This window comes from Achromobacter sp. 1012554356 (assembly GCF_059760815.1).
The window spans coordinates 1-54,571 of the sequence record NZ_JCBANC010000025.1 but is presented as its reverse complement, the minus strand read 5'-3'; the positions used below and the strand labels follow the sequence as shown (position 1 = coordinate 54,571).

General features: G+C 65.6%; 55 protein-coding genes and 2 tRNA genes (1 of these 57 cut by a window edge). 29 read left to right on the top strand and 28 right to left on the bottom strand.

Translation table 11 applies throughout. From position 1 onward, the window contains the following. Both AC6LJW_RS14875 and AC6LJW_RS14870 read right to left on the bottom strand, forming a co-directional pair. Positions 1–347 carry the start of a GlxA family transcriptional regulator gene (locus tag AC6LJW_RS14875; RefSeq protein ID WP_498087664.1) on the bottom strand. Its footprint begins 604 nt before the window's first position, so only the first 347 of its 951 coding nucleotides appear in the window; the start codon lies at positions 345–347; the stop codon falls past the left edge of the window. Positions 348–366: 19 nt separating this feature from the next. Next, the gene (locus AC6LJW_RS14870; RefSeq protein WP_498087663.1) at positions 367–930 is read right to left on the bottom strand and encodes a cysteine hydrolase family protein; all 564 of its coding nucleotides are present in this window, start codon (positions 928–930) and stop codon (positions 367–369) included. 177 nt (positions 931–1,107) lie between these two features. Between AC6LJW_RS14870 and ribD the strand changes: the two genes are divergently transcribed. From ribD to AC6LJW_RS14845, 5 genes are all read left to right on the top strand, one after another. Beyond that, positions 1,108–2,259: a bifunctional diaminohydroxyphosphoribosylaminopyrimidine deaminase/5-amino-6-(5-phosphoribosylamino)uracil reductase RibD gene (gene ribD / locus AC6LJW_RS14865; protein WP_498087662.1), complete on the top strand. Its 1,152-nt coding sequence runs from the start codon at positions 1,108–1,110 to the stop codon at positions 2,257–2,259. Positions 2,260–3,001: 742 nt separating this feature from the next. Then, entirely contained in the window at positions 3,002–4,918 is a 1,917-nt protein-coding gene (locus tag AC6LJW_RS14860) for a PrkA family serine protein kinase (protein WP_369818967.1), read from the top strand. Between the two features lie 12 nt (positions 4,919–4,930). Continuing rightward, entirely contained in the window at positions 4,931–6,190 is a 1,260-nt protein-coding gene (locus AC6LJW_RS14855) for a YeaH/YhbH family protein (protein ID WP_498087661.1), read from the top strand. Then, on the top strand, positions 6,187–7,740 hold the full coding sequence (locus tag AC6LJW_RS14850; protein WP_056564336.1) for a SpoVR family protein: 1,554 nt from the start codon (positions 6,187–6,189) through the stop codon (positions 7,738–7,740). The genes AC6LJW_RS14855 and AC6LJW_RS14850 overlap by 4 nt, the downstream gene beginning before the upstream one ends. A gap of 144 nt (positions 7,741–7,884) precedes the next feature. Continuing rightward, positions 7,885–7,975, top strand: a tRNA-Ser gene (locus tag AC6LJW_RS14845). A gap of 519 nt (positions 7,976–8,494) precedes the next feature. On the opposite strand, the gene AC6LJW_RS14840 is transcribed toward AC6LJW_RS14845, so the two are convergent. Together AC6LJW_RS14840 and AC6LJW_RS14835 are read right to left on the bottom strand one after the other, a co-directional pair. Then, entirely contained in the window at positions 8,495–9,787 is a 1,293-nt protein-coding gene (locus AC6LJW_RS14840) for a hypothetical protein (RefSeq protein ID WP_498087660.1), read from the bottom strand. 4 nt (positions 9,788–9,791) lie between these two features. Further along, positions 9,792–10,772: a Bug family tripartite tricarboxylate transporter substrate binding protein gene (locus AC6LJW_RS14835; protein WP_056564325.1), complete on the bottom strand. Its 981-nt coding sequence runs from the start codon at positions 10,770–10,772 to the stop codon at positions 9,792–9,794. A 138-nt stretch (positions 10,773–10,910) separates the two neighbouring features. Here AC6LJW_RS14835 and AC6LJW_RS14830 point away from each other — a divergent pair, with 138 nt between their 5' ends. Further along, positions 10,911–11,816 carry a LysR substrate-binding domain-containing protein gene (locus AC6LJW_RS14830; protein ID WP_427985009.1) on the top strand — a complete coding sequence of 302 codons (906 nt, stop codon included), beginning with the start codon at positions 10,911–10,913 and terminating at the stop codon, positions 11,814–11,816. Between the two features lie 48 nt (positions 11,817–11,864). Here the strand turns inward: AC6LJW_RS14830 and AC6LJW_RS14825 are convergent, their stop codons facing one another. Then, a complete protein-coding gene (locus tag AC6LJW_RS14825) occupies positions 11,865–12,092 on the bottom strand; it encodes a hypothetical protein (protein WP_056564320.1) in 228 nt (75 codons plus the stop codon). Positions 12,093–12,312: 220 nt separating this feature from the next. Here AC6LJW_RS14825 and AC6LJW_RS14820 point away from each other — a divergent pair, with 220 nt between their 5' ends. The 3 genes from AC6LJW_RS14820 to AC6LJW_RS14810 all read left to right on the top strand — a co-directional run bounded on the left by AC6LJW_RS14820 (position 12,313) and on the right by AC6LJW_RS14810 (position 15,215). Continuing rightward, complete coding sequence (locus AC6LJW_RS14820) at positions 12,313–13,242, top strand: NUDIX hydrolase (protein ID WP_498087659.1); 930 nt, start codon at positions 12,313–12,315, stop codon at positions 13,240–13,242. 82 nt (positions 13,243–13,324) lie between these two features. Beyond that, positions 13,325–14,209, top strand: coding sequence for a carboxylating nicotinate-nucleotide diphosphorylase (gene nadC, locus AC6LJW_RS14815; RefSeq protein ID WP_498087658.1), 885 nt, complete (start codon positions 13,325–13,327; stop codon positions 14,207–14,209). Positions 14,210–14,228: 19 nt separating this feature from the next. Continuing rightward, entirely contained in the window at positions 14,229–15,215 is a 987-nt protein-coding gene (locus tag AC6LJW_RS14810) for a tripartite tricarboxylate transporter substrate binding protein (protein WP_498087656.1), read from the top strand. Between the two features lie 44 nt (positions 15,216–15,259). Here the strand turns inward: AC6LJW_RS14810 and AC6LJW_RS14805 are convergent, their stop codons facing one another. Beyond that, the gene (locus AC6LJW_RS14805; RefSeq protein ID WP_056564309.1) at positions 15,260–15,937 is read right to left on the bottom strand and encodes a tellurite resistance TerB family protein; all 678 of its coding nucleotides are present in this window, start codon (positions 15,935–15,937) and stop codon (positions 15,260–15,262) included. 202 nt (positions 15,938–16,139) lie between these two features. Between AC6LJW_RS14805 and AC6LJW_RS14800 the strand changes: the two genes are divergently transcribed. Then, positions 16,140–16,538 (top strand): OsmC family protein, encoded by a 399-nt coding sequence (locus AC6LJW_RS14800; protein ID WP_056564306.1) that lies wholly within the window; start codon positions 16,140–16,142, stop codon positions 16,536–16,538. 34 nt (positions 16,539–16,572) lie between these two features. On the opposite strand, the gene fabI is transcribed toward AC6LJW_RS14800, so the two are convergent. From fabI to gloB, 3 genes are all read right to left on the bottom strand, one after another. Next, the gene (fabI, locus tag AC6LJW_RS14795; protein WP_056564303.1) at positions 16,573–17,358 is read right to left on the bottom strand and encodes an enoyl-ACP reductase FabI; all 786 of its coding nucleotides are present in this window, start codon (positions 17,356–17,358) and stop codon (positions 16,573–16,575) included. Between the two features lie 130 nt (positions 17,359–17,488). After that, positions 17,489–18,907, bottom strand: coding sequence for a transglycosylase SLT domain-containing protein (locus AC6LJW_RS14790; protein ID WP_056564301.1), 1,419 nt, complete (start codon positions 18,905–18,907; stop codon positions 17,489–17,491). A gap of 7 nt (positions 18,908–18,914) precedes the next feature. Beyond that, complete coding sequence (gloB, locus tag AC6LJW_RS14785) at positions 18,915–19,736, bottom strand: hydroxyacylglutathione hydrolase (RefSeq protein WP_056564295.1); 822 nt, start codon at positions 19,734–19,736, stop codon at positions 18,915–18,917. A gap of 19 nt (positions 19,737–19,755) precedes the next feature. Between gloB and AC6LJW_RS14780 the strand changes: the two genes are divergently transcribed. From AC6LJW_RS14780 to AC6LJW_RS14750, 7 genes are all read left to right on the top strand, one after another. Then, positions 19,756–20,535: a class I SAM-dependent methyltransferase gene (locus AC6LJW_RS14780; RefSeq protein ID WP_056566875.1), complete on the top strand. Its 780-nt coding sequence runs from the start codon at positions 19,756–19,758 to the stop codon at positions 20,533–20,535. Between the two features lie 50 nt (positions 20,536–20,585). Next, positions 20,586–21,047, top strand: a complete 462-nt coding sequence (gene rnhA / locus AC6LJW_RS14775; RefSeq protein WP_056564292.1) for a ribonuclease HI — start codon at positions 20,586–20,588, stop codon at positions 21,045–21,047. Positions 21,048–21,253: 206 nt separating this feature from the next. Beyond that, the gene (locus AC6LJW_RS14770; protein WP_056564289.1) at positions 21,254–22,336 is read left to right on the top strand and encodes an efflux RND transporter periplasmic adaptor subunit; all 1,083 of its coding nucleotides are present in this window, start codon (positions 21,254–21,256) and stop codon (positions 22,334–22,336) included. A gap of 30 nt (positions 22,337–22,366) precedes the next feature. Then, entirely contained in the window at positions 22,367–25,465 is a 3,099-nt protein-coding gene (locus AC6LJW_RS14765) for an efflux RND transporter permease subunit (RefSeq protein WP_056564286.1), read from the top strand. A gap of 72 nt (positions 25,466–25,537) precedes the next feature. Beyond that, positions 25,538–26,263, top strand: coding sequence for a DNA polymerase III subunit epsilon (gene dnaQ / locus AC6LJW_RS14760; RefSeq protein ID WP_056564283.1), 726 nt, complete (start codon positions 25,538–25,540; stop codon positions 26,261–26,263). Positions 26,264–26,324: 61 nt separating this feature from the next. Then, positions 26,325–26,399 (top strand) — tRNA-Val (locus tag AC6LJW_RS14755). Between the two features lie 302 nt (positions 26,400–26,701). Further along, complete coding sequence (locus AC6LJW_RS14750) at positions 26,702–26,869, top strand: hypothetical protein (protein WP_175125403.1); 168 nt, start codon at positions 26,702–26,704, stop codon at positions 26,867–26,869. 35 nt (positions 26,870–26,904) lie between these two features. Here AC6LJW_RS14750 and AC6LJW_RS14745 read toward each other — a convergent pair whose 3' ends face one another. From AC6LJW_RS14745 to AC6LJW_RS14725, 5 genes are all read right to left on the bottom strand, one after another. Then, the gene (locus AC6LJW_RS14745; RefSeq protein WP_105237313.1) at positions 26,905–27,372 is read right to left on the bottom strand and encodes a YaiI/YqxD family protein; all 468 of its coding nucleotides are present in this window, start codon (positions 27,370–27,372) and stop codon (positions 26,905–26,907) included. A gap of 5 nt (positions 27,373–27,377) precedes the next feature. Continuing rightward, positions 27,378–27,644 (bottom strand): hypothetical protein, encoded by a 267-nt coding sequence (locus tag AC6LJW_RS14740; RefSeq protein WP_056564281.1) that lies wholly within the window; start codon positions 27,642–27,644, stop codon positions 27,378–27,380. 42 nt (positions 27,645–27,686) lie between these two features. Continuing rightward, positions 27,687–29,183 (bottom strand): TAXI family TRAP transporter solute-binding subunit, encoded by a 1,497-nt coding sequence (locus tag AC6LJW_RS14735; RefSeq protein ID WP_498087654.1) that lies wholly within the window; start codon positions 29,181–29,183, stop codon positions 27,687–27,689. 2 nt (positions 29,184–29,185) lie between these two features. Further along, entirely contained in the window at positions 29,186–30,394 is a 1,209-nt protein-coding gene (gltS, locus tag AC6LJW_RS14730; RefSeq protein ID WP_498087652.1) for a sodium/glutamate symporter, read from the bottom strand. Positions 30,395–30,550: 156 nt separating this feature from the next. Beyond that, the gene (locus AC6LJW_RS14725; protein ID WP_056564273.1) at positions 30,551–31,078 is read right to left on the bottom strand and encodes a GNAT family N-acetyltransferase; all 528 of its coding nucleotides are present in this window, start codon (positions 31,076–31,078) and stop codon (positions 30,551–30,553) included. A 151-nt stretch (positions 31,079–31,229) separates the two neighbouring features. Here AC6LJW_RS14725 and AC6LJW_RS14720 point away from each other — a divergent pair, with 151 nt between their 5' ends. Together AC6LJW_RS14720 and AC6LJW_RS14715 are read left to right on the top strand one after the other, a co-directional pair. Continuing rightward, positions 31,230–32,276, top strand: a complete 1,047-nt coding sequence (locus AC6LJW_RS14720; protein WP_056564271.1) for a glycosyltransferase family 2 protein — start codon at positions 31,230–31,232, stop codon at positions 32,274–32,276. 2 nt (positions 32,277–32,278) lie between these two features. After that, positions 32,279–33,868, top strand: coding sequence for an ArnT family glycosyltransferase (locus AC6LJW_RS14715; RefSeq protein ID WP_498087673.1), 1,590 nt, complete (start codon positions 32,279–32,281; stop codon positions 33,866–33,868). On the opposite strand, the gene AC6LJW_RS14710 is transcribed toward AC6LJW_RS14715, so the two are convergent. Then, on the bottom strand, positions 33,822–34,217 hold the full coding sequence (locus AC6LJW_RS14710) for a GtrA family protein (RefSeq protein ID WP_498087651.1): 396 nt from the start codon (positions 34,215–34,217) through the stop codon (positions 33,822–33,824). The genes AC6LJW_RS14715 and AC6LJW_RS14710 overlap by 47 nt on opposite strands. Positions 34,218–34,253: 36 nt before the next feature. Between AC6LJW_RS14710 and AC6LJW_RS14705 the strand changes: the two genes are divergently transcribed. Further along, a complete protein-coding gene (locus AC6LJW_RS14705; protein ID WP_498087650.1) occupies positions 34,254–35,120 on the top strand; it encodes a ChbG/HpnK family deacetylase in 867 nt (288 codons plus the stop codon). Here AC6LJW_RS14705 and AC6LJW_RS14700 read toward each other — a convergent pair. Next, positions 35,107–35,970 carry a LysR family transcriptional regulator gene (locus AC6LJW_RS14700; protein WP_056564263.1) on the bottom strand — a complete coding sequence of 288 codons (864 nt, stop codon included), beginning with the start codon at positions 35,968–35,970 and terminating at the stop codon, positions 35,107–35,109. The two genes, AC6LJW_RS14705 and AC6LJW_RS14700, sit on opposite strands and share 14 nt — an antisense overlap. Before the next feature lie 102 nt (positions 35,971–36,072). Here AC6LJW_RS14700 and AC6LJW_RS14695 point away from each other — a divergent pair, with 102 nt between their 5' ends. Then, the gene (locus AC6LJW_RS14695) at positions 36,073–36,534 is read left to right on the top strand and encodes a multidrug/biocide efflux PACE transporter (protein ID WP_498087649.1); all 462 of its coding nucleotides are present in this window, start codon (positions 36,073–36,075) and stop codon (positions 36,532–36,534) included. Between the two features lie 4 nt (positions 36,535–36,538). On the opposite strand, the gene AC6LJW_RS14690 is transcribed toward AC6LJW_RS14695, so the two are convergent. Further along, the gene (locus AC6LJW_RS14690; protein WP_056564257.1) at positions 36,539–37,426 is read right to left on the bottom strand and encodes an alpha/beta hydrolase; all 888 of its coding nucleotides are present in this window, start codon (positions 37,424–37,426) and stop codon (positions 36,539–36,541) included. Positions 37,427–37,541: 115 nt separating this feature from the next. Beyond that, positions 37,542–38,429, bottom strand: coding sequence for a LysR family transcriptional regulator (locus tag AC6LJW_RS14685; RefSeq protein WP_056564254.1), 888 nt, complete (start codon positions 38,427–38,429; stop codon positions 37,542–37,544). A 97-nt stretch (positions 38,430–38,526) separates the two neighbouring features. On the opposite strand from AC6LJW_RS14685, the gene AC6LJW_RS14680 reads away from it, so the two are divergent. Next, positions 38,527–38,931, top strand: coding sequence for a CidA/LrgA family protein (locus tag AC6LJW_RS14680; RefSeq protein ID WP_056564251.1), 405 nt, complete (start codon positions 38,527–38,529; stop codon positions 38,929–38,931). Further along, positions 38,921–39,613, top strand: a complete 693-nt coding sequence (locus tag AC6LJW_RS14675; RefSeq protein WP_105237325.1) for an LrgB family protein — start codon at positions 38,921–38,923, stop codon at positions 39,611–39,613. Before AC6LJW_RS14680 ends, AC6LJW_RS14675 begins: the two co-directional genes overlap by 11 nt. Before the next feature lie 5 nt (positions 39,614–39,618). Here AC6LJW_RS14675 and AC6LJW_RS14670 read toward each other — a convergent pair whose 3' ends face one another. Continuing rightward, complete coding sequence (locus AC6LJW_RS14670; protein ID WP_056564249.1) at positions 39,619–40,263, bottom strand: LysE family translocator; 645 nt, start codon at positions 40,261–40,263, stop codon at positions 39,619–39,621. Then, positions 40,260–41,183 carry a DMT family transporter gene (locus AC6LJW_RS14665; RefSeq protein WP_498087648.1) on the bottom strand — a complete coding sequence of 308 codons (924 nt, stop codon included), beginning with the start codon at positions 41,181–41,183 and terminating at the stop codon, positions 40,260–40,262. The genes AC6LJW_RS14670 and AC6LJW_RS14665 overlap by 4 nt, the downstream gene beginning before the upstream one ends. 139 nt (positions 41,184–41,322) lie before the next feature. Here AC6LJW_RS14665 and AC6LJW_RS14660 point away from each other — a divergent pair, with 139 nt between their 5' ends. The 4 genes from AC6LJW_RS14660 (at position 41,323) to fusA (ending at position 46,056) form a co-directional block, all read left to right on the top strand. After that, entirely contained in the window at positions 41,323–42,783 is a 1,461-nt protein-coding gene (locus tag AC6LJW_RS14660; protein WP_056564247.1) for an aminotransferase-like domain-containing protein, read from the top strand. Between the two features lie 37 nt (positions 42,784–42,820). Then, the gene (locus AC6LJW_RS14655) at positions 42,821–43,165 is read left to right on the top strand and encodes a protein tyrosine phosphatase family protein (RefSeq protein WP_056564244.1); all 345 of its coding nucleotides are present in this window, start codon (positions 42,821–42,823) and stop codon (positions 43,163–43,165) included. A 98-nt stretch (positions 43,166–43,263) separates the two neighbouring features. Beyond that, positions 43,264–43,728 carry a universal stress protein gene (locus AC6LJW_RS14650; RefSeq protein ID WP_056564240.1) on the top strand — a complete coding sequence of 155 codons (465 nt, stop codon included), beginning with the start codon at positions 43,264–43,266 and terminating at the stop codon, positions 43,726–43,728. 216 nt (positions 43,729–43,944) lie between these two features. Next, a complete protein-coding gene (gene fusA / locus AC6LJW_RS14645) occupies positions 43,945–46,056 on the top strand; it encodes an elongation factor G (RefSeq protein WP_498087647.1) in 2,112 nt (703 codons plus the stop codon). A 10-nt stretch (positions 46,057–46,066) separates the two neighbouring features. On the opposite strand, the gene AC6LJW_RS14640 is transcribed toward fusA, so the two are convergent. After that, a complete protein-coding gene (locus tag AC6LJW_RS14640) occupies positions 46,067–47,014 on the bottom strand; it encodes a DMT family transporter (protein ID WP_498087646.1) in 948 nt (315 codons plus the stop codon). A gap of 244 nt (positions 47,015–47,258) precedes the next feature. On the opposite strand from AC6LJW_RS14640, the gene AC6LJW_RS14635 reads away from it, so the two are divergent. Continuing rightward, entirely contained in the window at positions 47,259–47,729 is a 471-nt protein-coding gene (locus tag AC6LJW_RS14635; RefSeq protein WP_056564235.1) for an Lrp/AsnC family transcriptional regulator, read from the top strand. Positions 47,730–47,741: 12 nt separating this feature from the next. Here the strand turns inward: AC6LJW_RS14635 and AC6LJW_RS14630 are convergent, their stop codons facing one another. Beyond that, a complete protein-coding gene (locus tag AC6LJW_RS14630; RefSeq protein WP_056566867.1) occupies positions 47,742–48,551 on the bottom strand; it encodes an alpha/beta fold hydrolase in 810 nt (269 codons plus the stop codon). A gap of 139 nt (positions 48,552–48,690) precedes the next feature. Here AC6LJW_RS14630 and AC6LJW_RS14625 point away from each other — a divergent pair, with 139 nt between their 5' ends. Then, positions 48,691–49,188: a YbaK/EbsC family protein gene (locus AC6LJW_RS14625; RefSeq protein WP_056564234.1), complete on the top strand. Its 498-nt coding sequence runs from the start codon at positions 48,691–48,693 to the stop codon at positions 49,186–49,188. A gap of 18 nt (positions 49,189–49,206) precedes the next feature. Here the strand turns inward: AC6LJW_RS14625 and AC6LJW_RS14620 are convergent, their stop codons facing one another. The 6 genes from AC6LJW_RS14620 to tolA all read right to left on the bottom strand — a co-directional run. Next, a complete protein-coding gene (locus tag AC6LJW_RS14620; protein WP_498087645.1) occupies positions 49,207–50,019 on the bottom strand; it encodes an ABC transporter ATP-binding protein in 813 nt (270 codons plus the stop codon). Further along, on the bottom strand, positions 50,016–51,059 hold the full coding sequence (locus tag AC6LJW_RS14615; protein ID WP_498087644.1) for a FecCD family ABC transporter permease: 1,044 nt from the start codon (positions 51,057–51,059) through the stop codon (positions 50,016–50,018). Before AC6LJW_RS14615 ends, AC6LJW_RS14620 begins: the two co-directional genes overlap by 4 nt. Continuing rightward, a complete protein-coding gene (ybgF, locus tag AC6LJW_RS14610; protein WP_056564227.1) occupies positions 51,059–51,748 on the bottom strand; it encodes a tol-pal system protein YbgF in 690 nt (229 codons plus the stop codon). Before ybgF ends, AC6LJW_RS14615 begins: the two co-directional genes overlap by 1 nt. Positions 51,749–51,833: 85 nt before the next feature. Continuing rightward, the gene (gene pal, locus AC6LJW_RS14605; protein WP_056564223.1) at positions 51,834–52,334 is read right to left on the bottom strand and encodes a peptidoglycan-associated lipoprotein Pal; all 501 of its coding nucleotides are present in this window, start codon (positions 52,332–52,334) and stop codon (positions 51,834–51,836) included. A gap of 31 nt (positions 52,335–52,365) precedes the next feature. Then, on the bottom strand, positions 52,366–53,691 hold the full coding sequence (tolB, locus tag AC6LJW_RS14600; protein ID WP_056564220.1) for a Tol-Pal system beta propeller repeat protein TolB: 1,326 nt from the start codon (positions 53,689–53,691) through the stop codon (positions 52,366–52,368). 16 nt (positions 53,692–53,707) lie between these two features. Beyond that, positions 53,708–54,571: cell envelope integrity protein TolA (gene tolA / locus AC6LJW_RS14595; protein ID WP_498087643.1), on the bottom strand; the 864-nt coding region annotated here is incomplete at its 5' end.

Genomic DNA, 54,571 nt, shown 5'->3' with positions numbered 1-54,571 from the left:
GCGAACAGCGCGCCCGCGCAGACCGTCATCAAGGTGAAGCCGTCAGCCGGGTGCCGGATGGCCAGCCAGTCGACGATGGCGCGGGCATCGTCGTCGTCTAGGCGCGTGTGCTTGCCCACCACGCCCGAGATGATGACCAGGGCATTGCGGGGCACGGCAGCCGGCAGCGGTTGCACATGCGTCAGGTGCAGGCCGGGGATGCCGCTTTCGACGTCGCGGGAAGGTCCGCAGAAATGCTGCGCGAACGTGTCCGGGCACAGCTTGTTGGCCACGCGGAAGGCTTCCGCCGGACCCGCGAGGTCCAGCAGCACAATGCCCCGCGGCACCACGAAATACACCGGGATCATCTGCGCCTCCCGCCGGACCCTACGCCGCCAGCGCGTCGGCCGCGCGCACGATGCGGGCAAAGCGGCCCTGCAGGACCAGCTCGGTCCGGTCGCGGATCTCGGCGGGCGTGTAGGTCCTGCCGGACGGGCTTTGCATGGCGAAGGTCAGCGTCGCGTCAGTGGGAAACACCACCTTGAAGCCGGCGTCGCTGGCGTGGCGTGACGTGGTTTCGCAGCATTGTTCCGTACGGATGCCGGCCACGATGATGCCTTCCACGCCATGCTTGAGCAGCCAATCGTGCAGCGAGGCGCCGTTCTCGTCCTTGGCGTACAGCGAGGAATGCACCGTCTTGTGGAACACCGCCGTGGGCGAAATCCGCAATTCCTTGAGCGTCTTGACGTGGCCGGAGGCGACCGAAAATGGATTGGCGGGGTCGTCGGAGGGGCTGGTGTGGAATACCTGCAGGACGGGGATATCCTGCGCGGCGGCGGCATCGATCAGCGGCTGGATCTGCGAAAGGAACGCCGGGTACTCCGATTCGTCCCAAAACGGACGTTGGCGGAAGGATTCTTGGACGTCGATGACGATAAGTGCCTGTTTCATTTCCGGGGCTCCTGGCCGTGAATTCGAGGGGGTGACGCCATTTTTACTCCCGTTCCGGTCTGCGCGCGAGCGCCTTCCAAGACGTCGGGCGGCCCAAAACGGACATCTCCGGGCAGCGCCGGGCCTGCTCCCGCACGGGGCGGCAGAACGGTGCGCGGCGGACATACAATCCTCGGCATGGACATTTCCCCCGATTCTGACGATCTCTTCTGGATGCGACGCGCGCTGTCGCTGGCGAACACCGTCATGTTCACCACCGCACCCAACCCCCGGGTAGGCTGCGTGATCGTGCGTGACGGCCGCGTGCTGGGCGAAGGCGCGACCCAGCCGCCGGGCGGTCCGCACGCCGAGATCTGCGCGCTGCGCGACGCGCAGTCGCGCGGCGAGTCGGTCGCCGGCTCGACGCTGTACGTCACGCTGGAGCCCTGCAGCCACTTCGGCCGCACGCCGCCGTGCGTGGACGCGGTGCTGGCGGCGCGGCCGGCGCGCGTGGTGGTGGCCATGGGTGATCCGAATCCGCTCGTCAACGGCCAGGGGCTGGCGCGGCTGCGCGAAGCGGGCATCGCGGTGACGACCGGCGTCTGCCGCGAAGAGGCGCTGGCGGTGAACGCCGGATTCATCTCGCGCATGAGCCGCGGTCTGCCGTGGGTGTGGATGAAGATGGCGGCGTCGCTCGACGGCCGCAGTGCGCTGCATAACGGCATGTCGCAATGGATCACCGGACCGGAAGCGCGGGCCGACGGACACCGCTGGCGGGCGCGCAGCTGCGTCGTTCTGACCGGCATGGGCACCGTGCTCAAGGACGATCCGCAGCTGAACGTGCGCGACGTCGATACGCCGCGCCAGCCGCGCAAGGCCGTCGTGGATGGCCGTTTCGAGATCCCCGAGACCGCGCGGCTTTTCGATGGTGCGGAAGTCATCGTGTTCACCGCACGCGAAGATGCCGCGAAGGCGGCACGCCTGGCGGACCTAAATGCCCGCGTGGTGTGCTTGCCGGGCACGGAGTCCGGCCGCGTCGATCTGCCCGCGATGATGCGCTGGATGGCCGAGCAGCAGTTCAACGAGGTGCACGTCGAAGCGGGCGCGGGGCTGAGCGGCGCGCTCGTGTCCGCCGGCTGCGTCGATGAACTGCTGTTGTATCTGGCGCCGGTGCTGCTTGGCGACGCGGCGGGCATGGTGCGCTTGCCGATGCTCGAGCATCTGGACGCGGCGCGGCGCTACGAATTTACCGATACTGCGCGCGTGGGCCCCGATCTGTGCGTGCGCGCGCGCGTGGCCGGCACGTGGCGCCAGTTGATGGAAAGCGTGGCGCTACCTGCGCTGTCGTAACGAATGTGCTGTTAGCACTCCGCGCGTGCGGCTGCCAATCCTTTGAAAGCCGCGCGCAGCTTGCGTCTTCTCGACGCACGCTGTCTATGCGGGCGGATCGGCATGCGCGATGGACGTGCGCGGCTTCGTGCACGAAGGCGTTTCGCGTGATTACGCGGTTGGAGATTCGCGCAAAATGAATTGCCACAAAAGAGTCACGGGCTTAGCATAAGCGCATGACTTGGCGCTACGCGCTCACGGACCACCCGCACAGCCGCCGCGCGCCCTCGTCACCACGGATTCCCGTGCCGCGAATCGGCGCAGTTCAACACCGACCGGTACGCCACTGAACGAAGCCGCCTAGCGCCGTTCAGCCCGTTCGCTGCGATCGCATGGCGAACGCTCCGGGTTTATCCCGGGCCCATAAGAATCCATTGGATATCGCTCATTCCGTCGTTTCGTTGCCGACCATTTCATGTGCGGTTGCGTCAGGCACGCAATATGCGGGTCTATGCTCGAAACGACGAGCGAACTTGCTCACGTTGGTTGCAATCCCTGACGGAACTAGTATTCCTGGGGGGCAGCCTAATCAGAAAGGGTCCGATACTGCTTATGGTTGATGTGTGGCGAAAGCAACATAACGACGTGCCAGAAGCGCAAGCCGCGAAGTTGTTTAGTAATGCGCAAACGCTGAGGCACAATGGGCATGTAGGGACGTATTGAATTTTTCGCGTGTTGTATGTAGGAGGTTTCCGTGCAAAACATCGTCGAAGGCTTCAAGTCGCAGTATGCAAGAGAGCAGGAATCAGAGCTCTCGCTCGAGGAGTATCTGAGCCTCGCCAAGCGTGATCCCATGGCCTACGCCAGCCCCGCTGAGCGCATGCTGGCCGCGATCGGCGACCCTGAAATCGTGGACACGCGCAACGACCCACGTCTTTCCCGTTTGTTTTCCAACCGAACCATCCGGCGCTATCCCGCGTTCCAGGAGTTCTACGGCATGGAGGACGTGATCGGCCAGATCGTCGCGTTCTTCAAGCACGCCGCCCAGGGACTGGAAGAGCGCAAGCAAATTCTCTATCTGCTGGGACCGGTGGGCGGCGGCAAGTCGTCCATCGCCGAACGGCTCAAGGCGCTGATGGAAAGTTTTCCCATCTACGCGTTGAAGGGATCGCCGGTAAACGAATCGCCGCTCGGGCTGTTTCATCCCGAACGATTCGGCGACATGCTCGAAAAGGAATACGGCATCCCGAAGCGCTACCTGACCGGCATCATGTCGCCGTGGGCAGTCAAGCGCTTGAAGGAATTCGATGGCGACATCTCGAAGTTCCGTGTCGTGCGCCTGAATCCGTCGGTGCTGCGCCAGATCGCCATCGCCAAGACCGAACCGGGCGACGAAAACAACCAGGACATTTCGTCGCTGGTGGGTAAGGTCGACATCCGCAAGCTCGACCGCCATTCACAGGATGACCCGGACGCGTACAGCTATTCCGGTGGTCTGTGCCTGGCGAACCAGGGGCTGCTCGAGTTCGTGGAAATGTTCAAGGCGCCGATCAAGATGCTGCATCCGCTGTTGACGGCCACCCAGGAAGGCAACTTCAAGGGCACGGAAGGCTTCTCGGCCATCCCGTTCAACGGCACGATCCTGGCCCACTCGAACGAATCGGAATGGCAGACCTTCCGCAACAACAAGCACAACGAAGCGTTCCTTGACCGTATCTATATCGTCAAGGTGCCTTACTGCCTGCAGGTGTCCGAAGAAGTCCGCATCTACGAGAAGCTGCTGCATCACAGCTCGCTGTCCGAAGCGCCATGCGCGCCCGGAACGCTGGACATGATGGCGCAGTTCTCGGTGTTGACGCGCCTGAAGGAACCCGAGAATTCCAGCATCTATTCCAAGCTGCGGGTCTACGATGGCGAAAGCCTGAAGGACGTCGATCCCAAGGCGAAGGCGCTGCAGGAGTACAAGGACTACGCGGGCACCGATGAAGGCATGACCGGGGTGTCGACGCGGTTTGCGTACAAGATCCTGTCCAGCGTCTTCAACTACGACCAGACCGAAGTGGCTGCGAATCCGGTGCACCTGATGTACGTGCTGGAGCAGCGCATCGGCCGCGAAGACTATCCCGACGAGATCCGCCGGCGCTATCTGGAGTTCATCAAGGGCTTCCTCGCGCCGCGTTACGCGGAGTTCATCGGCAAGGAGATCCAGACCGCTTATCTCGAGTCCTACTCCGAATACGGCCAGAACATCTTCGACCGCTACGTGACGTTTGCCGACTGCTGGATCCAGGACGAGGAGTTCCGCGACCCTGAAACCGGCGAAAGCTTCGACCGCAGCGCGCTTAACGATGAACTGGAAAAGATCGAGAAGCCGGCTGGCATCGCCAATCCGAAGGACTTCCGCAACGAGATCGTGAACTTCGTGCTGCGGGCGCGCGCCAACAACAGCGGCCGCAATCCGAACTGGACCAGCTATGAAAAGCTGCGCGAAGTGATCGAGAAGAAGATGTTCTCGAACACGGAAGACCTGCTGCCGGTGATTTCGTTCAACGCCAAGGCCTCGGCCGAGGACAAGTCGAAACACCAGAGCTTCGTCGACCGGATGGTGGAGAAGGGCTACACGGAAAAGCAGGTCAGGCTGCTGTGCGAGTGGTATCTCCGTGTGAGGAAGTCTTCCTGAGCGAGGTGAATCATGAATTCACTGATCGATCGCCGTCTTAACGGGCGCAACAAGAGCGCCGTTAACCGGGAGCGCTTTCTGCGGCGTTACAAGGATCAGATCCGCAAGGCGGTACACGGGATGATCCGTGACCGCTCGATCCAGGACATGGATCAAGGCGGCGAGATCAACCTGCCCGCCCGCGATATTTCCGAGCCGACGTTCCGGCACGGCGCGGGCGGCGACCGCGAAATGGTGCATCCGGGCAACCGCGAATTCGCCAAGGGCGACACCTTCGACCGGCCGCAAGGCGGGCAGGGCGAGGGTGGCTCCGAACCGGGAGAAGGCGAATCGGTGGACCAGTTCACCTTCAGCCTCTCGCGCGCCGAATTCCTGAATCTCTTTTTCGAGGATCTGGAACTGCCGCACCTGGCGCGCAACCAGCTCGGCGAAGTCAGCCAGAAGAAATGGCAACGCGCCGGCTACACCACCACCGGCTCGCCCAGCACGCTGAGCATCAGCCGCACGCTGAAGTCGTCGCTGGCGCGGCGCGTGTCGTTGGGCGTGAAGGCGCGCGCCGACCTGCAAGATGCCGAGGACGCGCTGAAAGAGGCGAAGGCTGCCGGCGCGGCAGAAGCGCGAATCCGCGAGCTGGAACAGGAGGTCGAGGATTGCCGTGAGCGTCTGGCTCGCGTGCCCTTCCTGGACGACCTGGACCTGCGCTATCGCAACCGCGTGTCGGTCGCCATCCCCATGGCGCGCGCTGTCATGTTCTGCCTGATGGATGTGTCGGGCTCCATGGACGAGGGCAAGAAGGATCTCGCCAAGCGCTTCTTCACGCTGCTTTACCTCTTCCTGTCGCGCAAGTACGAGCATGTCGATCTGGTGTTCATCCGCCACACCGACAACGCCGAGGAAGTGGACGAACACACCTTCTTCTACGACCCCAAAAGCGGCGGCACGATCGTGCTGTCTGCGCTGGAGCTGATGCGCGAGATCCTGGAAAAGCGCTATCCGCCGTCCGCGTGGAACGTCTACGCGGCGCAGGCCAGCGACGGCGACTCGTTTGGCGCCGATGCGGGCAAGAGCGCGCGCTTCCTGGCCGAACATCTGCTGCCTTCGTCGCGCTACTTTGCCTACATCGAAATCCCCGACTCGCAGGAGGCCCGCAAGAGCAGTCTGTGGGCCGAGTATGAACAGAAACTGGAACCGCACTTCGTCATGCGGCGCATCTGCGACCGCGGGGAGATCTTCCCCGTGTTCCACGACCTGTTCAAGAAGGAGACCGCATGAACGCCAACATGGGTGCGCTCGTGGAGCCGGGATCGGACGGCGGCGTCCGGCCGATCTCGCAGGGTTCCGAATGGACGTTCGAACTGATCCAGACCTATGACGATGCGATCTCGCAGATCGCGCGCGAATATGGCCTGGACACGTATCCCAACCAGATCGAGGTCATCACCTCGGAGCAGATGCTGGACGCGTACGCGTCGGCGGGCTTGCCGATTGGCTATCCGCACTGGTCGTACGGCAAGGAATTCATCCGCAACGAACAGTTCTACCGCCGCGGCATGCAGGGGCTGGCGTACGAAATCGTCATCAATTCCAACCCGTGCATTTCTTACCTCATGGAAGAGAATTCCATGCCGATGCAGGCGCTGGTGATCGCGCACGCGTGCTACGGACACAATTCCTTCTTCAAGGGCAACTACCTCTTCCGGCAGTGGACGGACGCCGACGGCGTGCTGGATTACCTGGTGTTCGCGCGCAAGTACGTGATGGCGTGCGAAGACCGGTACGGCATCGACGCCGTGGAGTCGCTGCTGGACTCGTGCCATGCGCTGTCGCATCACGGTGTGGACCGCTACAAGCGCCCGACGCCAGCCTCTTTCAAGGAAGAGGCCGCCCGACAGGCCGAGCGCGAGGAACACGCGCGCCTGCAATACAACGACCTGTGGCGCACGCTGCCGCGCATCGACGCGGACAAGGACACGCGCATCGCGGCGTCGGTGTTTCCGCCCGAGCCCGAGGAAAACTTGCTGTACTTCATCGAGAAGTACTCGCCCAAGCTGGCCCCCTGGCAAAAGGAGCTGGTGCGCATCGTCCGCAAGGTCGCGCAGTATTTTTATCCGCAGACCCAGACCAAGGTCATGAACGAAGGCTGGGCCACGTTCTGGCACTACACCATCCTGAACCGCCTGCATGAAAAGGGCCTGGTGAACGACGGCTTCATGATGGAATTCCTGCAAAGCCACACCAACGTCGTCAGCCAGCGCGGCTTTGACGAGCGCGGCTATGGCGGCATCAACCCGTACGCGCTGGGCTTTGCGATGATGTCGGACATCCGCCGCATTTGCGAGTCGCCCACGCCGGAAGACCGCCGCTGGTTCCCCGACATTGCGGGTGGCGACTGGCTGAAGACGCTGGACTTCGCCATGCGCAACTTCAAGGACGAGTCCTACATCTCGCAGTATTTGTCCCCGCGCCTGATCCGCGAGTTCCGCTTCTTCGCGATCTCGGACCACCAGGCCAACCCCAAGCTGGAAGTGGCCGCGATCCACGACGACGAGGGCTACCGCGACATCCGGCGCCTGCTCGCCGCGCAGCACAACCGCGACAACCTGGTGCCCGACATCCAGGTCGTCCGCTTCAACCGCGACACCGACCGCTCGCTGGTGCTGCGCCACCTGAAGAGCCGCGGCAGGCCGCTGGCAGGCGAGGATGCCGAACAGGTCATGAAGCACCTGGCCCGCCTGTGGGGATTTCGCGTCCGGCTCGAAGAAACCGAACCGGACGGCACGATCAGCTCCTACCGGGAGCAGGACCCGCCAGCGTCGAAGTAATGGCTCCGGCAGGGGAAGGGACGCGCGTAGTGCGTCCCTTTTTGTTTGCCCGCTTGCTGTGCTGTCGCGAATTCTGCTAGAATCGCGGATTCGCATTTTCAGCAGCGCCTTTCGGCAATATCGAATGGCCCCTGGAATGCAGTAGGACAGGTGGCCGAGCGGTTGAAGGCGCACGCCTGGAAAGCGTGTATACGTCAAAAGCGTATCGGGGGTTCGAATCCCCCTCTGTCCGCCAAGAATGCAAGCCCCTGAATTCGTAAGAATTCAGGGGCTTTTTGTTTGTCCGCGCAAAATGCAGCACGCAACGCAGTACGCAAAATGCAGCACGCAATGGCCGCTGCCCGCTTTCGGACGCGGACTATATTTATTCCTGCGCCACAGACCGACACTCTTTGACTTGCATACGCATGCAAGGAGGGGAGATGGCGGGACCGGCGAAGACGAGCTTGAGCGAATGGCAGGACGGGCTGACCCGGGCCGTGGGGGATGCCAAATGGCACGCATGGGATTGCGAGATCCAGGCGGCCGTCAACGAGTACAACAGGCATCTGTCCGCCACGGCCGGATACTTGTCCTTGGATTGGCGGACGATCAAGGGAGTTCGCGCGATACCGGACGGCGCGATATGCGTTTTCGATGTCGTTGATCGGCGGGGGCGCGCGCAATTCGCGAGAGATCGGCAGGTTGCGATGCGTGGCGGCGCTCAACTACCACCGGGCGTCACAACTGCGCGATGCCGTCGCGGATTTGCCGTTTAAATAACGGCCTGCCCGTCGCTCTCCACAATCGGCGACACGTCCAGCACATACATCTGCCGCTCGCCTTCGTGCACGGAGTCGATACAGACCTGTCTGCCGTCACGGCTCCAGCGCGGGTGCAGGTCGCAGCGGTTTTCCTTTGACAGGTTGGGATCGGCATAGAAGCTGCCCAGCGCGTGCTGCTGGCCGGTCTGCATGTCGTAGAGGAACAGGATCCGCTCGTGCGTCGTGCTGTCCGGATAGGTGTCGCTGAGCAGCCAGCGCGTGTTGACCGGCGAAAATGTCATGTGGCCGTTTTCGGTCAGCACGCCGTCGCCCACGACCTGTACGTGCCCGTCAGGGGCGTCTTCATACAGGTGATAGTGGATGCTGCCGGCGTGGGGGCCCCAGACGATGATCGACGTGTCGTCCCGCCAGAGCGGGTGCGAGATCTGGTATTCGGACTTCTCGTAGTCGAAGGTGCCCACGGCGTTCGGATCGAAGTCATCGGCCAGTTGCGGCAGCGGATGGTCGGAGCATTCCAAGAGGCGCATGTCGCTGCCGTCCGCGTTCATGGTGATGAGCCGATGCAGAAAGCAGGTTTCGTCCGCGACGCGTTCGGTCCAGCGGTGCAGGAACAGGATGCGCGTGGAAGACGGATTGACCTCGATGTGGCTGACCCAGTGGATGGCGCGTGCCATCGAGTCGCGCGGATGGAAGTTGCGCAGGTCGGCGTAGCTGACCAGCAGGCGGTGCGCGCCGGTTTCCAGGTCCATCGTATGAATGCCGTCGTTGGCAGGCGCGAGTTCGACGGGGGCGGGGGCGTGTTCGCTGTAGCCGATGGTCTGGTGGGTGATGTAGAGGCGGCGGTAGTCGACGCACAGCGCATAGCGGCTGCTGGGGGCGGCGACGTAGATGGGCAGCGGCAGCGCACGTGTCTGGCCGGTGGCAATGTCGTGGATGGCGGATCGGAAGCCGGGGTAAAAGCCGCTATCGTCGGCGCTGCGGCAGTTGTAGATCATCTGCGGGCTGGCGGCGCCGTCCAGCCATTGAAGCTGGCAGCCCATCTGCCAGTTCCACGCGGAGGTTTCGCCGGCCGCGTGGTAGCGGTCATTATCTAGCAGGTCGAAATAGCCCACCTGCGCGGTTAGGTCGGGCGTCAGCACGGCATCGGCAAAGGCGGTGCGGTTGGCCAGCAGGTAGCGGCCGTCGCGATGCCAGACGGTCTTGTTGTAGTAGCCGAAGAAGTGGTGATACGGCGCGTCGTCCAGGCGGCGGCAGGCGATGGGCGCGGCAAGCATGCGATTCATGAGTTCAACCAGCAGTGATGTGTTCGGTTTCGATGACCTTGTTCCAGCGGGCGCGCTCGCGCTCAACGAAGTCGCGCGCATCAGCGGGTGAGTTGCCCACGGGCGTCATGCCCAGGCGTTCCAGGCCGCTGCGAAACGCAGGGTCGGCGTAGATCCGCTTGAGGTCGGCGCTGATCTTCTCGATCAGCGCGTCGGGCACGTCCTTGCTGGCTGCCAGCGTGGTCCATGACGTGACGGTCAGGCCGGGCAGGCCGGCTTCCGCCGCGGTCGGCACGTCGGGCAGGGCGGGCGAGCGGGTGGCGCCGGTGATGGCCAGTGCCTTCAGCTTGTTGGCCTGGATGTAGCCGATGGTGGTTGGCACGTTTTCGAACAGCAACTGGATCTGGCCGCCGAGCAGGTCGTTCGTCGCGGCCGAACTGCCGCGATACGGGATGTGCACGATCGGCGCCTGCGCGGCCATCTTGTAGAGCTCGCCGACCATGTGCACGGATGAGCCGACGCCGGCCGAGCCGAAGTGCAGCGTGTCGGGCTGCGCCTTGGCCAGCGTGGTGAGCTCAGCCAGGGTGTTGGCCTGCAGCGCGGGGTTGGCCACGACGACGTGCGGCATCTCGGCCACGACGGTGATCAGCTTCAGATCCTTGGCGGGCTGGTAGTTGAGCGACTTGTACACGCCGTACGTGGCATGCAGGCCGATCGAACCGAGCAGCAGGGTGTAGCCGTCCGGCCCGGAATCCGCGACGAATTTGCCGCCGATGTGACCGCCGGCGCCCGGCCGATTTTCGACGACGACGGATTGGCCATACAGCTTGCCCAGATGTTCGGCCAGAAGGCGCCCCTGGATGTCGGAACTGCCGCCCGCGGTAAACGGAACGATGATGCGTACCGGGCGATCGGGATAGTGGGATTGGGCCTGGGCGGCGAGCGGCAAGGCGGCGCCCGCGAAGGTCAGGCACATGGCCTGCAAGAGGCATCGGCGTCGATTCATGGTGATTTCCCCAAATAGTGGATTCGTGGCGGGCGCATCTGGCGGCGACCTGGCCAAGCCAGTGTAGGAGTCGCCGACTATTTGAAAAAATTCTTTTTTGCACATAGCCTATGCAGAATTGCCATACCATGTGATGCCATGAGCCGACCGCTGAATTTCCGCCAGATCGAAGCCTTCCATGCCGTCATGCTGGCGGGCACCACGACCGGCGCCGCCCAGATGCTGCGTACCACTCAACCCTCGGTCAGCCGGCTGTTGGCGCAGACGCAACAGGCGACGGGTCTGCGCCTGTTCGACATGGAGCGTGGGCGCCTGCGGCCGACTCGGGAAGCGAAGGATCTTTTCGATACGGTCCAGCGGCATTTCGTGGGATTGGAGCGCATCGAGGACCGCGTCGCGGCGATGCGGCGCAGCGGCAGCGGGGTGCTGCGCCTGGCGTGCACGCCAGCGCTGGGCCTGGGCATGCTGCCCGGCGCGGTGGAGGAATTCGCGCAGCGCTATCCGGACGTCCATATCAACATGCAGACGGTCGGCAGCCAGTATCTGCGCGAGGGATTGCTGCATGGCACGTATGACCTGGTGGTAACCACCGCGCCGCTGGAAGGCATGCAATTCAATCTACGCAGCCTGCATGAAAGCGCGGCAGTGTGCGTGATGCGGCCGGATCATCCGTTGGCCGATCGGGCGTCCGTGGACATCATGGACTTGCACGCGCGCCGGCTGCTTGTGCTGAATGCCGATGACGACGTGTACTTGCAGCTTCGGGGCGCGATGCAAGACCACCGCGTCCAGCCCGCTTCCGAAATCGAAACCACTTATTCATCGACGATCTGCGCGCTGGCTGCGGCGGGCAGCGGGCTGGGCATCGTCAATCCGTACATCGCGGGGGTGTTTGCAGGGCAGCTTGCCATCCGTCCCTTCACGCCGCGCCTGCCGGTGCGCGTCAGCATGGCCTATCCCACGCAGACGGCGCCATCCCTTGTCACGGAAGCATTTGTGGATATCCTGGCGGCGCGTTGCCAGGGGTTGCCCGCTGCAATGTGAATCGCCGGCTTTACGCCGGCGATCCGTGTGCGCGCGACGACGGCCGCTTTATGTCTTGGGCGTGTCGTACGAGGTATCGAGCACGTCGTCCTCGGGCGTGATGACGCCGGGTTCGCCGGGTTCCGCGATGGCGCGGCCGCGGCGCGGCATGCCTGCCACGACTTTGCTTTCGTCGGGCATGGGCAGGGTCTCGGTGCCCTTGCGCGGGTCGGTCGGGGGCTTTTGTTCGTCCGCACCCTTGGACGCGGTGGTGGGATCAGGGGTGGTTTTCAGCATGGCGATTGCTCCGACTGCGCGCGAGGCCAGGATGGCGCCGCGCCTGGACATGGACCCATCTTAGAACCGCCGCCCAAGTCAGACAGCGATCCGGATGTCACGATTGCAAGGGGCTGTTGCAGGACGCGGGCATCAAAACTTGCCACACTGCATCCTTATAATCTCGAGCTTCGCGCCGCCGTTTCCACCGAACGTCCATCCTCGATACCCCACGCCCACCTTGACCGAATCCGTCGAACGCTCCGTCCATGCTGAACTCGTTGCCGTGCTGGTCGCGGTAACCAATGGCGAGCCGCGCGTGCTGACGACGGACGATGCGCGGGCGTTGCCGGCCGGGCCGTTCGAGCTGTCGCACCGGTCGCTGCAGGCCGGCCTGCGCGATTGGGTGGAGGCGCAGACCCATCATCCGCTGGGGTATGTCGAGCAGTTGTATACCTTTGCGGACGGCGACCGTTCCGACGAGTCGGGCGGGCGGGTCATCTCTGTCAGCTACCTGGGCCTGACGCGCGAAGCGGGCGAGACGGGCGTGGCGCAAGTCGGCTGGCAGGACTGGTATCGCTACTTTCCGTGGGAAGACCGGCGCGCGGGCACGCCGGCGCTCGTCGAGGACGTGATCGTGCCGCGGCTTACCGCGTGGTGCGAAAGCAGCGCGGACGCATCGGTCCGCGCGCGCCGCCAGCAGCGCGCGGCCATCACCTTCGGGCTGGATGGCGCGGCGTGGAACGAGGACATGGTGCTGCAGCGCTACGAGCTGCTGTTCGAAGCCGGGTTGGTGCCCGAGTCGGTGCGGCGCACCGGCGAGACGGCGGTGGTGCCGGGGCAGCCAATGCGTCACGACCATCGCCGCATCCTGGCCACCGGGATCGCCCGGCTGCGCGCCAAGATCAAGTATCGGCCGGTGGTGTTTGAGCTGATGCCCGACGAATTCACGCTGTTGCAGTTGCAGATGGCGGTTGAGGCGCTGGCGGGGCGGGGGCTGCACAAGCAGAATTTCCGCCGCTTCATCGAGCAGCAGGATCTGGTCGAAGAGACCGGCGCCATGGCGACCGGCACGGCCGGGCGTCCCGCCAAGCTGTTCCGGTTCCGGCGCGATGTGCTGCTGGAGCGGGCCATTGCAGGCAGCAAGCTTCCCGTGTCGCGCGTCGTTTGAAGCTTGACAAGGCTTATACTCATATTTAGCATAAGTGGTGCGCAAATCTTGCGCGCCTTTTTTTACGCTACAAATACTCAAAATGAGCATTAAAGCCGCAAAGCCCCTCGCAGCCGATCGCCTTCCCGTTCCGCCGCTGCCGGACGTCATGCTGGAGCCGCTCGTGCGGGCGGCCTTGCTGGAGGATCTGGGACGCGCTGGCGACCTGACCACCGACGCTATCGTGCCGGCCGACGCCACCGCCGAGACGCGACTGGTGGCGCGGCAGGAGGGCGTGCTGGCGGGATTGGATCTGGCCCGCCTGGCGTTCCGCACGATGGACCCGGGTCTGGCCTTCACGGTGTCGCGCCGCGACGGCAGTGATCTGGAGCCGGGGATGGAGATCGCACGCATTCACGGCAATGCCCGCGCGATGCTCAGCGCGGAGCGCGTGGCGCTCAATTTCCTGTGCCACCTGAGCGGCGTGGCGACGGCCACGGCCTCGATCGCCCGGGTCATCGCCGGCTTTGGCGCGCGGGTCACGTGCACGCGCAAGACCATGCCCGGCCTGCGCGCGGTGCAGAAGTACGCGGTGCGCGTGGGCGGCGGTAGCAATCACCGCCATGGGCTGGACGACGCGGTGCTCATCAAGGACAACCACATCGCGCTGGCCGGCAGCGTGGCAACGGCCGTCGAGCGTGCGCGCGCCGGCGTGGGCCACATGGTGAAGATCGAGCTGGAAGTCGACACGCTGGAGCAGTTGGAAGTTGCGCTATCGCTTGGCGTGGACGTGGTGCTGCTGGACAACATGAGCCTGGATGACCTGCGCCGCGCCGTCGCCATGGCGCGGGGTCGGGCGATCACGGAAGCCTCGGGTCGCATCACGCCCGACACCGCGGCGGCCGTGGCCGCTACCGGGGTGGATCAGATCGCCGTGGGCTGGCTGACGCACAGCGCCAAGGTGCTGGACATCGGCCTGGACGCCTGACTTTTCATTGGTCCCCAACATGAAACGCCTGCTGCCTAAGTCTCTTACGCTTCTTGTGCTGTCGCTGACGGCCTGCGGCAATCCGCCCTCGGGCGAGGCGCCGGGCGATGCGTCGTATCCGTCGCATCCCATCACGATCGTGGTGACGTTTCCGCCGGGTGGCGGCACCGATCTGCTTGCCCGCCGCATTGGCGCCAGTCTGCAGGAGTCGCTGGGGCAACCGGTGGTGGTGGAGAACCGGCCTGGAGCCAGCGGCAACATCGGCGCGCGGATCGTGGCCGAGTCGCCGCCCGACGGCTACACGCTGTTGATGGTGAACAGTTCGTTCGCGATCAACCCGGGCGTCTATCGCAACCTGGGTTTCTCTCCGAAGCGGGATTTCGCGGCGGTCATCAATGTGGCCTTCGTGCCCTCGGTGTTTGTCGTGCCGGCGGCGTCGCCCCTGCGCAATCTTGATGACGCGGTGGCCGCCGCCGTGCCGGACAGGCCGCTGGCCTTTGCGACGTGCGGCAACGGCACGCCTCAGCATCTGGCGGGCGAGATGCTGTCGCGCAAGACGGGCGCGGTGATGCAGCAGGTGCCGTACAAAGGATGTGGCCCGGCGCTGACCGATGTGATGGCAGGGCAGGTAGGCGTGGGGGTGGTGACAGCTTCCAGCGCGGCGCCGCTGATCGCCGCAGGCAAGCTGCGCGCGCTGGCCGTGACGTCGCCCGCGCGGTCGCCGCTGATGCCCACGGTGCCGACGGTGGCCGAGCAGGGCGTGTCAGGCTATGCGCTGGATCAGTGGCACGGGCTTTTGACCCCGGCAGCGACGCCGCCCGCGGTGGTCGACAAGCTGAATGCGGCGGTGGCGAAGATCGTGCGGCGGCCGGATGTGCAGGCGGCGCTGCGCGAGCAGGGCTTTACGCCCGCCAGCAGTTCGCCGCAGGAATTTCAGCAGATGATCGGCGCGGATATCGACCGCTATACCGCGCTGACCGAGGCGATCGGTCTGCGCGCGGATTGAACGAAATGCGGCCGCGTGTTCGGCCGCAACTTCGGCTTCTGTGATCAGGCAGCAGCCTTGGCGTGCTGCTCCAGTTGCTCCTTCAAGCCCGGTTCGAGCTTGAGCTGACGCGCCAGCTCGTCCAGGTAGGCACGTTCCATGTAGCTTTCCTCGTCCACGACGAGCAGGCTGGCCAGGTACATTTCCGCCGCCATTTCGGGCGTCTTGGCCGACTGGGCGATCACGCTGGGATCCAGCGGGCGTGACAGCTCGGCTTCCAGCCAGCGGCGGTCCTGGGCGTCGGACGACAGCTTGGCCAGTTCCGTTTCCAGCAGGGCTTTTTCCTCGGGGCCGATGTGGCCGTCGGCCTTGGCCGCGCCGATCATGGCGGTGAGGACGGCGTTGCTGTGCTGTTCGGCCTCGGGGGCGGGCAAGCGGTCCAGCGTCTGGGGCGGGGCAGTGGGCGCGCCAGCCTGCTTGCGCTGCCAGTCGCCGTAGGCGCGATACGCCAATGCGCCCAGCGCGGCCATGCCGCCGTACATGGCGACCTTGCCGCCGATCTTGCGGGCCTTCTTGCTGCCCATCAAGAGGCCGAGGGCGCCAGCCCCCAGGGCCCCGCCGCCCAAGCCGGACAGCAGGGACGAACCCTTGCCGCCGGTGGCGTTCTGGACGCGGTTCGTGGTGTCGGAAAGCAGGCCTTGTCCGGACTGCAACAGTTGATCGAGTAATTGCCGGGCGCTCATGCGGCCTCCTGTAAAACGTTCGGTCAGGGATATCGGACCACGGCCGCGGCAGGAAGTTCAGCTATCCGTCAGGCGGACGATCCGGCCCCGCAGGGCTGCGGCAAGTGCTACAAACGTCCTTGTCGCCGGCCGGCCGTCCCAAGCAGGCCCAGCCCGATCATCCAGGCTGTCCCTGGCAGTCCCAACACAGGAGAACCGATCCATGAGCATCCGCGTGCGCCAGAATGCGCCCCAGACCCTGCAATTCACCGCAACGGCCGAAGGTCACGACCTGCCGCTGGACATGCCGAAGCCGCAAGGCGAGGGGCCGGATCCGCATGATTACTTCGATACCGCGCTGGGCGGCTGCAAGGCGATGACCCTGATGGTCTACGCGCAGCGCAAGGGCCTGCCGCTGGAATCGGTGGGGGTGGAAGTGGTGCGCGATGCCAGCGAGGAGCGCCGAGGCATCTACCGTTTGACCGCCAAGCTGACGCTGCACGGCGAGCTGTCCGATGCGCAGATCGACGAATTGCTGGCAGTGGCCGAGAAGTGCCCGATCCACAAGCTGATGACCGCAGTGGACGTGCAGGTGTCCACGCTGATCGTGCGGCAGGACTGAGAGCGCGGGGCGCCAGGCCCCGCCCGAGGAAGTCTTACTCTTCCATGCCCGGAACGATGGTCGAGAAACCGCCGTCCACGTGGGTGATCTCGCCGGTCACGCCGGCAGCCAGGTCCGACAGCATGAAGGCCGCGACGTTGCCGACGTCTTCGATGGTGATGTTGCGGCGCAGGGGGGCCTGGCTTTCCACGAACTTCAGGATGGCCGAGAAGTCCTTGATGCCGCTGGCGGCCAGGGTCTTGATCGGCCCGGCGGAGATGCCGTTGGCGCGGATGCCGCGCGGGCCCAGCGCCGTGGCCAGGTAGCGCACGCTGGCTTCAAGCGACGCCTTGGCCAGGCCCATCGTGTTGTAGTTGGGGACCACGCGCTCGGCGCCCAGGTACGTCAGCGTCAGCACGGAACCGTTGCGGCCTTCCATCAGGGGCAGTGCGGCCTTGGCCATGGCGGCAAAGCTGTAGGCGGAGATGTCGTGGGCGATGCGAAAGCCTTCGCGCGACAGGCCGTCCAGGAAGTTGCCGGCAATGGCTTCGCGCGGGGCAAAGCCAATGGAGTGGACCAGGCCATCCAGGCCGTCCCAGTGCTTGGCCAGCTCGGCAAAGGCGCCGTCGATCTGGCTGTCTTCGGCCACATCGCAGGGCAGCACGATGTTGCTGCCGAAGTCGGCGGCGAATTCGCTCACGCGGTCTTTGAAGCGATCGCCCACGTACGTGAACGCGAGCTCGGCGCCTTGCTGATGACAGGCGCGCGCGATGCCGTAGGCGATGGAACGGTTGGAAAGCACCCCGGTAACCAGGATGCGCTTGCCGGCGAGAAAGCCCATAGATGTGTCCTTGAAATTTTTTCCCTTCTGGAGGCCGCCTATTTTAGGGAATTTGGCGGGCCAGCGGGCAAGACGGCGCGGCCCCCGTGCGGGGCGCCGCGCCGGGGTGCCGCGTCGAGTGTGGCGGCTATCAGCCGCGTGCGTTCGTACCCGGCACGCGAAGCTGCGTGCCGATCTTCAGGGCGCTGCCCTTGATGTTGTTGAGCGCGCGCAGCGCGTCGACCGTGGTGCCGTATTGCTTGGCCAGCGAGAACAGGGTGTCGCCCTGGCGGACCTTGTGGCTGCGCACGTTGGGACGGGCGCTGGCGACGCGGGCGGCGGGCGCCTGCGCGGCGCGGCCTCGCGGCGCGGCGGCCTTGCTGTCTTGCGGCGCCGCGTCCAGCGCGCCCACCGGCGGGGCCAGCGATGCGATCTGCACGCCGCCCGTGCCGGGGTCGCCCGGCACCAGCAGCGCCTGGCCGTTCGCGGACTTCTGGCGGCGGCTGATGTCGTTGGTCTCGCGCAGCGAGGCCTCGGACACGCCAAAGCGCTTGGCGATGGCCGCGTAGGACTCGCCACGGCGCGAATGGTAGACCTTCCAGGCGGACAGGTCGCCCTTGTAATTGGTGAGGTTGGCGTTGAAGATTTCGACGCGGTCGGCCGGCAGCAGCAGGGTGGGGCCGTGGTCGCCGCGGATGACCGGGCGGTTGAAGGACGGGTTCAGGGCCTTGAATTCGTCCAGCGGCATTTCGGCCAGCTTGGCGGCGATTTCGAGGTCGATGTCGCTGTTCTTCTGCACCGTCACGAAATACGGCGTGTTGCCCACGGGCGGCAAGGCCACGGCGTAGCGCTGCGGATCCGCAATGATGTTCTTGATGGCCTGCAGCTTGGGCACGTAGTTGCGGGTCTCGTCCGGCATGTTCAGCGACAGGTAGTCGGTGTTCTGGCCGGCGGCCTCGTTCTTGGCCATGGCGCGCTGCACCGAGCCTTCGCCCCAGTTGTACGAGGCCAGGGCGAGGTACCAGTCGCCCTGCATTTCAAACAGCTTTTCCAGGTAGTCCAGCGCCGCGTTGGTCGAGGCGATGGGGTCGCGGCGCTCGTCGCGCCACCAATCCTGCTTCAGGTTGAAGTGCTGGCCCGTGGCCGGCACGAACTGCCACAGGCCCGAGGCCTGCGCGCGCGACAACGCCGTCGGGTTGTACGCGCTTTCGACGAAGGGCAGCAGTGCCAGCTCGGTCGGCAGGCCGCGGCGGTTGATCTCGTCGACGATGAAATACAGGTATTTGCCTGCGCGTTCCGCCATGCGCTGCACCGCTTCCGGGTGGGACGCGTAGTAGTCGGTCCACTGCTTGGAGAGATCGGTGTTCAGGTTGGGGATCGCGAAACCGCGGCGGATGCGGTCCCAGGCGTCGGCCGGCGGGTTGGTCAGGTCGATCGTGCGGGAAGTGTCCCGGGCGATGTATCGGCCTTGGGAATTGGTGGTGAGGTTCTTGCTATCGGGAGCTTTGGTTCCTGCGCAACCGGCGAGGACTGCCAGCATGAGCGGCAGAAGGAGTCGGGATAGATTCATCAGGTGGTCACTTGAAGTCGTTCTTCCATTCGCGAAGGGAGGCAAAAACCTCTACCGGCGTATTCTGGTGGCGTCCGGCCCAGCCTGCGGCGGCCTGAACGACGTCGGGCTGCTGCGTGCGCAAGAACGGATTGGTCGCGCGTTCCTGACCGATGGTCGAAGGAAGCGTGGGGTGACCATCCGCGCGTAATTGCTGGGCCCGCAGGTGCCACGTTTGCAGGTCGCGGTTGGCCGGTTCGACGGCCGATGCCCAGCGAAGGTTCGCTAGAGTGTACTCGTGTGCGCAAAAAACTTTTGTATCCGGGGGTAAAGCGGAAAATTTTTCCAAGGAATCAAACATTTGCGCTGGAGTGCCCTCGAAAAGCCGGCCACAGCCGCCCGCGAAAAGCGTGTCGCCACAGAACAGTGCGTGCTCGACGCCAGCCGCGCGGCCGGCATAGGCGATGTGCCCGGCGGTGTGCCCCGGGACGTCCAGCACGGTGAGGTCCACGTCCAGTTCCGGCAGCGTCACGCGGTCGCCTTCGGCCAGACGGACGTCGCAACGCGGCAGCTTTTCGCGCGCCGGACCATATACGGTGATGCCCTCGATGCGGGACAATTCGAGCACGCCGCCCACATGGTCGCCGTGGTGGTGCGTGAGTAGAATGGCGCGCAGCTTCAAGCCTTGCTGATCCAGAAACTGCAATACGGGTCCGGCTTCGCCGGGGTCCACGACAGCCGCCTGGCCGTCGCGGACGATCGCCCAGATGTAGTTGTCGGAAAAGGCTGGCAAAGGCAAGACCGCGGCGTTGCGTTCGCGGCCGCCTGCGGGGGCGGTCAAGGCTTGCATGGGATTCGAAGGAAAAAACGTGGCAGAAGAAACTCCGCCGATTGTAGAACTGGCCGAATGGTTCCAGACGCCGCCGGGCCAGTACGTGCTGGCGTGGGAGCGGGCCCAGTTCGACGCGGCCGTCGCGGATGTCTTCGGATATTACGCCTGGCAGGTCGGCTTGGCCGACCTGAACCTGTTGCGGGCGAACCGGATGCCGTTCAAGGGCTATGTGGGCACCGAGACCCCTACACCGGAAAACATGCCCGGCTGGCAGTCGCGCGTGGTCGTCGCGCAGCCCGAGGCCCTGCCATTCGAATCCCAAAGCGTCGACCTCCTGATCCTGCCGCACGCCTTCGAACTGACGCCCGAGCCCCACAACGTGCTGCGCGAAGTCGAGCGCGTGCTGGTGCCGGAGGGCCGCGTCGTCATTTCCGGGTTCAATCCCTGGAGCATGTGGGGCGCGCGTACCCGCATGCCCGGCATGGAACCCTGGCTGCCGCAGCCGCCGTCGTCCCAGGTATCGCTGGTGCGGCTCAAGGACTGGTTCAAGCTGCTGTCGCTGGAGGTCGATGAAAGCCAGTTCGGCTGCTACGCGCCGGCCTGCCGCAGCGAAAAATGGCTCCAGCGCTGGAGCTTCCTGGAGTCCGCCGGCGCCCGCTGGTGGAGCCTGGGCGGCGCGGTTTACATGGTGTCGGCGGTCAAGCGCGTGACCGGCATGCGTATCATCGGGCCTGCCTGGAAGACCAAACCCAAGCGCGCACGCGCGGCCTCGGTGGTGGTCAACCGCCAGGCGGACGACGGCTTCGACCCCTCCTGAGCGGCCGGGCCGGCCTCACTTTGCAAGAACAAGGACACGCACGCAGCACCATGCAGGACACCAAAGCGAACGATCAGAAAGTGGAAATGTGGACCGACGGCGCCTGCAAGGGCAATCCAGGTCCTGGCGGCTGGGGCGTGCTCATGCGTGCCGGCGCGCACGAAAAGACGCTGCATGGCGGCGAACTCCAGACCACCAACAACCGGATGGAGCTGCTGGCGGTCATCGAAGGCCTGCGCGCGCTCAAGCGCCCGTGCGTCGTCACCATCCACACCGACTCGCAATATGTCATGAAGGGCATGACCGAGTGGCTGGTCAACTGGAAACGGCGCGGATGGATCACCGCCGAGAAAAAGCCGGTCAAGAATGCCGAGCTCTGGCAGGCGCTGGACGAACAGGTGCAGCGCCACCAGGTCTCGTGGCGCTGGGTGCGCGGCCACGCGGGGGACCCGGGCAACGAGCGCGCGGACCAGCTTGCCAACATGGGCGTCGAGGTCGCCCGCCGCGCCTGAACCGGATCGGTCGCCCGGCAGCCCCGCCGGCATCCGGAAATACCCTCAAATCGGCCCGCTAGGGCAGATTTAGTTCTTTCATCGCGCTTCAGGATTGTTCCAGTATGTAAATTCGGGTGCTAAAGTGCCAACCCTTCCTCCAGTTCCTGCGGCGACGTCCGAGTGGGGCATGCCCGGTCCGCGCCGCAACACCGCCACTTTCGCGCATGAAAAAAGCTGTACTGCTGGCCGCCGTCGCGGCAGGGTTGGCCGCGGGGGCCGCGCTCGGCGTGTTTGTGCCGCGCTGGCTGGCGCCGTCCGCCACTCCCGTCCCGGTCAACGCCAAACCTCAAACCGCGCCCGCCGCGCCGTCCCGCGTCGCCGTGGCCGCCGTCCAGGAAATTCCCTTTGCGCGTGGCCTGTCGGCCGTGGGCAGCCTGCGGTCCGATGAATCCGTCGTCCTGCGCCCGGAAGTTGCCGGGCGCATCCAGGCCATTGACTTCAAGGAAGGGCAGCCCGTCAAGCAGGGCCAGTTGCTCATCCGCCTGGACGACTCGGTGCCGCGCGCTGAACTCGCGCAGGCGCGCGCGAACCTGACGCTGGCGCAAAGCCATTACCGACGCGCCGTCGAGCTGCAGGGCAAAGGCTTCGTCAGCCAGCAGGCCCGCGACGAGTCGGCCAGCACGCTGAAGGTGCAGGAGGCCGCCGTGGCGCTGGCCCAGGCCCGGCTCGACAAGATGACGATCACCGCGCCGTTCGCGGGCATCGTCGGCCTGCGCAGCGTGTCGGTGGGCGACTACGTGAATCAGGGCCAGGACCTGGCGCCGCTCGAGGCGATCGATCCGCTCAAGGTGGATTTCCGCGTGCCCGAGATGTACTTGAGCAAGGTGCGGGTCGGCCAGCAACTGACGCTGCGCCTGGACGCGTTGCCCGGCCAGGAGCGCCGAGGGCTCGTGTACGCGGTAAGCCCGCTGGTCGACGCGGGCGGACGGTCCATCCTGCTGCGCGCTACCGTCGCCAACCAGGACGGCGTGCTGCGGCCCGGCATGTTCGCCCGCGTGCAACTGCTGTTCAACCAGGACAAGGCGCTGGTCGCGCCGGAAGCCGCGCTATCGCCGTCGGGCGAAACGCAGTACGTTTACCGGGTCGAGAACGGCGTGGCGCACCGGCGCGAAGTCACCATCGGCGAGCGCCGCGAGGGCCGTGTCGAGATCCTGACCGGCGTCGCCCTGAACGACCAGCTGGTGGTCTCGGGCCTGCAGCGCGTGACCGATGGCGCGCCCGTGACCATTGTGGGCAACGGCCAATAGCCGGCCCCTTACCCTTTCAGCGATAGCACCATGCGTATCTCGGAAACCTGTATCAAGCGCCCGGTGTTCGCGTCGGTCCTGTCGCTGATCATCGTGCTGATCGGCCTGATCTCGTATTCGCGCCTGACGGTGCGCGAATACCCCAAGATCGACGAACCCATCGTGTCGGTCGACACCACGTACAAGGGCGCCTCGCCCGAGGTGATCGAATCGCAGGTGACCAAGCCGCTGGAAGACCAGTTGGCCGGCATCGAAGGCGTGAACGTGATGACTTCGCGCAGCCGGTCCGAGCGCAGCCAGATCAACATCAAGTTCAACCTGACGCGCGACCCGGACGCCGCGGCGGCCGAAGTCCGCGACAAGGTCTCGCGCGCGCGGCGCTTTCTGCCGGACGAGATCGACGAGCCCATCATCGGCAAGGTCGAGGCGGATTCCCAGCCCATCATCTACATCGCGGTGGAATCCGGATCGTTCTCGGCCATCCAGACGTCCGACTACATCAACCGCTACATCAAGACCCGCCTGTCGGTGCTGCCGGGGGCGGCGGAGGTGCGCGTCTTTGGCGAGCGGCTGCCGTCCATGCGCATCTACGTCGACCGCGACAAGCTGGCCGCCTACGGCCTGACGGTGCAGGACGTCGAAGCCGCGCTGCGCAGCCAGAACGTGGAGATTCCGGCCGGGCGCATCGAATCGCGTGCGCGGGAATTCTCGGTGGTGTCCGCGACCGATCTGCAGACTCCGGCCCAGTTTGAGGACGTGATCGTCGCCAACGTGAAGGGCTATCCGGTGCGGATGCGCGACGTGGCCAAGGTCGAGATCGCCGCCGCCAATGACCGCATCCTGTCCCGCTTCAATGGCAAGCCCGCCATCAACATCGGCGTCACCCGGCAGTCCACGGCCAACCCATTGGAACTGTCCAAGGCGGCCCGCCAGGAAGTCGCCCGGCTGAACGAGACGCTGCCCGCCGGCATGAAGCTGAACATCGCGTACGACTCGTCGGTGTTCATCGAGCGGTCCATCGATTCCGTGTTCCACACCATCGTTGAAGCCATCGTGCTGGTGGTGCTGGTGATCTTCTTCTTCCTGCGCAACCTGCGCGCCAGCATCATTCCCATCGTCACCATCCCGGTGTCGCTGGTGGGCGCATGCGCGCTGATGTACCTGTTCGGCTTTTCCATCAACACGCTGACGCTGCTGGCCATGGTGCTGGCGATCGGCCTGGTGGTGGACGACGCGATCGTGGTCCTGGAGAACATCTACCGGCACATCGAGGACGGCATGCCGCGCAAGGAAGCGGCATTGCGGGGGTCGAAGGAAATCGGCTTCGCGGTGGTCGCCATGACCATGACGCTCGTCACCGTGTATGCGCCGCTGGCGTTCGCAACGGGGCGCACGGGCCGGCTGTTCATTGAATTCGCGCTGGCGCTGGCCGGCGCGGTGCTGGTGTCGGGCTTCGTGGCGCTGACGCTCACACCCATGATGTGTTCCGTGCTGCTGCGGCACGAGACCAGCCATAGCCGCTGGTACAACCTGATCGAAGGCTGGCTGAACGGCATGAGCAACGGCTATCGCCGCCTGCTGGGCGCGTCGCTGCGGCACCGCTGGATCGTCGTGGTGATCGGGCTGGCCGTGGCTGCGGGCAGCGGTGTGCTGTTCAAGGTGGTCAAGAGCGAGTTGGCGCCGGTCGAGGACCGGGGCGTGGTGTTCGGCATCGTGAACTCGCCCGAGGGCGCTACGCTGAACTACACGCTGGACAGCATGCTGGGCATCGAGAAGTTCTATGCCGACATCCCCGAAGCCAGCGGCAGCCAGGTCACGGTGGGCTTTCCGACGGTCACGGACGGCACCGCGATCCTGCGCCTGAAGCCCTGGGAAGAACGCGAGCGCAAGCAGCAGGCCATCACGCAGCAATTGCAGCCGCAGTTCGCGTCGTTGCCGGGCGTGCGCGCCTTCCCGACCAATCCGCCGTCGCTGGGCCAATCGGCCCGGTCCAAGCCGGTGGAATTCATCATCATGAGCCAGGCCTCGTACGAAGAACTGTCGCGGCTGACCGAGATTTTCCTGACCGAGCTGCGCAAGTATCCGGGCCTGCTGAACCTGGACACCGACCTGCGCCTGAACACGCCGGAGCTGCGCGTGCGCGTAGACCGCGACAAGATGGCCGACGTGGGCGCCAACGTGGACGTCGTGGGCCGCACGCTGGAATCCATGCTGGGCGGCCGCCAGGTCACCCGCTACAAGGACGAAGGCGAGCAGTACGACGTGATCGTGCAGGTGACGCCGCGCGACCGCGCCAATCCCACCGACATCTCGGGCATCTATGTGCGTGCGCGTGACGGCAGCATGGTCCAGTTGGACAACCTGCTGGGCGTGCACGAAGGCGTGTCGCCGCAGTCGCTCAACCACTTCAACCGTCTGCGTGCCGTGAAGATCGATGCGGCCGTCGCACCGGGCTACGCGCTGGGCGAAGTGCTGGAGCACATGCACCAGGTGGCGCGCGAGGTCCTGCCCAACACGATCATCACCGACCTGGACGGCCAGTCGCGCGAGTTCCGCGATTCGTCGGGCAGCATCTATCTGGTCTTTGCGATGGCGCTGGCGTTCATTTATCTGGTGCTGGCCGCGCAGTTCGAAAGCTGGCGCAATCCGTTCATCATCATGCTGTCGGTGCCGCTGTCCATGACGGGCGCGTTGCTGGCGCTCTGGCTGACGGGCGGCACGCTGTCCATCTACAGCCAGATCGGGCTCATCACGTTGGTCGGCCTGATCACCAAGCACGGCATCCTGATCGTGGAATTCACGAACCAGTTGCGCGACGAGGGCAGGGAACTGTTCGAGGCCGTGATCGAAGCCAGCGTGCTGCGCCTGCGGCCCATTCTGATGACGACGGGCGCCATGGTGCTGGGCACCGTCCCCCTGGCGCTGTCCACGGGCGCGGGGGCGGAATCGCGCCAGCAGATCGGCTGGGTTCTGGTCGGCGGGCTGTTGCTGGGTACACTACTGACCTTGTTCGTCGTGCCGGTGGCCTATACGCTGATTGCCACCGCACGCAAGAAGCCAGGCAAGTCCGGCAGCGAAGCGCACCAACCGCACACGCCGCCGGCCTCGCAGCCCCAAACTTCGGAATAGACCCGTCGGAATAAACCTTTCGGAATCGACCCGTTGGAATAGAAGCGTCGGACTAGACGCGTCGGAATCGTTATGCGCCAGATCATCTTTGACACTGAAACCACCGGACTGGACCCTGCACAGGGTCATCGCATCGTCGAAATCGGCTGCGTGGAGCTCGTCAACCGGATGGCGACGGGCAACAACCTGCACATCTACCTGAATCCGGACCGCGACAGCGATCCCGAGGCGCTGGCGGTGCACGGGCTGACCACCGAGTTCCTGTCGGACAAGCCGCGCTTTTCAGAGGTCGCGGACGAATTCGTCAAGTTCATCCAGGGCGCCGAGCTGATCGCGCACAACGCCGCGTTCGACGTGAAGTTCTTCAATGCCGAACTCGCGAAGACGGGCCGCGGTCCCATCACCGAGTTCTGCGAGACCGTCACCGACTCGCTGATGCATGCCCGGTCGATGTTCCCCGGCAAGCGCAATTCACTGGACGCGCTGTGCGACCGCTTCGGCATCTCGAATGCGCATCGCACGCTGCACGGCGCATTGCTCGACTCGCAGCTCCTGGCCGAAGTCTGGCTGGCGATGACGCGCGGCCAGGACGCGCTGCTGATCGACGTGGACGACAACGCGGGTACCGGCAGCGACGGCCTGGTGCTGGCCAAGTTTGACGCCTCGGGGCTGCCGGTGCTGTACGCCAGCGCCGAAGAACTGGCCGAGCACGAGGCTTACGTGGCCGCGCTGGACAAGAGCGTCGGCGGCGAGAGCATCTGGCGCAAGCTCGATGCGCCGGTTGCGGCGGCCGCCTGAAAGTTATTCAGGGGCGACTTGCGCACGTTTAAATTTTCGTGCTATTATTTCGCCTCTTTCGGGGTGGTTAGCTCAGTGGTAGAGCACTGCCTTCACACGGCAGGGGTCACTGGTTCGAACCCAGTACTACCCACCAAAGACCTTCTCAGGCTTAACAGCCTTCGAAGTGCCCCAAAAGACAAGGCTTGGGTCGCGGAAGTAATGCAGCAGTAATTCAGCGATATCGGTTTTGTTCTTCGGGCAGTAAGTAGCCAGGCAACACTAGTCAGGCAACACGCAAAAAGCCAACCTTCATCGGTTGGCTTTTTTGTTTTCGATTCATTACTCTTCTTCTGATCTGCCGCAACCTGGCTGCTGCCGGTTGCGACGAGCCGTGTTGCACGCCTGCCTATCATCGATAAATCGGCGAATCACTGCCGAGCAAAACAGGAGAAGGCCATGGGTCCGCATACCAACACCATGCTCATCATCATCTGCACCGGCGTGGCGCTCATGTTGATCGGCTTCGGGTTTCGTGACCGCAATCTCGGCATGACCCTGATGGGCCTGGGCCTTGTCACCGCGATCGGCGCGATCATCTACAAGGCATATATCACCTTCTACTGACGCTGCTAACTGACCGCGGGCCCTGCCGGCGGTTTCTAGCTTTTCTGCGCCTGCTGGCGGGCCACCCGCGCGAGCAGGGTGTCGAGCTGGTTCGCGAACGCCTTGCGGTCGGACTGGCTGAACGACGACGGACCGCCCGTGTCCACGCCGCTGGCGCGCAGTTCTTCCATCATGTCCCGCATCGCCAGCCGTTCGCGGATGGTTTCCGGCGAATAGCGTTCGCCGCGGGGATTGAGCGCGAGTGCGCCTTTTTCCAGCACCTGCGCGGCCAGCGGAATGTCGCCGGTGATGACCAGGTCGCCCTTTTCCGCCCGCTCCACGATGTGCGCGTCGGCCACGTCAAAGCCGCGCGGCACCTGCACGGCCCGGATCAGCGGCGACGGCGGCGTGTAGAGCGCCTGGTTGGCCACCAGCGTCAGAGGCACCTGCCAGCGCTGCGCGGCGCGGAACAGGATGTCCTTGATGACGGCGGGACAGGCGTCCGCGTCGACCCAGATGTGCATCGCGCTTATGCGCCCAGCGCTTTCTCAAGCGCCTCGGCCACGAGGTCGTTGGTCGACACGCCGCGTTCGGCGGCGGCGGCGCGCAGCTTGTCGGCCTGCGCCTGCGACAGCTTCAGCGGGAAGGGCACCAGGCCGGCGGCCTGATCCAGCTTGCGCTGCTCGCGGCGGTCGGGCACTTGGGACGAGGCGCCAAAGCGGTCGGGCGTCGCCGATTGCTTGAGTTGGCCGGCCAGCTTGAGGGCCTGGTTCTTTTGAAGATCGAATTTGTTCATCGGAATTCCTGATAGGGAGCGCCATCATAGACGCAACGCGCCTCAGCGCGGTTTGGCAAGCTCCAGTTGGGCAATGCCTTCCTCGGCGCCGTCGTGCAGCGGCACGCTCAGGCCGAGCCGGGCGGTGGCCGCCGACACCTGCGAGCCCTGCGTCGAACCGGCTGCCAGCAGGTCCTGGCCGGCCTGGTAGACCGCGCGCACCACGACAAGCGCTTCGTCGCGCGTGAGGTCGGTGGTGGTCAGCATCAGGGCCGCCACGCCCACGGTGGGGATGCGTTCCTGCTGATTGGGATAGGTGCCGGCTGCGATGTCCAGCGGCATCAGCACGCTGTCGCCGGACGTGAGTGTCTTGATCGCCTCGGCATCGAGCGGCAGCAGTTTGAGCTGCGCGGGAATCAGCGCGTCGCGCAGCGGCGTGGCCGGCACCCCGATCACCTGGGCGGCGGCATCGACCGCCCCGGATTGGAGCAGCGGCAGGGCGGCAACGAACGGCGTATCCGACACCTTGTAATCGCGCCCGGCCTGCAGACCGTGCGCCGCCAGCACGGTTTGCAGCGTGGCGCGCACGGCCGACCCTTCGGGACCCAGCGCGATCGTCTTGCCCTTGAGGTCCCGCACACCGCGAATCGCGGGATCGTCGCGCACGACGATATGGACCATTTCCGGGTACAGGCTGCCCAGCGCGCGCAGGCCGGGAAACGGCCCTTGTCCCGCGAAGGGACCCGTGCCCTCGTAGGCCATCCGCGCGGTATCGGCCTGCGCCAGGGCCACCACGGCGTCGCCGCCACGCAGCAACGCGATGTTGTCGGCCCCGCCTCCGGTGATAAGCGGCGACACCCGGATCTGGCGGGCGCGCGCCACATCGCTCAGCGCGCGCGCAAAGGCCAGGTACTCGCCGCGGTCCGGGCCGCCGGCCAGCGGGTAACCCTGCTGCAACCGGGACAGCCGGCCGTTGATGCGCGCGACCGAGCGTTCCAGTTCCTGCTGGACGACGTGCTGGGCCGTGCTGGACGCGCTGTAGGTTACCGAGTGGGTGATCTGGTCTAGCGTGTCGAGCAGCTGGCGCGTAACGGGCGGCGGCGCGCCAGTATCCAGCGAGGGCGCCTCGGCCGCCTTGAATCCCGCGGGCGTCACCAGCTTCCAGGCGCCGTCGTCTTCGCGGTAAATGGCGCTGGCATGGGCAATGATGCGGTCGCCGGCCTTGTTGCCTCCGGACTTCACGCCGCTGATGCTGCGCGGACCGGCGCCCAGCAGCGTCACCAGCGACGCCGCGCCGGGTTGGTCCCACGCGCCCAGCGAAATGTCGCGGGTCAGTTCCAGGTCGACGTCGTAATACACGACGCGCCGGGTTTCGCCGGCCGGGGCGGTGCTGTCCGTGGCCGATCCCATGCGCTTGAGATCTGCGATGCGGAACAGGTCCTGCCCATAGGTGGCGTTCAGGCTGCGCGTGACGTCCGCGCGCAGGGCGTCGGCATCGGGCGCGCGGCCGCATGCGGCCAGCATCGCGCACAGCAGGACGATCAAGAATCTTTTGAACATGGCTACATCCCTCCCACGAACGGCAAGGAGATCAGCGAGCTCAGGACGATCACGTTCAGGATGTCCACCAGGAAAGCGCCGGTGACGGGCACCACGATGAACGCTTCCGGCGCCGGGCCATGGCGGCGCGTGAGCGCCTGCATGTTGGCGATGGCGGTGGCGGTGGCGCCCAGCGCAAAGCCGCAGAACGCGGCGGACATGATGGCGGCCTCGTAGTCGCGCTTGAGCAGCCGGAACACCACCCAGGAGGCATACAGCGCGCAGGCCAGCGTCTGCACCGCCAGCATTAGCGCGAGCGGACCGGCCAGGCGCGCGACGCTGGACAGGTCCAGCGTCATCATCGTCATGCCCAGGAACAACGACAGGGAAATCGTGCCGATGATGTCGGTGGCGCGATCATCCAGCCGGATGCCCACCAGCGGGCCGGCATTGCGGATGAGCACGCCGGTGGCAAGGCACCACAGGAAGTTGGGCAGGCTGACCGGGGCATCTTCCACCAGCGCCGCCAGGAGGCCCCCGACGACCAGGCAGACGAACGCGGCGGTCATGGACAGGATGAACGATCCGGCCGTGGGCGGCTGGTGATCGTCGTTCAGGTCGACGGCCTGGTGGCCTTCGGCCGCGGTGTGGTCGAGGCTGCCCGACACCTTGTGGCGGCGCATGATCCATTCCGCCACGGGGCCGCCCACCACGCCGCCCAGCACCAGTCCCAGCGTCGCCGCCGTCATGGCCAGCGGCATCACGTCCTGAATGTTGTTGAAGTCGGCAAAGCGCGTCGCATAGGCCGCGCCGGTGCCGTGACCGCCCACCAGCGTGATCGTGCCGCCGAGCAGGCCCATGAGCGGGTGCATATCCAGCAACCACGCCATGCCCAACCCCACGGCGTTCTGCAGGACCAGAAACGGGATCAGCGCAAGCAGAAAGGCGATAAGGCGCGGGCCCCCGCGCGCCAGCAGCTTCAGGTTGGCGGTCAGCCCGATGCAGCCGAAGAACAGCAGCAGCAGCGTCGGCTTGATGCTGGTCTCGAGCGAGACAGCAACGCCGCCCCACGTCGACAGCAGGTAGGCCACCACCGCGAACAGCAGCCCGCCCACGATGGGATCCGGAATGCTGTAGCGCGCCAGGACGCCGATGCGCGTGGTCATGACTCGTCCGATGACGAGCACGAGGCAGCAGGCGAGTAGGGATTGGACGGGCGAAAGGGAGATCATATGAACCTTCGCGCCCCGCCGGGGCGCAGCAAGACAAGCTGTTCAAACCCGCTGTTCAAGCCCGCTGTTCAGGCCACTTGCCGCCGCATCGCTTGCGGACTGCGAAGCTATCTTACGTCCAGCCCCGTGCGCGTGTACACGGGGAGGGGGGCGCCGTCAGGGGCGCAACGGGCGTGCCGCCGGGAAGGGAAAGGCGCGCGACATGTAACTGGCGCCCTCGCCGTAGCCAGACAGTTTTTCGGCCAGGCCGGGCGCCTGCGGGGCAAGCGGCGCATAGCCATGACGCATCCAATAGCCTGCCGCCGATGCCAGAGACACCAGGCTGGCGCATGTCAGACCGTTGTCCATGGCGCTTGCTGCGGCGGCGCCCACCAGTGCCTGGCCTACGCCCATGCCCTGCGCCGCCGGCACGACCGCGCAGTCATGCAGAAACCAGTGGTCGGCCCGCGCCGGCAGCGCGGAGAGCGGCACATCCAGGGCGGGAGGCAGGCCCGCATCCCACGGATAGGAAATCAGATAGCCCAGCAGGGCGCCAGAAGCCATTGGCGAGTCCGGTTGGGCGACCCAGCAGTACCGCGGCGCAAGCGCGAGGCGGTTCAGGAAAAAGCTGGCGCCTTCCAGCAGGAACTGCGGATAGGCGAGGGTCTGGGCCTGGAGGATCGCGTCCACATCGCTGGCCAGCATGGGACGGACTTGGTATTGCATGGCAACCCCGAAGATTGGAGGTGGCCGCCATTTTAGCGGCCGGGCCCGCGCCGGCATTTCATGAAAATTCGACGAGGCCCTGCGCATACTGCACCGCATCGTGTCCCGCATGCCGCCTTTTCAGAACCTTATGCACATCCAGTTCCGGTCCGATCCGCCAGCACCGCAAGTGCTGGCCAAATCTCTGCCACTGAGGTCCGTGTGGCCGCCGCAGGCGGCCGACGTGCCGTATGACATCCGGGTCACCTGCGTGATTCCGTGCCTGAACGAATGCGAGAACCTGCGGGTGCTGCTCCCGCTGCTGCGCAACCGGCTCTCCGCGCTGTGCACAAGCTGGGAGATCATCGTGGCCGACGACGGCAGCACGGATGGCACCGACGCGCTGATGGCGGAATGGACCGAGCACGAGGGCTTCCGCCACGTGCAGTTGTCCCGCAATTTCGGCAAGGAAGCCGCGCTGAGCGCGGGCCTGGAAGCCGCCAGCGGCAACGTGGTCGTCTGCCTGGATGCCGACCTGCAGCATCCGCCCGCCTTGATCGAGCTGATGCTGGCGCGATGGTCCGCCGGGGCCGAGATGGTGTACGCCGTGCGGCGTGATCGCGCCGATGAATCCTGGCTCAAGCGTTCGGGTGCGCGCTGGTTCTACCAACTGCTTAGCAACGCCCGCGGCGTGCAGGTGCCGGCGCATGCAGGCGACTTCCGGCTGATGGACCGCAGCGTGGTCGACGCACTGATCGCGCTGCCTGAGCGCACGCGCTTCATGAAGGGCTTGTATGCCTGGGTCGGGTTCAAGGGCGAGGCCGTGCCCTACACGCCGGACGAGCGCATGCACGGGACCAGCACCTACAGCGGGATGCGCCTCTTTCGGCTGGCGCTGGACGGCCTGACCGCGTTCACGACGTGGCCGCTGCGCATGGTCAGCCTGGTGGGGGTGGTGTTTGCCGTGCTGGCGCTGGCCTATGCCGCGTTCCTCGTGGGCAGCTACCTGATGTCCGGCAACGCCGTCTCCGGGTGGACGACCATCGTAACGGCGGTGCTGTTCTTTGCTGGCGTCAATCTGATTTCGCTGGGCGTGGTGGGCGAATACGTGGCCAGAATCTTCGACGAGGTGAAAGGCCGGCCGCTGTTCGTCGTGCGGCGCAGCCGTGGCCGTCCCGCAGGCAAGGCGCAGGGCTGATGATGGCGGACCCCATCAAACCGGCGCGCTCCGAATGGACCCCGCCGGCAGGACGATTTCTGCTGGCCGTCGGCATCTGGCTGGCCTGGCTGGCGTGGATACGTCCGCTGACCCTGCCCGACGAGGGGCGCTATGCCGGGGTGGCATGGGACATGCTGCGCAGCGGCTCGCATGCCGTGCCGCTGCTGGATGGCATGCCGTACTTTCACAAGCCTCCGCTGTTCTACTGGCTGACCGAGCTGTCGTTCACGGTGTTCGGCGCGCACCCGTGGGCGGCGCGGGTGCCGTCCTGGCTGGCCGCTTGGGCTGCCGCCGCCGGGTTGTACGCCTTCGTGCGCCGCCATCGCGACCCGTTTGCCGCCACGCTGTCCGTGCTGGCGCTTTGCACCATGCCATTCTTCTATGGCGGCGCGCAGTTCGCCAACCTGGACATGCTTGTCGCGGGGCTCATCACGCTGTGCGTGCTGGCCGCCGCCGAAGGTGTGCTACGCGTTGAACACGGCGAGGGGGCGCGCGGGATGGTCGTGGGTGCCGCGGCGCTGGCCGCGCTGGCGGTGTTGGCCAAGGGGCTGATCGGCCTGGTGCTGCCGGGCGCCATCCTGCTGCTCTGGCTGGTCTGGGAGAGGCGCTGGCGCGGACTGGTGGCGCTGGTCTGGCTGCCGGCGCTGCTGGTGTTCGTGGCGATCGCCGCGCCGTGGTTCGTGCTGATGCAACTGCGGTATCCCGGTTTTTACGACTACTTCTTCGTCTATCAGCATTTCCAGCGCTTCGCCGCCGCCGGCTTCAATAATGCCCAGCCATTCTGGTTCTATCTGCCGGTCCTGGCCGGCCTGAGCCTGCCGTGGTCGCTGTGGGGCGGCGGCATCCTGCGCCGCGCATTTTGGGCCGAGGGGCCAGCGCGCAGCCTGCGGCGTCTGGCGGCGGTGTGGTTCGCCGTGGTGGTGGTGTTCTTTTCGTTGCCGCATTCCAAGCTGATTGGCTATGTGCTGCCGGCGCTGGCGCCGCTCGCCTTTTTGCTGTCCGAGGTCATTCTGGCGGCGTGGCGCACCGACACGGGCGGGATAACGCCGCGCCTGGTGCGCATCAGCGCTGCCGTCGCAGCCGGAATCTGCGTCATCGCCGTGGGCATTGCGGCGTTCAATGTCCGGGGCAGCGCCGCGCCGCTGGCCAAGGTGGTGCGGCAGGAGGCGCGCCCGGACGACACCTTTGTCTCGCTGCACGCCTACCCTTTCGATCTGGCGCTATACGCACGGGCGCCGCGGCCCACGTGGGTCGTGGACGACTGGCTCAATCCGGAAGTGCCGGTGCGCGATAACTGGCGCAAGGAACTGTACGACGCCGCGAAGTTCGATCCGGTCACCGGCGCGCAGGTGCTGGTCAGCGCCGACCAATTCAATGCGCGGCTGTGCGCGGCGCCGGACGGCGCGCGGTTCTGGGTGTGGGGTAACCATGGCGACGGCGCGGTCTACTCGCCGATGCACGGGGTCAAGCCGATCGCCACCAGCGCTCGGCATGCAATGTGGCTGTTGCAGGCGGATGCGGCGCTTAAGGAACGGCTTTGTGCCGGAACGCCCACAGCCGGCTGGCGATGAACGTTGCGAACGCCAGGCCGATGAGGATCAGTGCCAGCAGTATGTCGTACGGCACGTTGGTGGCGTGCAACAGCCAGGCGTAGGCCGATTCGTTGATCAAAAAACCGATCGCTGAAATGAAAAGGAAACGACGGGCCGCTACGGTCCAGGGTATGGGCGAATGTCGGAACGTGAGCCGGTAATGGCCGCTGAAGGACACCACGAAGGCGATCATCCAGCCGATCAGGTTGGCCGCCAGCGGCGGTGCGCCGAACGCTTCGACGCAGCCCACGGCAACGGCCCAATGCGTTGCCGCGGCGGCGCAACCGACGGCGACGAAAAGGGTGATTTGCCGGATGAGGGCGCGCATGTGGGATGTTGCGGACAGAAAGACGGAGAGGCGGCGATGAGCAAACGCGTCGTGGTGTGCGGTGATGATTTTGGCATGAATGCGGACATTGACGAGGGCATGATTGCGCTGGCCGGCATGCGGCGCGTCAGCGCGGTCAGTTGCCTGACGTTGGGCCCCACGTTCGCGGCCAATGCGCCGCGGCTCGCCGCGTTGGATGTGGACATCGGCCTGCACCTGAATCTGTCGGAAACGCTGGAGCTGGGCGCTGAACCAATGCCTGCGCTGAGCGCCCTGATCCTGAAGGCCTACGCGGGCCTGCTCCATGCGGCGTGGGTCGACGCGCAGATCGCCCGGCAGTTCGACGCCTTCGAAGCCGCCTTCGGCCGCGCGCCCGACTATGTCGATGGACACCAGCACGTGCATCAACTGCCCGGCATCCGCAAGCGCGTCCTGGCGCTGCTCGCCCAGCGTTATGGAACGCAGACTGGCGTGCAGGCTCCCTGGCTGCGCCAGACCGCGCCCGGCGTGCAGTGCGGCATACCGCTGAAGGAATCGTTGAAGGCGCGCGTAATCGGCGCGTTGGGGGCGGCGGCGCTGGCGCGCGAGGCCCGCTCAAGCGGGTTGCGCACCAACCGGCGGCTGCTGGGCGTGTATGCGTTCGACGGTGGCGAGCGCCGGTACGCGCACCTCTTGCAAACCTGGCTGTTCAACGCGCGGGAAGGCGACCTTGTCATGTGCCATCCGGCGCTGGGCAGCGCGCAGGGCAGCGCCATGGCACGCCAGCGGCGCGCCGAGTTCGACGTGCTGGCCAACCCGAAGCTGGGCGACTGGCTCTGCGCCAACGGGGTCAGCATTACGCGCCTGGCGTTGACGCAGGCCGATCCCGGTGTGCCGGTGCTGGCGCGCGCTATCCCTGCGTAAGACTTTCCAGCAGCCAGGCGCCCGCCGGCCCCAGCGCGCGGCGCGTGGACCACACCGCGTCGACATGGATGTGGCGCGGCCAACCCGGCACCTTCAGCTCCACGAGCTGGTCTCGGCCAAAGCGCTGAATCATCCACCGCGGCAGTTCGGTCCAGCCGAACCCCAGGCTGGCCATTTCCAGCAGCATCAGATAGCCGGGCGCCGACCACGTCGAGTGAGCGGGCGTGGCTTCCTTGTCGTCCAGTTCGTAGGTGCTCAGGCGCAATTCGCGTTCGGTCTTCAAGTGATCGGACGTGACCGATGCCAGGCTGGCCAGCGGATGCGAACGCCCCACGCACAGGACGATTTCAGAGCGTTCGGCCAGGCACGCGTGCGCCACGTCCGGCGGGTAGCTTTCCTGCGCCGCCATCAACCCCACATGCGCGCGGCCCTGCTGCACCAGCGCCACCACGTCCTCGTATTCCGCGATCAGGCACTCGAAGCGCAGCGCCGGGTAGCGCGCGTCGATCTGGCTCAGCATGGCCTCGAACGTGCGCGACTGGAACGTATCGGACAGAACCACCGTGAGCCGGGGTTCCAGGCCTTCCGACAACTGGCTGGCGCTGCGGTTCAGGCGATCGTTGGCGGCCAGCACCTGCAAGGCCTGTCCCAGCAGCACCTTGCCCGCGGCGGTCAGGGAGGGCTGGCGCTGACTGCGGTCGAACAGCGCGACGTTCAGGTCCACCTCAAGATTGGCGATGGTCTCGCTGATGGTGGACTGGCTCTTGCCCAGCTTGCGCGCCGCAGCCGAAAACGAGCCTTCCGAGGCGACTTGGGCGAAGGCGGCCAGAGATTCTAGAGAGTGGCGCATGAGAAAAGTTTGTATCGGTTTTTCCGATGGATATTATCTTTTTCGTAACGGAAATGTCGCGGACAATGCGGTCACTTCACAGCAATCGACCGCAGGTGGGTCATGACCCAAGCCAAGAAAACCCTCAAAGAACGTTTCATCCACGCCTTTCTGTTCGAAATCATCGCCATCGGCCTGTGTGCGCCCGTGGCAGCATGGGCCATGGGCAAATCGCTATTCGAAATGGGCGTGCTGACCGCAGTCATCGCCTGGATCGCGCTGGTCTGGAACATGATCTACAACGCCGGCTTTGACCGCGTCGAAAACCGTCTGGGCTGGATCCGCACCTTCCGCATCCGCGTGCTGCATGCGTTCGGTTTTGAGCTGGGCCTGATCCTGATTGTGATCCCGCTGGCGGCCTGGTGGCTCAACATCAGCCTGTGGGAAGCCTTCGTGCTGGACATCGCGCTGGTGCTGTTCTATCTGCCCTACGCATTCTTCTACAACCTGGCGTACGACCGCAGCCGTCCCCGCGTGATCGCGTGGCTGTCCCGCCGGAACGGCGCCGCCGCCGCCGGCGCCTGACGCCTCAACCCTTCTTGCGCTCGTACGCTTGGCTGGCGTCCTGCATGAAGGTTCTGACCGCGGTTTCGTACTGCGTGCCGCTGCGGAAGGCGCCCGAATGCGAGGCGCCTTCTATTTTCACCAGCCGTTTCAAGTCCGGCGACACGTTGCGCGCGGCGGCAAAGAGTTCATCGCTCATGGTGTGAGGCACCACGCGGTCCGCGGTGCCGTGCATGAACAGCATGGGCGTGTGCAACTGCGCCAGCTTGTCCACCGATGCGAATGGCTGCGTGACCAGCAGGCTGGCGCCGGGGACATTGCCCCATCGCAGCGTGGACAGCATCGCGCCGATGCTGGTGAAGCTGGATTCCACGATCAGGCCCGCAAAGTCTGGCTGTTCCGGGCGCGAAGCCAGGTCGATGGCGATCGCGCCGCCCAAACTGTGACCATAGACGAAGCGGCGCGCCGGGTCCGGCTGCAGCCGCGCCAACTCCTTCAGACCCGCCATGGCGTCCAGCAGCGCGCTTTCTTCGGACGGCAGGCGCGGCGTGGACGCGCCAAAGCCGCGGTAATCGATCGCCAGCATGGAATACCCCATGCGGCTCCAACCGTCGATGCGGAATGCGCTGCCGTTCAGGTTCCAGCGCGCGCCGTGCAGGTACAGCACGGTGGGCGCGCCCTTCTTGGGGCTGGCCAGGTACCAGGCGCGCACCTTGTCGCCGTTGTCGAGCGTCAGGTCGTAGACCTGCGTTCCTGCGGCAGGATCCCGCCACCAGGATTGCGGTTCGGACTGCGGCGAAAAAATGGTCTGACGCTGCCAGGAATCGAGCTGCGTGCAGCCGACCACGCCGGCGGCGACGAGCAGAGAGGCGGCTAATAGCCGGCGGGCGGAGAATCGGGGCAGGGCGGGCATGAATGGTCTGACCCGGCAAGTCGGGCCGGGTTCCGGCATCAGCATACTCCGGCGCGGCCGCCGTAAGTTTGTCCCGATTTCTGCCGATGGCGGGCCGGTCCGGGCGCAGCAAGCGTCAGGCCGAGCCGGGGTGGACCTCGCGCGTCAACGCCAGCCATGCCTGCGCCGCATACGACAGATATCCGCCACGGCGCCACACCAGGACCATTTCCCAATCCGTCCCTGAATCGCGCAAAGGCACGCGAGCCACGCCCGCATGCAGTTCCTCGTTGGCCTTCATGCGCGGCAGGAAGGCCACGCCCAGTCCGGCGGCCACCAGCGCCACGATGAAATCGATCTGGCCGCTGCGCGCGGCGATGGTGGGGACGAAGCCCGCGCGCTGGCACGCGTCGTGGATGATGCGGTTCAGGGCAAACCCCGTTTCGAACAGCACGAAGGGCGAGTCGCGCAGGTCGTGCAGCCCCACCGACTTGGCGCGGGCCTGCGGGTGGTCGGCGGGCATCAGCGCGACCAGCGGTTCGCGCGCGACGGGCTGCCATTCGAAGTGGTCGGGCACGGGCTTGAGCGATCCCGCCAGCTCGATTTCGCCGGCCATCACCATCTCTTCAAGCCTTCGGCTGCCGTGTTCGACCAGGCTGATCTCGATGCGCGGATAGCGGCTGCGAAAGCGCGCGAACATCGGCGCAAACAGCGAACTGCTGCCCAGCGGCGGCAGTCCCAGGCGCAGCACGCCCCGTTTCAGGCCCTTCAGGTCGTCGAGCTCGGCGTTCAGGTCGTCGCGTTCGGCCAGCATGTTCACGGCGCGCCGGTACACGATCTCGCCCGCGACGGTCAGCCGCAGCGGCTGCGCCTGCCGGTCCAGCAAGGGCATGCCCAGCTCGTCCTCCAGCTGCCGCACTGCCTTGCTGATCGTGGGCTGGGTGGCATGGACCACTTTGGCCGCCTGGGAGAAACCGCCTTGCCTGACGACCTCGACCAGCGCGCGCAGCGTACGTAATTCCATTGCTATGCCAATTTGGAATAAGTGAGATTCATCGAATTCATTTTATCTATGCCTGCGCAGGGCGTAAAACGAGGACTTGCCGCTGGATTTTCGTCTCATGCTCCGTTTTCGCCATTCCGTTCTCCTGCGCAGCGCGCTGCGCCGCAGCCGTCTGCTGCAGATTGCATTGATCGTTCTTTTTTCTCTGCTGGGCCAGGCGGTGGCGCAGGCTTCGGGCCTGCCCGTGCCGGGCGGGGTCATCGGGATGGCGCTGGTGCTCATCCTCTTGGCGACGCGGCGGCTGCGCGTGCGCAACGTGCAGCGGGGCGCGAGCTGGCTGCTGGGCGAAATGCTGCTCTTCTTCGTGCCGGCGGTCATGTCGCTTCTGGACCACCGCGAATTTCTGGGCGTGCTGGGCGTGAAATTGCTGGCCGTGATCCTGCTGGGCACGGCGCTTGTCATGGCCGGCACGGCACTGACAATCGACCTTTGCTATCGCTGGATGAATCGCCATGCAGCCTGAATTCAACCTGCTGTTCTGGCCGGCCGCCACCGTCGCCGCGTATGTCTGCGCGCGCCTGTTCTACCGCCGCTTTGCCTATTGGTGGACGTCCACGCTGGTTGTCGCGCCCGCGTTGCTGCTGACGCTAGCCATCCTGCTGCATACCGGCTATCGCGACTACATGTCCGGTTCGCACTGGCTGATGGCCATGCTTGGCCCGGTCATCGTGGCGTTCGCGCTGCCGCTCTACGAGCAGCGGGCGCTGATCCGGCGCTACTGGCCGGTATTGGCCGCGGGCGTGGCTGTGGGCAGCGGCATCGCGGGCGTCAGCGCATGGCTGCTGGGCAGCCTGCTGGACTTGCCGCCGGACCTGCGGCTCAGCCTGCTGCCGCGCTCGGTCGCTACCCCGTTCGCCATCGCGGTGTCTTCCCACGTGGGCGGCGTGCCCGACCTGACGGCGGTCTTCGTCATCGTCACAGGCGTCTTCGGCGCAGCCATCGGCCAGCTCATGTGCCGCTGGCTGCCGCTGCGTTCGGCGCTGGCGCGCGGCGCGCTATTCGGGATGGGCGCGCATGGGGCGGGCACGGCAAAGGCCCGCGAGCTGGCTGCCGAAGAGGGCGCGGTCGCGGGCCTGGTGATGGTCATGGCGGGCCTGTTCAACGTGCTGGTCACGCCGGCCGTCGTGGTGGGGCTGCTGGCCTGATCGCTTCAGTGCAGCAGTTCCAGCGCGACCGGATACAGCGAGGCCACAAGCAGCAGCGCCATGCCTACATTGAACGCGCGGATCGCGGCGGGCCGGTGCAGCACGCGGCGCAGAGCCGTGCCGAATGTCACCCAGATGCCGATGCTGGGCAGGTTGACGATGCCGCAGACCAGGGTCGCGATCACCAGGTTGGCGAAGAACCCGTTTTGCGGGGTGTAGGTGGCCACCACGCCCACGGCCATCACCCAGGCCTTGGGATTGACCCACTGGAAGGCGGCGGCCTGCAGGAACGTGAACGGCTTGCCGCGCGCTTCGCCCTCGTCCAGCGGCCCCGAGTTGGCGATCTTCCAGGCGAGGTAAAGCAGATAGGCCGCGCCGGCGTACTTCAGGACGGTGTAGAGGACGGGCGTCTGCTGGAACACCGACCCGAGCCCGACGCCGACCAGAAAGATCATCAGCGTGAAGCCCAGGTTCACGCCCAGCAGATGCGGCACGCTGCGCCGGAATCCGAAGTTCAGGCCGGACGATGCCAGCATCACGTTATTGGGGCCGGGCGTGATCGAACTGACCAGTGCAAACAGCGCCAGCGGACCCAGGAGCGAAAGCGAGGCCAGCGGGACGTCGGCCCAATTGGCGGGAAACAGGTTCATGTCGGGGTCCTTACGATGGCGCGGCGTCCGCCGGCAATAACGGCGATCACGGCGGCGGCAAACACGAACGTCGTCGCCTCCACTTTTTCGCCAAACAGCAAAGCAGCGGCCACGACGGTAAGGAAGGGTTGCAGCAATTGCACTTGTCCCACTCGGGCAATTCCGCCGGCGGCCAGGCCGCGATACCAGGCGAAAAATCCCAGGAACATTGAGCCGAAAGCCAGGTAGGCGCAGGCGGCAACCACATCGGAACTGGGCCAATGGGGCTGCTGCGCCGCCATCCAGCCGACGGGCAGGGCAACCACCGGTGCGCTGATGGTCAGCGCCCAACATATTGTGCGCCAACCGCCCAGCGTGCGCGAGGCCCGCGCGCCCTCGGCGTACCCCATTCCGCCCAGCACCACGGCCACTAGCAGCCACAGGTAGCCGGCCGTCAGCGTGCCTTCGCCCTGGCGCAGCGCGTAGGCGGTGACCAGCGCGGCGCCAGCAACGGCCCAGCCCCAGAAGGCGGCCGACGGACGCTCGCCGCTGCGCAGGGCCGCAAACGCGGCGGTCGACAGCGGCAGCAGGCCGTTGAATACGGCGCCTTGCGCGGAAGGCACCGTCTGCATCGCCATCGACGAGGCCAGCGGCCACCCCACCACGATGCCCAGCGCGGCCAGGATCACGCCGGGCCACTCCTGCCGGTTCGGCTGGCGGCTTCGCGTCAACCACAGCAGGGCGATGGCGGGCAGGGCGGCGATCAGCGCGCGGCCCAATCCGACCATCAAGGGCGACAACTCGGCCACCGCCACGCGGGTCATCGGCAGCGTAAGTGAAAACACCAGCACGCCCAGGAAACCGTAGCCGTAGCCCTCCCATAGGGAAGGCGAGGAGGCGGAGGCGGCCGAAGGCGTGGCATAAAGCGCGGGACGGGACATGACAGCACCGTAAAAAGTGACATGGCCGCGGCGTCTGCGGTTGCAGGTTTGCGGCATTGCTGTCACTCTACGCACAGTCGTCAGTACAGTACCGGTACACCTCCGCAGTCACTTTAATCACTGGCCTGGTCAAATCTCCATGACAGTTGCTCACTCCCCCCCATCTTCCTTGCCTTGGCAGCCCGTGCGCCAGGCCGATGCCACCCTGGTGGCGCAACTGGCCGATGGTCTGGCCCGCCGAATCGACGAGCAAGGCCTGCGGCCCGGCACGCGCCTGCCGTCCATCCGCAAGATGGCCGAACAGTCGGGCGTCAGCCGTTTCACCGTCGTCGAAGCCTATGACCGCCTCGTGGCGCGCGGGCTGGTGCAGTCTCGCCGGGGCGCGGGCTTTTTCGTGAAGGCACGCAGCGGCCCGCTGACGGCGGTGGCCGCGGCCGCGCCCAGCACACTCGCGCCGCCCGCGCGGGTCGACATTGCATGGCTGTTGCGCAGCATGTTCCGGGAATCCACCGCGCCCGGCATGCCGGGCGGCGCGGGCCTGTTGCCGGCGGACTGGCTGGATCCGGAGATGGTGGCGGGGGCCGTGCGCGCCGTGGGCCGCTCGGTGCGCGCCAACCTCGTCAGCTACGGCAGCCCCCAGGGCTTCGCGCCGCTGCGCCAGCAGATCGCCGCGATCCTGCAGAACGAGGGCGTGCCCGCCCATCCCGAGCTCAACCTGCTCACGACCAACGGCGTCACCCACGGGCTGGACCTCATTGCGCGTCATCTGGTCAAGCCGGGCGATACCGTCCTGGTTGAAGACCCGGCCTGGTTCGTGATCTTCGGCCGGCTGGCGGCCTTTGGCGCCCGCCTGATCGGCGTGCCGCGCGGGCCGGACGGCCCCGATCTCGACCTGCTTGAGCAACTGGCCGCGCAGCACAAGCCCAAACTCTTCATCATCAATGGCTCGGTCCACAATCCCACCGGCCACACGCTGTCCGCGGGGGCGGCCTACGGCATCCTGCGCATCGCGGAGCGCCACGACTTCATGGTGGTCGAAGACGATACCTACGGCGAGCTGCATCCGGGGGGCGCCATCAAGCTTGCTGCGCTGGACCGGCTGAACCGCGTCATCTTTGTGAGCGGCTATTCCAAGATGCTGGCGGCCAGTCTGCGCGTCGGCTATGTGGCGGCCAACCCCGAACTGCTGCAGAAGCTGGCCGACCTGAAGATGCTGGCGGGGTTGACCTCACCCGAACTCGGCGAGCGCGTCGTGCACCGGGTGCTTATGGAAGGGCAGTACCGGCGCCACATCGAGCGCGTGCGGCACCGGGTCGACGACGCGCGCCAGCGTTGCATGAAGGGGCTGTTGAAACTGGGACTGACCATCCCGCACGAGCCGCATGGCGGCATGTTCGTCTGGGCCGATTGCGGACGCGATTCGGAGGTGCTGGCGCGCGAAGCTGCTGACCGCGGCCTGCTGCTGGCGCCCGGCACGTTGTTTTCGCCGACGCAGGCGCCGTCCACCATGCTGCGCTTTTCGGTATCCGTTGCCGACCATCGGGGAATCTGGGCCGAGCTGGAAAAACTTTTCGCGCAAAACGGGTCCTACAATCAATAATTCCAAGCCACATCGCCCAGTCACCGAAGGAACCGTCATGTCCGCACCCATCAAGCCTCTTACCCAGAACTTTGCCGTCGCCCCGCAACTGGGTCCCGACGACATGGCCGACGTGGCCGCCGCCGGCTACAAGAGCGTCATCATCAACCGCCCCGATTTCGAGGGTGGCCCTGACCAGCCCACCGCCGCCGACGTGTCGCGCGCCGCGCAGGAAGCCGGCCTGCAGATCGAATACCAGCCCGTCGTGGGCAGCGCCATGACGTCCGCCGACGTTGCGCGTTTCGCGGAACTGCTGCGCACCCTGCCGGGCCCGGTCCTGGCATACTGCCGCACCGGCACCCGCTGCACGAACCTGTTCGCGGCTGCCCAGCAGTTGGGATAAACCCGGCCTTGACCCTCGTCAAGGCCGCCGGTTCGACGGATGTGGACCCGGCGGCTTTCCGGTAGCATAAAGATTCCTTTAAAACAGGAGCAGGCAAGATGTTCAAGAAGATCCTGATTCCCACCGACGGTTCCCCGCTCTCGGCGCAAGCCGCCAACGCAGGTATCTGCTTCGCGCGTTCGGTTGGCGCCGAAGTCGTCGCCCTCTACGTGACGCAGCCGTTCGCGGCCACCATCGGTTTTGACGGCATGGCCGCGGCCTATGCCATCACCGACGAAGACTACGAAAAGGCCTCCGCCGAGCAAGCCGACAAGTACCTCAAGCAGATCATCGACCGCGCTGACACTGCCGGCGTCAAAGCCGATGCGCGTGCCGTGTCCAACTTCAATGTCGCCGACGGCATCGTCCAGGCCGCCACCGACGCCGGCTGCGACCTGGTCTTCATCGGCAGCCACGGACGTAGCGGCCTGTCGCGCCTGCTGCTGGGCAGCGTCACCGCCAAGGTGCTGTCGCTGGCCAGCACCGCCGTGCTGGTCTACCGCGTCAAGGAAGACAAGAAGTAATTGCGCGCCAAAGTGGTGCGCGTCGCGCGCCGCTGCATGCGCCACGGCCCCTCCTCGGAGGGGCTTTTTTATGCTCCACGCATTCGCCTATACGTTGGTATGGCAGGGTCAAACTCATTGCCATCGCAAAGACCCTTCGGAAGCCCGTTTCAGGCTTGTATCTTGCCGCACGGCGCGTAATATTTACGCATCTTCATCCAACCGTAGGAAGAGGCCATGACCCGCAAGACGCGCATCGAGCTTTATCGCAATATCGGCATCAGCGCCCATATTGATGCAGGCAAAACGACGACCACCGAGCGCATCCTCTTTTATACCGGCATCACCCACAAGATCGGCGAAGTCCATGACGGCGCCGCAGTGATGGACTGGATGGAGCAGGAGCAGGAACGCGGCATCACCATCACGTCGGCCGCCACCACTGCCTTCTGGAAAGGCATGGCGGGCAACTACCCCGAACACCGCATCAACATCATCGACACGCCGGGCCACGTCGACTTCACCATCGAAGTCGAACGTTCCATGCGCGTGCTGGACGGCGCCGTCATGGTCTATGACGCCGTGGGCGGCGTGCAGCCGCAGTCCGAGACCGTCTGGCGCCAGGCCAATAAGTACAAAGTGCCGCGCCTGGCCTTCGTCAACAAGATGGACCGCGTCGGCGCGGACTTTCTGCGCGTGCAGCGCCAGATCGCCGAACGCCTGAAGGGCGATGCCGTGCCCATCCAGTTGCCGATCGGCGCCGAAGATCACTTTGAAGGCGTGATCGACCTCGTCAAGATGAAAGGCATCATCTGGGACGACGCCAGCCAGGGCGTGAAGTTCCAGTACGTGGACATCCCCGCGGCGATGCAGGACCAGGCGCAGGAATGGCACGACAAGATGGTGGAAAAGGCCGCCGAGGCCAATGAAACTCTGCTTGAAAAATACCTGTCCGGCGAACCCCTGACCGAAGCGGAAATCAAGGAAGGCCTGCGTGCCCGCACGATCGCCAACGAGATCGTGCCGATGCTGTGCGGCAGCGCCTTCAAGAACAAGGGCGTGCAGGCGATGCTGGATGCAGTCATCGACTACATGCCGTCGCCGGTGGACGTTCCCGCCATCAAGGGCCATGACCAGCGCGACAACGAAATCGAGCGCCATCCGACCGACAACGAGCCGTTCTCCGCGCTCGCCTTCAAGATCATGACCGATCCGTTTGTCGGTCAGCTCGTGTTCTTCCGTGTGTATTCCGGCGTGGTGAAATCCGGCGACTCGGTCTACAACCCGATCAAGGAAAAGAAGGAACGCCTGGGCCGCATCCTGCAGATGCACGCCAACGAGCGCCGCGAGATCACCGAAGTCTACGCAGGCGACATCGCCGCGGCCGTGGGCATCAAGGACGTCACCACCGGCGACACGCTGACCGACCCGTCGCACATCATCATCCTAGAACGCATGGTCTTTCCCGAGCCCGTCATCTCGCAAGCCGTCGAGCCCAAGACCAAGGCCGACCAGGAAAAGATGGGTATCGCGCTGGGCCGCCTGGCGCAGGAAGACCCGTCGTTCCGCGTGCGCACCGACGAGGAATCCGGTCAGACCATCATCTCCGGCATGGGCGAGTTGCACCTGGAGATCCTGGTCGACCGCATGAAGCGCGAATTCAACGTGGAAGCCACGGTGGGCAAGCCGCAGGTGGCGTACCGCGAGACCATCCGCAAGACCTGCAACGAGGTCGAGGGCAAGTTCGTCAAGCAGTCGGGCGGCCGCGGGCAATATGGCCACGTGGTGCTCAAGCTCGAACCGCAAGAAGCGGGCAAGGGCTATGAGTTCGTCGACGCCATCAAGGGCGGTGTCGTGCCGCGCGAGTTCATTCCGGCGGTGGACAAGGGCATCCGCGAAGCGCTCAATGCCGGCGTGCTGGCGGGGTATCCCGTCGTGGACGTGAAGGCGACGCTGTTCTTCGGCTCGTACCACGACGTCGACTCGAACGAAAACGCCTTCAAGATGGCCGGCTCGATGGCATTCAAGGAAGGCATGCGGCGCGCCGATCCGGTGCTGCTGGAACCCATGATGCAGGTCGAGGTCGAGACGCCCGAGGACTTCACCGGCAACGTCATGGGCGACCTGTCGTCGCGCCGGGGCATGGTGCAGGGCATGGAAGACATCGCGGGCGGCGGCGGCAAGGTCGTGCGCGCCGAAGTGCCGCTGGCCGAGATGTTCGGCTATTCGACGTCGCTGCGGTCGCTGACGCAGGGCCGCGCGACGTACACGATGGAGTTCAAGCACTACGCCGAAGCGCCTCGCCAGGTGGCGCAGGAAATCATGGCGGCCCAGGGCGCGGGCCGCTGATCGCGGTGCTTCAGGCGGCGGCTGCGGCCGCCGCCGGGCGCAACCGCGACGCGGCCAGCTTCACGCCCAGCAGGATCATCGCAAAGCCATACGCATGAAATAGCTTCGGCGCCTCGCCTAGCAGCGGCCATGCCAGCAGCGCCGCGTAGACCGGCACCAGAAACATCGACAGGCCCGCGGTCGCCGGACCGGCCAGACCGATGAGCCGGCCGTACACGTAATAGGCGCCCAGGCTCGGCACCACCGCCAGAAACATCAGCACCGCCGCCAAGCGCGGGTCCGTCCAGGGGGGCGCCATGCCGGCGGCCGCTTCAATGCCCGCAAACGGCGCCAGCGCCAGTGCACCGCCCAGCATCATCGTCGCCAACCGTGCGCTGTCGGGCACCGCCGGCAGGGTCAGGCGCTTTTGCAGCACCGTGTAGAACGCCCAACCGGTGGCCGCCAGCAGCACCCACAGGTCGCCCTGGCCGAACGCCAGCCGGGCCAGCACGTTGACGTCGCCGCGTGTCAGCACCACCAATACGCCGCCCAGCGCCAGCGCCAGGCCGGCCGCGCGCGGCGCGGACAGCGGCTTGCGCCAGATCAACGCTTCCAGCAGCGTCACCAGCAACGGGCTGCATGAAAAGATCAGCGCGATGTTGGTGGCGCTGGTGGTTTGCGCGCCGATGTATTGCGGCGCCACCGCCACGCCCATCCCCAGCACGGCCAGCGGCAGCAACGCCGGCAAGCCGCGCCACAGCGCCCGGCGATGGGCGCGCAAGGCGGGAAGCGCAAAGGGCAGCAGGATCAGGAGGGCAATCAGCCAGCGGCCGAACGCGAGGAAAACGGGGGGAAGGTTGGCGTCGTGGGCCCCGCGGGCCGCCACCATGTTCGAGGCAAATAGCGCCGGCGCGCTGAAGAGCATGACGGCGCCGGACAGGCCGAGACCGGGTTTTGCGGGTGCTGCTGCGTTGGGCATGATTTCCAGCCGCGCGGATCGGCGCGCGGGCGTGCTGCGTGGGAACTGCCGGCGCGCCTGCCGGGTTGTGCCACAGCAAGAGCGCCGAATCGGGACGCGTGGGATAGGTGCGCGCCTTGGGGAAAGTCTACGTGTCCACGCGCAGAATAGGTTTCCTGATTCACGCCCGTTTGCCGTGATATGAAGAATCTTATTTCTGTAGAATCCAGCTTTGCAGGGATTCTGTCTTCATATGTCGCCAACAATGCCCACATTGCCCAAACTCGACGAAACCGACCGCAAGATCCTGCGCGCGCTGCGCGCGGACGGACGGCTGACGAACCTGAAGCTGGCCGAAACGGTTGGCCTGTCACCCACCCCGTGCTGGAACCGCGTCAAGGCGTTGGAAGAGGCGGGCGTTATCGAAGGCTATGCGGCCTTGCTGAACCAGAAGGCGCTGGGGCTTCCGGACACGGTGATGATCGAGGTCACGCTGGAACACCACGACGACGATACGCTGGCGCGCTTTGGCGAAGAGATCAGCCGCCTGCCTGAAGTCGTCGAGGCGTTTCTGGTGACGGGCGAGTACGACTACCTCATCAAGGTCGCCGTGGCGGGAACGGAGGGCTACGAGGAATTCCTGCGCAAGCGTCTGTACAAGTTGCGCGGCGTGCGGCACAGCCGCTCCACCTTTGTGCTGCGCCGCTTGAAGCACACGCCGTCTGTCGAACCCTGACGGGATCGCGAATCAGCCGCCGATGAATTCCTGGACGGCGCCATTGAAGGCGCGCGGATTGCCCAGGTTCATGCCGTGCGAGGAACCCACGATGTCCACACGCCGGGCTTGCGGCAGCCACTGCGCCAGCGCGTCCAGCACGGCCGGATAGGGCGCCGGGCTGAGCGCGCCGCCGATCAGCAGGACCGGCATCGTCAGGCTGCCGATCTGCCCGGGCGTCAAGGTGTCAGGCTGCTCGTCCACCTGACCGAAGAGCGTGCCCACGTTGTCACGCACCATCTCCTTGAACCACGGCACCATGCGCTGCCAGGTGTCGGGTCCGGTCACGGTATCCACGAACAGGGCCAGCCCTTCTTCGATGTCACCTTGCCGGATGAGCGTCAGGGCGCGCTGGCGAAAGCCGCCGCGTTCATCTCTGCAACCCGGCAACGGCAGGCCGGGGTCGGCAAGGGTAAGACTGCGCAGCGAGTCGGGCTGACGCAGCGCGGCTTCCAGTGCGACGCGGCCGCCGCGCGAATGGCCCACCAGATGGGCCGGGCCACCGGCCACCGTGTCGATGAATTCGAGCACGTCGCTGGCGTGCTGCTCGACCGAAAAGCCGCCGCCTTCGCCGTCCCAGGTTTCGGGCCAATACCGGCGCAGGCACACGGCCAGCACCCGGAACGAACGCCCCAGTGGCGCCATCTGCGACTTCCAGTAGCGGGCGTCGGACAGCGAGCCATGCACCAGCACCAGTGGCGTGCCGCTGCCGTACTCGGTGTAGGACATGGCGTAACCGCCGACGGACGCGGTTTGAAGGGGCAGAACGGGTTCGGAACGCATGGAGATCGGGACGTGGAGCCAGGCCCGCATTCTAGCCCGGCACAGCGCTGCGGCGGGCGTGCCGGACGCTGATACACTCGTCTGCGGCGCGCCGGCGCAAGTCCGCCCGCGCCTGTTTTCTTGAACGGAGTTATTAACGATGTCGCCAGAATCCATCGCCGCCTTGCCGGAATCCGCCCAGCGCGTTGCGCGCCTGCTGGTGGACATGGGGCACGACAAACCCGTCGTGGTGCTGCCCCAGTCGGGCAAGACCTCGGCGGAAGCGGCTGCGGGCCTGGGCTGCGAAGTCGCCCAGATCGCCAAGTCCATCATCTTTCGCCGCGCCACCGACGACGCGCCGGTGCTCGTCATTGCCAGCGGCGCCAATCGCGTTGACGAAGCCAAGGTGGCCGCGCAGGTCGGCCCGCTGGCCAAGGCCGATGCGCGTTTCGTGCGCGACATGACCGGCTACGCCATCGGCGGCGTCTGCCCCATCGGCCACGCGGTCAAGCCCGTGATGCTGCTGGACGCGGATCTCTTCAATTACGAAAGCCTGTGGGCGGCCGCCGGCCATCCGCACACCGTGTTCAACCTGTCGCCGGCCCAGTTGGCGGACATGACCGGCGCCCCGGTCGCGGACGTGGCGCTGCGGGCCTGAACTCCCGGCCCGCGCCAGTCAGCCGGGGTGCGCCTGGAGTCCGTCGATCAGCACCTGCCGCCGGCCTTGCGAGCACGGCTCCACCCGCGCCTCCACGCCATAGACGGCCGCCAGGGAATCCGGCGTAATGACGTCCGCCGGCGCGCCCGCGGCGTGCAGACGTCCCTCGTGAATCATTACTGCCTGGTCCGCATGCTGCAGGGCCACGTTCAGGTCGTGCAGAACGATCAGGCTGATGAGGCCATGCTCGCGCGTCTCCTGGCGAAGCAGACGCATGACGTGGAACTGGTAGTTCAAATCCAGAGCCGATAGCGGCTCGTCCAGCAGCAGCACGCGCGGGTGGCGGATCAGCGCCTGCGCCAGGCCCACCAGTTGTTTCTGCCCGCCGGACAGCGCGTCCAGGTAGTGCAGTGCCAGATGCGCGATGCCCAGCCGCGCCAGCAGTTGGTCGATGGCCTGCAGATCCACGGGACCCGCCGCCGCGTCGCTGGCGCGCGCCGCCACCAGCACCGACTCGAACACCCGCAGGTGCACCGCCGCGGGTAGGCTCTGGGGCAGATACACCACGTGGCGCGCGCGCTCGCCGTGGTCCAGCCGGGTCAGGTCCAGGCCGTCCAGCGCGGCGCTTCCCGTCCGGGGCCGAACCAGGCCCGCCAACGCCTTCAGCAATGTCGACTTGCCGCTTCCATTGGGACCGAGCAGTGCCGTCACCTCGCCCGCGGCAAGCGCAGGGATAGACAGGTCGTGCAGGACGTCCTCGCGCCCGTAGCCGGCCGTCAGCGCGTGCACCGCCAGTCCGGAAGATTTGGTCGAATGTGCCGGTGCTGTCATGGCAATTGCCTGCGCAGCACGACGGAAACGAAGAACGGAATGCCGACCAATGCGGTCACGATGCCCACGGGCACGACCACGCCCGGCATCAGATTCTTGGACGCGATGGACGCCAGCGACAGGATCACCGCGCCCACCAGGGCGCTGCCCGGCAGATAAAAACGGTGGTCCTCGCCGAACAGCCGGCGTGCAATGTGCGGCGCCACCAGCCCGATGAAGCCGATGGTCCCGACAAAGGCCACGGCCAGCGCGGACAGCAGGCTCACGCGCGCCAGCGCCGACACCCGCACGCGGCGCACGTCCACGCCGAAGCTCGCGGCGCGGTCCTCGCCCAATCGCAAGGCGGTCAGCTTCCAGGATTGCCGCATGGCCAGCGGCAGCGCCACCGCGAACGCCAGCGCCAGCACGCCCACGGTCGTCCAGCTTGAACGCGCCAGGCTGCCCATCGTCCAGAACACCAGGTTCTGCAAGGCTTCGGCGCTGGCGGTGAACTGCACCAGCGACACCAGCGCATTGAAGGTGAACACCATGGCGATGCCGAACAGTACGACGCCAGAGGTATTCATGCCGCCCCACCGGGCCACCGCATCGAGCAGCAGTGCCGCCAGCAGGGCAAACAGGAAAGCGTTGGCGGCAATCAGCCAGCCGGCGGGAATGCCCGGCAGCCCGAACTGAAGCACGATCGCCAGCGACGCGCCAAACGCCGCCGCCGACGACACGCCCAGGGTGAACGGGCTGGCGAGGGGATTGTTCAGGATCGTCTGCATCTCGGCGCCCGCCAGGCCCAGCGCCATGCCCACCAACGCGGCCATCAGCGCGGACGGCAGGCGGATGTCCCAGACGATCACGCGGTAGGTCGGATCGGCGTCGGCCGGCGCGACCAGCGTCTGCCAGAGCGCGCGCCAGGGCAGGCCGGACGGGCCCACGGTGAAATCGATCAGCAGCGCAAACAGAATCGCCGCCAGCAGCAGGGCGATAAGCCCCGCCCGGCGGCGAAGAATGTGGCGGTAAGCGCCTGCCGCGCTTGCGGCGTGCCGCATTACTGCAGCAGTTGCAGCCGGCTCTTGGCCGTGGTGGCGGCCGGCGTGGTCGGGTAGTCGCGCACGATGCGCTGCAAGGTGGTCTTGGCGCCGGCGCGGTTGTTCAGTTCGATCTGGCTGCCGGCAATGATCAGCAGCGCGTCGGGCGCACGGGCGTTATCCGGCGACTTCTGGACCATGGCGTTCAGTTGCTCGATGGTGCCCTTGAAGTCCTTCAGTGCATAGCGGCTGCTGCCCTGGTAGAACTGGGCGCTGGGCGCAAGCTGGCTGTTGGGATAAAGCGCGGTAAAGGCGGCGAGCGATTCGGCCGCCTCCTTGTATTGGCCCTTGCGGAACAGGTCCATCGCGCCGTCATAGGCAGTCTGTTCCTGGGGATCGCCGGCGGAGGCGCCCGGGGGATTGGCGCTGCCCGGCGCGGTGCCCGGCTTGGCGCTCGGTTGCTGGCGCGACACCAGTTCAAGCTGGTCGCGCAGTTGGGCGATTTCCTGCTGCAACGACTGGATCTGGTCGGCCAGTTGCAGCTTGGCGCGTTGGCTTTGCTCGTTCTGCTGCTGCACCTGCTGGCGCAAATCCAGGATGGCCTTGCGGGCTTCATCGTCGGAAAAAGCGTGAGCGGGGGCCGTGAGGGCGGCAAGCGCCAGGCCAGTGGCCACAATCAGGGGACGCAGGGACAGAACGTAATCGCGCATGAATATTCCCGGGTATAAAAACAAACGTCGGGACGGCCGGCTGGCCGTCCCGACGCGAGGTAGGGCTCCAGACTAAGCGAAAAGCTTAACGCAGATAGTTGATATCGGCGCGGCGGTTTTCGGCAAAGTCGGCTTCAGTCGTACCCGTCGAGCGCGGCTTTTCCTTGCCGAAGCTGATGGTTTCGATCTGGTTGTCGCTGACGCCCAGCAGGGTCATCATGCGACGCACGGCGTCGGCACGACGCTGGCCGAGGGCCAGGTTGTACTCAGCACCGCCGCGTTCGTCGGTGTTGCCTTCGATCTTGATCTTTTGCTGTTGGTGCGAGGCCAGGTACTTGGCATGGGTTTCGACCAGGCCACGGTATTGGTCCGACACGGTGTAGCTGTCGAAATCAAAGTACACCGAGCGCTGTTGCGCCAGGATGCTTTGGGGGTTGAAAGGATCAAGGATTTGGCCAGAGGCCGAAGATCCTTGGCCAGCGCCTCCACCCTGACCCGCTTTATCGTCGAGAGGGACGGAGCTGCAAGCTGCCAGGGCGGCAGCCAGAGCGGCGATGGTTAGGCTTTTGGCAATGCGCGACTTCATGATAGTTCCTTTGCAAAGAGAGTCACACGTGTTATCGGGTAATGAATGGGCCCCAAGTCGGTTCACGTATTTCCCCGTTCAGTACCGAAAGCGTCTGTCGTACGCGTCCATCGCTCGACACGCCTGCAAGCACGCTACGGCCATTTTGGATGGCGGCGTAGAGCACTTGCATGCCGTTGGGCGCAAAGCTGGGAGACTGATCGTCACGACCATCAGTCAGCAATGCTTCGGAACCAGTGGACAAGTTCAGGGATGCGATTCGAAACGCGCCGTCTCGTCTTGCAACGTACAGCAGCGTCGATCCATCGGGGGAAATTCGGGGTGAAATGTTGTAACCACCATTAAACGTGAGACGGCGTGCTTCGCCGCCTGTCGAGCCGGTCTGATAGATTTGCGGCCCGCCGCTGCGGTCACTCGTAAAGATAATGGAAGCGCCGTCGGGCGTAAAGCTCGGCTCGGTGTCAATCCCGGGAGAACGCGTAACTCGGCTCGGATTCGAGCCATCGGCCGCATTAACGACGTAAATTTGCGACAAACCGTCACGCGTCAGGGCCACGGCGAGCTTGCTGCCATCAGGCGACCAACCGGGGGCGCTGTTGTTGCCCTTGAAGTTGGCGACCGGTGCGCGGGCGCTGGTGGCCAGCGTGTGCACGTAGACGACGGGCTTGCCGGACTCGAAGCTCACGTAGGCCAGCTTGGCGCCATCGGGCGACCAGGACGGCGAAATGATCGGCTCGCGCGAGCGCAGGGCAACCTGCGGATTCTGGCCGTCGGCGTCAGCCACCTGCAGTTCGTAGGTGGAGCCTTTCTTCAGCACGTACGCGATACGGGTCGAGAACACGCCGCGAACGCCGGTGATCTTTTCGTAGATGCGGTCGGCGATCTGGTGGGCCACGCGGCGCAGTTCCTGCTCGGTGCCCGAGAAAGCCACGCCGTCCAGTTGCGACTTCTTGACCGTGTCGGCCAGGCGGTAGCGCACGTCGTAGCGGCCATCGGCCCCGCGGGTGATGCTGCCGTAGGCGATGAAGTCGGCGCCCTTGCCGCGCCAATCGTCGTGGGCGATCGGGGAATCGACGTTCAGGCCGGAGCCGGCTGCGTTGATCAGGCGGAACTGGCCGGTGCGGGTGAGGTCGGCGCGGATGACTTCGGCCAGCGCGCGGCCGTGGGTGTCGTCAACGGCGAAGTCGGCGATGGCCACCGGATATTGGGTGGCGCCGGTGCCGGAGATGTCGACACGCAGCTGTGCGTGGGCGGGCTTCATGGCCATCAGGCAGGCAAGCGCCACCATCAGCAGTCCGATTCCATACGCTCTCCAGAGCGCGAGAGTGGGTACTCGTCGACTATAAGCGGGAGTCATGTTCGTCAATCTCCTGTCAGTCATACATTCTGTAGACAACGTCAATAATGGGTTCGTAGCGGCCCGTCGAGGGCTTCGGGAAAGGATTGCAACGACGGATACCCGTCTCGACCGCGCGGTCGAAACCGGAGTTGCCAGAAGAACTGGTCAACGTGACGCCATTCACCTTCCCGTCAGAACCTAACTGTACCCGGTATTGCGCGGTCGGATTCCCCGAGCCGCTGCGGGGCGGGGGCGGATACGCCACCCCGGGTTGCACGCAGGCGCGGACCTTGGCGCCATAGCCGCTGTCGCGTCCGCCGCCAGCCTGGTTGCGGTCGGCGGTGCCGCCAGGAATGCCGGCTGCGCCTAGGGCGTCGTTGCGGAACGCGTCCTTCAGCGCCTTGTCGGCGGCAGCCTTTTTGGCAGCCGCAGCCTTCTCGGCGGCAGCCTTTTCCGCAGCCGCCTTCTCAGCAGCGGCCTTCTCGGCAGCGGCCTTTTCGGTGGCGGCCTTCTCAGCAGCCGCCTTCTTGGCGGCGTCTTCCTTGGCCTTCTTCTCGGCAGTCGCCTTCTCAGCAGCGGCCTTCTCGGCAGCGGCCTTTTCAGCGGCGGCTTTCTCAGCGGCCTTCTCGGCGGCAGCTTTCTCGGCGGCCGCCTTCTGGGCGGCAGCCTTTTCAGCCGCGGCCTTCTCGGCGGCCTGGCGTTCTTGCTCGAGGCGTTTCTTTTCCTTCAGTTCGGCCTGCTTGCGCTCTTCCTCGAGGCGCGCCTTTTCCTTGGCGGCCTCGGCGGCTTCGCGTGCCTTCTCTTCCTGCTCGCGCTTCTTCTTGGCTTCCTGGATGGCGATCTCGGGATCGACTTCCTCGGTCTTGGCCTGAACCTGCGGTTCGGGCTCGGGCGGCGG

What these genes read in the sequence shown, in the direction of transcription:
- AC6LJW_RS14660 (WP_056564247.1), top strand. Translation starts at nt 41,323, where the DNA reads ATGACAGTTGCTCACTCCCCCCCATCTTCCTTGCCTTGGCAGCCCGTG.
- dnaQ (WP_056564283.1), top strand. Translation starts at nt 25,538, where the DNA reads ATGCGCCAGATCATCTTTGACACTGAAACCACCGGACTGGACCCTGCA.
- AC6LJW_RS14695 (WP_498087649.1), top strand. Translation starts at nt 36,073, where the DNA reads ATGACCCAAGCCAAGAAAACCCTCAAAGAACGTTTCATCCACGCCTTT.
- AC6LJW_RS14615 (WP_498087644.1), bottom strand. Translation starts at nt 51,059, where the DNA reads ATGCGGCACGCCGCAAGCGCGGCAGGCGCTTACCGCCACATTCTTCGC.
- AC6LJW_RS14835 (WP_056564325.1), bottom strand. Translation starts at nt 10,772, where the DNA reads ATGAATCGACGCCGATGCCTCTTGCAGGCCATGTGCCTGACCTTCGCG.
- AC6LJW_RS14670 (WP_056564249.1), bottom strand. Translation starts at nt 40,263, where the DNA reads ATGAACCTGTTTCCCGCCAATTGGGCCGACGTCCCGCTGGCCTCGCTT.
- fusA (WP_498087647.1), top strand. Translation starts at nt 43,945, where the DNA reads ATGACCCGCAAGACGCGCATCGAGCTTTATCGCAATATCGGCATCAGC.
- AC6LJW_RS14715 (WP_498087673.1), top strand. Translation starts at nt 32,279, where the DNA reads ATGGCGGACCCCATCAAACCGGCGCGCTCCGAATGGACCCCGCCGGCA.
- AC6LJW_RS14740 (WP_056564281.1), bottom strand. Translation starts at nt 27,644, where the DNA reads ATGAACAAATTCGATCTTCAAAAGAACCAGGCCCTCAAGCTGGCCGGC.
- AC6LJW_RS14630 (WP_056566867.1), bottom strand. Translation starts at nt 48,551, where the DNA reads ATGCGTTCCGAACCCGTTCTGCCCCTTCAAACCGCGTCCGTCGGCGGT.
- gltS (WP_498087652.1), bottom strand. Translation starts at nt 30,394, where the DNA reads ATGATCTCCCTTTCGCCCGTCCAATCCCTACTCGCCTGCTGCCTCGTG.
- AC6LJW_RS14750 (WP_175125403.1), top strand. Translation starts at nt 26,702, where the DNA reads ATGGGTCCGCATACCAACACCATGCTCATCATCATCTGCACCGGCGTG.
- AC6LJW_RS14675 (WP_105237325.1), top strand. Translation starts at nt 38,921, where the DNA reads ATGCAGCCTGAATTCAACCTGCTGTTCTGGCCGGCCGCCACCGTCGCC.
- fabI (WP_056564303.1), bottom strand. Translation starts at nt 17,358, where the DNA reads ATGGGCTTTCTCGCCGGCAAGCGCATCCTGGTTACCGGGGTGCTTTCC.
- AC6LJW_RS14805 (WP_056564309.1), bottom strand. Translation starts at nt 15,937, where the DNA reads ATGAGCGCCCGGCAATTACTCGATCAACTGTTGCAGTCCGGACAAGGC.
- AC6LJW_RS14655 (WP_056564244.1), top strand. Translation starts at nt 42,821, where the DNA reads ATGTCCGCACCCATCAAGCCTCTTACCCAGAACTTTGCCGTCGCCCCG.
- tolB (WP_056564220.1), bottom strand. Translation starts at nt 53,691, where the DNA reads ATGACTCCCGCTTATAGTCGACGAGTACCCACTCTCGCGCTCTGGAGA.
- AC6LJW_RS14625 (WP_056564234.1), top strand. Translation starts at nt 48,691, where the DNA reads ATGTCGCCAGAATCCATCGCCGCCTTGCCGGAATCCGCCCAGCGCGTT.
- AC6LJW_RS14720 (WP_056564271.1), top strand. Translation starts at nt 31,230, where the DNA reads ATGCACATCCAGTTCCGGTCCGATCCGCCAGCACCGCAAGTGCTGGCC.
- AC6LJW_RS14635 (WP_056564235.1), top strand. Translation starts at nt 47,259, where the DNA reads ATGCCCACATTGCCCAAACTCGACGAAACCGACCGCAAGATCCTGCGC.
- pal (WP_056564223.1), bottom strand. Translation starts at nt 52,334, where the DNA reads ATGAAGTCGCGCATTGCCAAAAGCCTAACCATCGCCGCTCTGGCTGCC.
- AC6LJW_RS14830 (WP_427985009.1), top strand. Translation starts at nt 10,911, where the DNA reads ATGAGCCGACCGCTGAATTTCCGCCAGATCGAAGCCTTCCATGCCGTC.
- nadC (WP_498087658.1), top strand. Translation starts at nt 13,325, where the DNA reads ATGAGCATTAAAGCCGCAAAGCCCCTCGCAGCCGATCGCCTTCCCGTT.
- ribD (WP_498087662.1), top strand. Translation starts at nt 1,108, where the DNA reads ATGGACATTTCCCCCGATTCTGACGATCTCTTCTGGATGCGACGCGCG.
- AC6LJW_RS14800 (WP_056564306.1), top strand. Translation starts at nt 16,140, where the DNA reads ATGAGCATCCGCGTGCGCCAGAATGCGCCCCAGACCCTGCAATTCACC.
- AC6LJW_RS14840 (WP_498087660.1), bottom strand. Translation starts at nt 9,787, where the DNA reads ATGAATCGCATGCTTGCCGCGCCCATCGCCTGCCGCCGCCTGGACGAC.
- AC6LJW_RS14710 (WP_498087651.1), bottom strand. Translation starts at nt 34,217, where the DNA reads ATGCGCGCCCTCATCCGGCAAATCACCCTTTTCGTCGCCGTCGGTTGC.
- AC6LJW_RS14810 (WP_498087656.1), top strand. Translation starts at nt 14,229, where the DNA reads ATGAAACGCCTGCTGCCTAAGTCTCTTACGCTTCTTGTGCTGTCGCTG.
- AC6LJW_RS14700 (WP_056564263.1), bottom strand. Translation starts at nt 35,970, where the DNA reads ATGCGCCACTCTCTAGAATCTCTGGCCGCCTTCGCCCAAGTCGCCTCG.
- AC6LJW_RS14640 (WP_498087646.1), bottom strand. Translation starts at nt 47,014, where the DNA reads ATGCCCAACGCAGCAGCACCCGCAAAACCCGGTCTCGGCCTGTCCGGC.
- AC6LJW_RS14735 (WP_498087654.1), bottom strand. Translation starts at nt 29,183, where the DNA reads ATGTTCAAAAGATTCTTGATCGTCCTGCTGTGCGCGATGCTGGCCGCA.
- AC6LJW_RS14850 (WP_056564336.1), top strand. Translation starts at nt 6,187, where the DNA reads ATGAACGCCAACATGGGTGCGCTCGTGGAGCCGGGATCGGACGGCGGC.
- gloB (WP_056564295.1), bottom strand. Translation starts at nt 19,736, where the DNA reads ATGCAAGCCTTGACCGCCCCCGCAGGCGGCCGCGAACGCAACGCCGCG.
- AC6LJW_RS14685 (WP_056564254.1), bottom strand. Translation starts at nt 38,429, where the DNA reads ATGGAATTACGTACGCTGCGCGCGCTGGTCGAGGTCGTCAGGCAAGGC.
- AC6LJW_RS14765 (WP_056564286.1), top strand. Translation starts at nt 22,367, where the DNA reads ATGCGTATCTCGGAAACCTGTATCAAGCGCCCGGTGTTCGCGTCGGTC.
- AC6LJW_RS14665 (WP_498087648.1), bottom strand. Translation starts at nt 41,183, where the DNA reads ATGTCCCGTCCCGCGCTTTATGCCACGCCTTCGGCCGCCTCCGCCTCC.
- AC6LJW_RS14870 (WP_498087663.1), bottom strand. Translation starts at nt 930, where the DNA reads ATGAAACAGGCACTTATCGTCATCGACGTCCAAGAATCCTTCCGCCAA.
- AC6LJW_RS14825 (WP_056564320.1), bottom strand. Translation starts at nt 12,092, where the DNA reads ATGCTGAAAACCACCCCTGATCCCACCACCGCGTCCAAGGGTGCGGAC.
- AC6LJW_RS14725 (WP_056564273.1), bottom strand. Translation starts at nt 31,078, where the DNA reads ATGCTGGCCAGCGATGTGGACGCGATCCTCCAGGCCCAGACCCTCGCC.
- AC6LJW_RS14620 (WP_498087645.1), bottom strand. Translation starts at nt 50,019, where the DNA reads ATGACAGCACCGGCACATTCGACCAAATCTTCCGGACTGGCGGTGCAC.
- AC6LJW_RS14690 (WP_056564257.1), bottom strand. Translation starts at nt 37,426, where the DNA reads ATGCCCGCCCTGCCCCGATTCTCCGCCCGCCGGCTATTAGCCGCCTCT.
- ybgF (WP_056564227.1), bottom strand. Translation starts at nt 51,748, where the DNA reads ATGCGCGATTACGTTCTGTCCCTGCGTCCCCTGATTGTGGCCACTGGC.
- AC6LJW_RS14650 (WP_056564240.1), top strand. Translation starts at nt 43,264, where the DNA reads ATGTTCAAGAAGATCCTGATTCCCACCGACGGTTCCCCGCTCTCGGCG.
- AC6LJW_RS14680 (WP_056564251.1), top strand. Translation starts at nt 38,527, where the DNA reads ATGCTCCGTTTTCGCCATTCCGTTCTCCTGCGCAGCGCGCTGCGCCGC.
- AC6LJW_RS14790 (WP_056564301.1), bottom strand. Translation starts at nt 18,907, where the DNA reads ATGAATCTATCCCGACTCCTTCTGCCGCTCATGCTGGCAGTCCTCGCC.
- AC6LJW_RS14855 (WP_498087661.1), top strand. Translation starts at nt 4,931, where the DNA reads ATGAATTCACTGATCGATCGCCGTCTTAACGGGCGCAACAAGAGCGCC.
- AC6LJW_RS14770 (WP_056564289.1), top strand. Translation starts at nt 21,254, where the DNA reads ATGAAAAAAGCTGTACTGCTGGCCGCCGTCGCGGCAGGGTTGGCCGCG.
- AC6LJW_RS14705 (WP_498087650.1), top strand. Translation starts at nt 34,254, where the DNA reads ATGAGCAAACGCGTCGTGGTGTGCGGTGATGATTTTGGCATGAATGCG.
- rnhA (WP_056564292.1), top strand. Translation starts at nt 20,586, where the DNA reads ATGCAGGACACCAAAGCGAACGATCAGAAAGTGGAAATGTGGACCGAC.
- AC6LJW_RS14745 (WP_105237313.1), bottom strand. Translation starts at nt 27,372, where the DNA reads ATGCACATCTGGGTCGACGCGGACGCCTGTCCCGCCGTCATCAAGGAC.